Origin of the sequence: Fibrisoma limi BUZ 3, assembly GCF_000296815.2 — a bacterium.
Classification (GTDB): Bacteria; Bacteroidota; Bacteroidia; order Cytophagales; family Spirosomataceae; genus Fibrisoma; species Fibrisoma limi.
The window spans coordinates 1,037,969-1,095,639 of sequence record NZ_CAIT01000006.1 but is presented as its reverse complement, the minus strand read 5'-3'; the positions used below and the strand labels follow the sequence as shown (position 1 = coordinate 1,095,639).

Sequence of the window (57,671 nt, the reverse complement as noted above, 5' to 3'; positions counted from 1 at the left end):
CTCCAGGGTCAGACCGGTGGTGCCACCGGCCGTAAACAGTGCGAGCGACTGACCACCCAGGCGGTGAATGGCTTTTGATACATTAATGCCACCACCACCGGCATCGTAGCGCGGCTGCGAGCAATGCAGCTTGTGTTCGGGAATCAGCCGATCGAGGGTCATGCTGATATCCACGGCTGGGTTGAGTGTGAGCGTAACGATCATAGCGGTACGATTTTTCTACTATAAAGATAGATAATTCATCCGCCCTGTGTTATGATTAGCATTAGCTGATTCACTGATGATTGTTAGACCACCTACAGCGGTGTCACCCGCGAACCGCCACTGACGCTTTGCGTGATACGGGGTGATCCTTTGTACCGGACGATACTACCGCCCGATGCCCGGACGTTCAGTTCATCGCTGACGTTTACGTCGGCCGTGCTGCCCCCTGATGCATCAATGGTACAGAAATTCACCCGCAAATCGGCTGCCAGCAGACGACTGCCGCCTGACAACTCATCGGCATTGATACGTTGCGCTGAACCTGAAATACTCGCTTCAGAGCCGCCACTCGCATCAACCGTAATGGCGTCGGTCGTTACCGGTACGCGCAGGTAGCTGCCCCCGCTCAGCGACGCATCGAACCGGTCGGGGCGAAACATATCGTTGCTGGTTACCCGCGAGCCACCTGAGGCTGATACGTAGTTCAGCGTACGCATCGTGATGTAGGCCTGAATATCACTGCCACGCCGATTGTTCAGACGCCGGTCGATGTAAACGCGCAGGGTGTTGTTCCGGACTTCGGTCAGGATGTACGGCTGGTAGCCTTCGCGGGCTTCAATCTCCACCGTTTCGGCGTTGCCGGCCGTAACCGTTACCCGGATGCCACTTTCAATGTCAAGCCCTGTGAAGCTGGATGTATTGCGTACTTCGGTCGTGATCCGGCCCGGCTCCGGCGATATGGTATTGATGTAACAACTGGTGGCAGATAGGAGGATAGTCGAAAACAGGAGCGCCTTCTTTACAACGTTTATAGTACTGTTCATACGATTTGTGTGTTTGATTGATTCTGACCGTATGACAGCGAAACGAGGGCGTACCCCTACGAACGCGAAAAAAAATTAAGCCGTTACCTAAGGAGGGTGGGTTGGCGTCGTCACTAATCAGGTAGTTAGCTCAAAGCCGTTCCGAGTAAAGCTGGAAATCTTCGTCGTCGAAGCAGACGAAGATGATGTCGGTCAGCGACGTGGGCTGCTCCAGAAACGCCCGAACCGTATGGGTCGCTACGTCGGCAGCCAGGCTTTTGGGGTAGCCGTAAACGCCGGTACTGATGTTGGGAAACGCCAGACTGGTCAGTTCGTGTGCGGTGGCAATCTCCAGTGAACGCCGGTAGCAACTGGCCAGCAATTCCGGTTCGCCCGCCGTGCCACCCCGCCAGATTGGTCCCACAGCGTGAATCACGTAGCGAGCGGGCAGGCGATACCCTCGAGTCAGTTTCGCATCGCCGGTGGCACAGCCATTCAGCGTGCGGCATTCGGTCAGCAACTCGGGACCAGCCGCCCGGTGAATAGCCCCATCGACGCCCCCGCCACCCAGTAGACTGGTATTGGCTGCGTTAACAATAGCGTCGACGGCCAGTTTTGTAATGTCCCCGCGTTCGATCCGGAAGGTTACCATGCTCAAAGTTTTATAACCTTCACGGTGCGTTTTTGCTCACCGGCAACCAGCGTGATGTAATACATTCCGGCCGACAAGCTCAATCGGGGCAGTACAAATCCGGCTGGTCCGTTGGGCTGGTAACGGCTGCTCCACACGACCCGCCCACTAGCGTCGGCCAGGGTTGCCTCAACGGCCGAATTAAAGTCAATACCGGACAGTTGAACGGTCAGGCGCTCGGCATCACTGAAGGGGTTTGGATAAAGCAGAAACGCAAAAGACGTATCGCTAAGCATCGACGCCCGCGTAAAATTAGGAATACCATACCCTAACTGATCATCGGGGTTGAGGGATTGGTTACCCGACCGTCGCAGGCTTTCGGTCACCTGCGCGGCTGTCAGTCGGGGATGAGCCTGCCAGAAGCTGGCCGCCAATCCCGCCACGAGAGGAGCTGCGTACGACGTGCCATTGCCCGTAACAACCTGACCGCCCGGGCTGCCGATTACCGTGCCAAGACCCTGGGCCGCCAGGTCGGGTTTAATACGTCCGTCGGCCGATGGACCGAATGAACTGAAGCTGGCCCGTTGTCCTGAGGGGTTAACGGCCGCAATGGCCAAGGCACCGGCGGCATCGGCCGGTGCGGAGATGTAGCGCCAGGCATCGCTGCCTTCGTTGCCTGCTGATACGACCACCACAATGCCCGCTTCGGAGGCCCACTGAGCCGCCCGCGTACTGAGCGCCGTCCGGCCGTTCAGGTCGTCGTAGGAATAGTTCGTTTCGGGATCGTCGAATTGCGTATACCCCAGCGACGAGTTGATGACATCAACCCCGGCGCTGTCGGCGTATTCGGCTCCGAACAGCCAGTTGGCTTCCTCTACGCGACTTTCGCTGAAAACATCCTCCGTCCGCAACAGAATGAAGGAGGCTTTATAGGCGGTGCCGTAGAGCCGATTGTCGGATGTGGCGGCAATGGCCGACAGCACCGACATGCCGTGGTAGTCGTCTTCGTACACGCTCGTTTCGCGGTCGACAAAATCGTAGGTAGCTACAACGCGATTTTCATCGAAGAGGGGCCGCAGAAATGAAACGCGGTTGGCGTTCAGAAAGCCGCCGTCCAGCACCGCAATGAGCATACCTTCGCCGTGGTAACCGCGTTGGTGCATAACATCGACACCGAGCTGGGTGATCTGTGCGCGGGAACTGCCGTAGTTCAGTGTATCGAGTTCGCCGAGTTTTGTCGTACGTTTGCTACGTACCGCAACAGTTCGGCTGCGGACGGCACCCACCCGGGCGTTGTTCAGGGGGCGGTCGAATTCGAGTCCTTTGACGAACGGCAACCGCTGAATGGCGGCAATCGTCGGCTCCGTGGCTTCGACCAGCACCGCATTCAGCCAGCGGGAGGTGAACCAGACCGTAGCACCGGTCTGCCGGATCTGGTCGACGTAGGCGGGCGTTACGGGAAGGTCGCGTTCCTGTACGGCGATGTTCTGACGCTGCCGACGCTGAATAGCCCGGGGCGACAGGAACTGCTCGGGGCGGGTTGTGGAGTAGGGGGTACCTACTTTATCGCGCAACAGCACCAGGTATTTGCGCGCCGTAGTTGGCTGACCGTAGCTGGACAGGTGCGTCAGCAGCAGGACGAGTAAGAACCAGCCCGATTTATTCCGTACCATACGTTTGAATGCGGTAGAATTGTCGAATCCCATAGTCTATCTGATTAAGGCCGATGCAGCCGGGCGACGACGAGCAAAATTGGACCTGAATACGTTCCCGATAAACCAGTCCCACTTGTCGTGCGTATACTTCCAGGCGTTTGTCCTGCGATACAAGCGTTGAGTCGTTTTGCGCCACCATCGTCACCGTTTCGCCGAAACTCACTGGTTGAACGCGGTAAGGCTGGTGACTATTGCGTATTTCGTACTCGTCTCTTCCTGATGCATTATACCGGTTACCATCCCAGCGCAGCCGGTCGCCCAGCGGAAACACCAGCTTAATAAAATCCAGTCCGTTTTCGGTACGTATGGCTTCGTTATTGACCAGGCGGACCGACCAGACCGAGTCGGGTTGCCACGGTTGCTGGGCTGTGCTACGGCGGTAGCGCAGCAGCCGAAACGCGGGCTGACCCGTCGCATCGAAATAACGCTGTCCCACCTGTTCTTTCACCTGATACGTCCGCTCCACGGGGGCACTGGTCAGGCTAAACTGCTGTTCACTGACGTCATAAATTACGAAATGCCCCTCCAGAAGCGGAAAGTACTCCAACTCATCGGAACGCAAAACGGCTTCAGTTGGTCGGCAGGTCAGTAAAGATACCGATAAACAACAAATAATCAGGAGAAGCCAGAACGTAAAACGTCGGGGAACGGTGGGAGTAGGCATTGCCAAAAATAGAGAAAATACCAGGCAGCCCCATTAAATGACGATTAGAGTAGATGTATCCGACCTGCGACCAGAATATCAGACGAAACAGCAAGGAATATACGAACCGGTCAAACCGGTGAGCTATGCTTTCGGGTTATGTTCATATACTAGATAACCTATGAATAACGAAAGTCGCCAGATGCCGGACCGCCCCGTCGTTGATACCCGGCCAACAGCCGTCAGTGTAGCCGAACAATTCCAGAACCAGACGCTACGTCCTGTTCTTAAGCTACTGGATGCTGGTCTGATGACGTACTGGCTGCATCACCTGCCCAAGCGCAAGACGCCTTTCGAGCGCTTTACCAAACCGGAAAAACTGGCGCACATTGAACGGGCCATACGCGACGATACAAAGCTGCGCCTGACCCTGGTCGGGATGGTGCTGGGACAGTTTACGCCGGAAGAGTGGGCAATTTTCACCGCCAACGAATCTGAACTGACCCGGCGGTTGCTGACCCTGCTCATCCAGCGCCTGCAAAGCCATATTGATACGTAAAAGGGGCGGCTTGATACCCGCGCGTAATTGTCAAACATTATGGGATTGCTCCAGAACGCTGCGCCAGCAGTTGCTGACCGAAGCCAACACCTCGTTAAGGGATCGATAATCGGCGGGTTTGGTCAGAAAAGCGTCGGCACCCAGCGCGTAACTCCGGGTCCGGTCATCGGGGTGGTCGGAGGTGGTCAGAATCACGACCGGGATGGTTGCCCATTCAGGATTTGCTTTGAGCATCCGCAGCGTTTCGAACCCATTGAGCAAAGGCATGTTTAAATCCAGCAGAACAAGTGTCGGCAATGGGGCGGCCGGGTGGGTGACCAGGTAATTGATCAGGGCGTGGCCATCGCTAAAGACGGAGAAGTCGCAGTTGGCTTCAGGGTGTAGCGCCCGCTGAGCCAGATAGCAGTCATCTTCGTCATCGTCAACCAGATAGATAATTTGCTTCATTGATGTACAAGAACGGATTGAATACGACGACAAATATAAATACTGGAATGTTCTGTTGATTATATAGGAATAGTTGCGTATCAATTTCTAATGTTTCATTAATCATTGATTAGAGACAAATACCTGACAAAAGTTTAGTTACTGCCAGAAAAATCAGGTGAATTTTATCGGTTCGCTCCGCTCATCAGGTAGTTTTGCCGCTCAAGTACTATGTTATACAAAGTACTGGTTATTGCCCATACCTTTGGTACATCAAACGGGACGAACCCGACAATATTCCGAACAGTAAACCTAATCAGATCGACCATGAAAACGCTCATCAAACCCCTGCTCGTTGCTTTTGGCTTAAGTGTACTCTCGCTGTCTGCGACGCAGGCCGAAACAAACCCGATTCGCCGTGCGGCCAAAGCCGCCACCTATAAAACAGGTATCTATCCAACCATCGGAGGCAAATTGCAGATTTCGCTGGATAAGGAGACCATAGGTGCCATTGACGTACAACTGAAGGATGTGAATGGTAAAGTGCTGTTCTTTCAGCACATGGGCAAACGGGAAAAGCAACTTCGCCTTCGCCTGAATCTGAATGAGTTACCGGAAGGGCTCTATCACGTAGAAATTTCGAATGGGGTCAATGTGACAACCCAGACCATTACGGTCGGAGCCAGACAGACTACGGAACCCAGCCGGATTTTAACCCTTGAATAAAGAAGCAGGAAGGCAGGAGAGGAGGAAGGGAGAAAAGAAGAAAGGAAAACGTGCGAAGCTCCTTTCCTCCTTTTCTCCCTTCCTCCTTTTTTATCATTTTAACGTCAGCAGGTAGCCGATCGTGAAGTTGGCGTCGAAGTCGAAAACGAATTGATCGCAGTTGGTACCGTCGGCAATGGCTTTGTAAATGTTCACGCCCGCCTTCGACTTGGCGTTCTCTACTTTGTAGTTCGCCGGGGTGTTCAGCACGGTGTAGCGTTCCTTGCCGTCGCGTACTTCCTTAGCCAGTTCGTAGGGTACACCCCCGATGATGAAGCAGGTTTTGCGGTGATCCTGCGGCACCTGTTTCGCAATGGCTTTGACGTCGTTATACACCGTCTCGTCGCTGGTGCCCTCCTGGAAGTATTTGGAACCATGCGTTTCCAGCGCTTTGGTCGAGCCGCCTTCCTTCCACGAAATCTTCGTGTTTCCCGAGCCGATGTCCACCACGAACGAATTGTCAGCGTAGTCGGCGGGCAGCACCGACCGCAGCGCCAGCGATCCTTCCTGCTCCGGCGTTACGGTATTGACGAAGTAGTTCAGCGACTTCAGGGCTTTGATGATCTTCTGCGTACCGTCGGCTTTGACGGCGCCCGAGCTGACAACAAAGTGAATGTCACGACCACCTACACCGTAGTCGAGCATCTTGCCGATGTAGCTCTTCAGGCCCGACCGGACGTCTTCGTCCGTAGCCATGTTTTCCAGTACCAGGCTGTTGCCGAACTCCGCTTTTTCGAGCTTCCATCGCTTCTCCGGGTCTACCCGGATGATGAACGAGTTGAAGCCACTCGCGCCCAGTTCAACGACGCCTTTCAGCTTGCCGTTCTGGGGCGCTGGAGGGGTATACGAAAACGCACGACTGCCACTACTGGTTGCCGCATCGGACGAACCTGATGAAGACGACGAGCCATTGTCCGACGCTTCCGATTCGTTCGGAGCCGACTCCGGTGCGTCCGACTCATCGGCGCGGGGCATAGTCTCTGATTGCTCCGTTTGGTCAGGAGCCAGTTTCCGAAGGGCCTCGTTACCCCCGAAATAACGAAATGCGAAGAAAAGGCCAGCCAGGATAATGGCCGTCACGAGCAGCCGACCGGCTACGGTTAAGCGTTGCATAGATTTAGAATTAGTGAAAGAGTGAATGAGCGAAAGAGTGAATAGGACCACCGCAGGCGCCAGTCCGAGCGAATTAGCAGCGAAGGAAATACCACTCTTTCACTCTTTTAAGTTATTCCAGTAAGTTCTTGTACCCCGCGTCCTTAGCCGGGTTTGGGCCGGTAACAACGGGTTGGGCGGGCGCATCGAGCTGGATCAGTTTAAACTCGCCCTTGTTATACGCTTCGAGCATGGCCTGGCCCTTGTCGGACATGATGCCGTTCTGAATATCGACCGAATTGATGAAGTCCATCGACAGGTCCATGGCCCGCTTCATCTCGCCGAGTTTCTGGCTCATGTCCTCCTGGATATACTCCATCGATTCATCGAAGTAAAACTTCTTGTCGGGATCGCCTTTGAAGATGCTGATGGCCGTTTTGAGAGCATTTGAGCTTTCTTTGACAATCTTATACTCCGTTTCTTTCAGGCGAACCTTGATCTCGGTTTCTTTGATGATGTAGTCGGCGCTCTGGTTCACCTTCTCCATGAAGGCCAGCACCATCTTGATGTTACGTTGCAGCGGCAGGAGCTTCTCGTTCATCTCCTGCAAACCCGCACCTTCGATGGTAGCCAGTTGGGCCGCTTCCCGCATACCGGGTTTGTCGGTCATGGCGCTGGCTTTGTTGGCTTCGGCGAACTTCTGCTTGATAGCTTCGTTGTTCTCGTTAATCTTCTTATTCAGCTTAACGAGCTGACCGGCCAGCGTATCGATCTGTCCCTGCATCTTCTGCCGTTTCTCCTTCAGATCGTCAATGTAGATCTTCATGATGGCGATGGGGTTCAGTTGAATCACCGTACCCGTAATGCTGCGCATGAGCGACTTGAACAGAAAGAAAACGGCTGTCCGTACGTCGCGGCTGGTGAACAGGAATATCAGAGCGCCGATCGCCCCAAACAGCAGGGCCAGCGTCAGTACGTTCGACGTCATCCGGATCAGAAACTCAAGGACCCGGTTGAAGTACACCAGTCCCAGACCGGCAATTCCGGCCAGGACGATCATACCCAAAATGCCTTCGGGGCGGCTCCAGAACGAACGTTTCTCCAAGTCCGTTTTGCCGCCAATCTGTGAAAAGTCAGGGGTTGCCATAGTTAATCAAAGAGTGAAAGAGCGAATGAGCAAAAGAGTGAATCAGTAAAAGGGTGAATGATTGATTAGTCAGAGTAACCACTCTTTCGCTCATTCACTCTTTCACTCTTTTATTTTAGGTACTGCGCCATTTTGGCGATGTCATTTTTAATCTGGTCGGTGAAATGGGCGAAGGTGGCTTCGTAGTTCTGCTGGTTCTGGTTGATCTTCGCGCTTTGCTCGGCTATTTCGCCACCGATGGCGTTGAGCCGGTCGTTGTTGGCGTTAATCCGCTGCTGAATCTCCAGAATCTGCTTCGCCAGGGCCTCGTTCTCGCTTAGCAGCCGCTTTTCTTCGTTCTGCAAACCGCCTACGCGCTCGCTCAGGGCCGCTTCCACACTCTTGGAAAAGCCCTCGTGGTCTTTGTTAAGGGCTGCCAGATATTGGTTGGCGGTGTTGGTCAGCGTCGATACGTCCGACGAACCACCCAGTGCTTTAAAACTGGCCCAGGCCGCCTGGAACTGCTTGTCTTCGGGCAGACCGATTGCATTCAGCCCGCGCAACGTCTCGCGGAACTCAAAATAATCGGGTCCGGGCGGATTGTTCTTCGCCAGTACGTTGGCAAAGTGCTCGGCAAACTTGGCGTCGATGGAACCGGTCTGCGCTGCCGTCGTGGACTTCGACGGGCTGGCGGAGGTGGTCGGGTTGACGGTCGGCTGCGTACCGGGGGCCGGTCGCGGGGCCGCATTCGTAGCAGGTCCGGCCGGCGATCCAGTAGCTGGAGCCGTGTTGGCGTCTTCGTCTTTGATAAAGAAACTCAGAATTTTACGCCCAATGGATTGATCGGGTTCTGTCATGGTGTCTGTCAGTTGGTGAAAGACAGAACAATGTTACGAGGTTCTGCGAAATCCGCAAGATTCGATTAAGCCGAACGGTTGCGGGACTTGACAAAATGTCGTAGGGCAGGCCGAATTGTAGAGAAGGTTTACGGGCTTTGGTATACAGTTTACGGCTTTCGGTGTGTCGTTTTCAGGGGTAAACGCGGAGCAACTGGCCAACCCAATCAGCGCAACGTATACCGAAAACCGTGAACCGGTTGCTGAAAACTGATTAACTGGTAACGCCCGGTTTCAGCCAATTTTTCATCCGCTCCCGAAACTTCTCCACTTTGGGCTGGGAGATCGTCCGGACGTACAGCTCGTCGGGGTGGTCGTAGTAGTATCCCTGATGGTACACCTCCGCCGGATAGAAGGCTTTGAATGGTACAACCTGCGTTACAATGGGCCGACTGTACCTGCCCGACTCGTTTTCTCGCCGAATGGCCGCGTCAATGGCCGCTTTCTCTTCGGGAGTCCGGTAAAAGGCGATGGAGCGGTATTGAGTACCGACATCCGGTCCCTGCCGGTTGAGCGAGGTAGCGTCGTGACCAACGAAGAACGCTTTGAGCAGCGTATCGTACGGAATTACGTTCGGGTCGTAATAAACCTGGATCGATTCGGCGTGGCCGGTCTGGTCGGTCCCCACCTGCTCGTATGTGGGGTTTTCTATGTCGCCACCGGCATAGCCCGACACTACCTCCCGTACGCCCCGGAGCGATTCGAACTGAGCTTCGGTGCACCAGAAGCACCCGGCCGCAAATGTAGCAACGGCCTCGCGGGGCTGGAGCGTGGGTAATTTGCCAGGACTGGTATCTTTTTCGGCCGATGCATTGCCGGCCGGTCGCTGCTGGCAACTGGTCGCCAATAAGCTGGTCAACAGCAGTAGGTACGAAGCAAAACGGTTGATAAACATAATTCCGGAGGGTTTTTATGATAAAACACATATCGGGTGGAGTAGGTTGCCTGCGGTAGCCATCCCATTTCCTAATTTTTATACCCATTGGCTTTGATACGGACGGAACAGGTAAACAATTAGTCTGTAGAATTTATATGGTATTGATAAATGAATGATTGTAAACTGCTCAACACGTATGAAAACCTTTGTCAAGCCTTTGTTTGCTTTGCTGGTCAGTTCGGCCGTTGTGTTCAGTTGTAACGACGATACGGAAGACGATTCGCCGATTCCCGGAATAACCCTGACGCCCGTTGCTACGTCACGGGTGCAGTGGACCGGCGTGGCCGTATCGCGGGAAGGCCGCGTATTTGCCAATTTCCCCCGCATGGAAACCGACACTATTCCGTATTCGGTAGCGGTCGTTAGTGGTGAGCAGGCAACGCCGTTTCCGAATGCCGACTGGAACCGCTGGGACATGACGCTGCCACCCCAGGACCATTTTGTCTGCGTCCAGAGTGTCTACATTGATGAGCAGAACAACCTCTGGGTGCTGGATGCGGCCTCGCCGTCGATGCGGGGTGTGGTGCGGGGCGGTCCCAAGCTGCTCAAGTTCAACCCAAACACCGGTGCGCTGATTCAACGGGTGGATCTGTCGAACGAGATGATCGTGTACCCGTCGAGCTACCTGAACGACGTACGGGTTGATACGCAACGCAACTACGCCTACATCACCGACTCAAATCAGGGGGCTATCATCGTGGTGAACCTGGCAAACGGCAGTGCCCGGCGCGTTCTCGGTCGCAGTCCACTGACCAAGTCCGAAAACCTGATCATTCGGGCGGAGGGGCGCGAATGGCGTAACCCCAGTGGCAAGCTGCCCCAGATAGACTCGGATGGCCTGGCCCTGACCCCTCAGCGGGACTACATCTATTTCCACGCCCTGACGGCCCGGAGCTTGTATCGGGTACCCACGGCGGCCCTACAGGATGCGTCCCTGAACGATAACCAACTGGCGCAGCAGGTCGAAAAAGTCGGTGAAACGGACCCCGTCGACGGGATGCTGTTCGATCCGCAGGGAAATCTATACCTGACCTATATCCAGCAGAATGCCGTGCAGCGCCTGACTCCGGGTGGTGGTGAGGTTCGGGACCGGCTTCAGCGCGTGGTGCAGGATCAGCAACTGAAGTGGCCCGACAGCTTTTCCTACGGCCCCGACAGTTCTATTTACGTAACGACCTCGCAACTGCACATTCCGCGTCAGGAACGGACGGAGCCGTACCGGATTTTTAAGTTCAGGGTTCAATAAAGTTGGAGTAGGGCAGTAAGTCGGTACGTGCTTATTTTTGTAGCGACGTACCGACTTACCGACCGAATCATGTCCTTAACGACCTTAGGTCTTGAACTCCCGACTGACCCGCGCTGGGTCAATATTGCCGAAATGAACATCGGTGAAATCCTGATCGATCATGCCTATTGCGAGCAGAAAGCGGCTTCGTCCTGCATTTCGCTCATCGTGCAGTATCCCGACAAGCAGGAACTGGTCGAAGTGCTGACGCCGGTTGTGGCCGAAGAGTGGGGGCATTTTCAGCGCGTGCTGAAGGAGCTTCGAAAGCGTAATATTCCGCTGGGTCGACAGCGAAAGGATTTATACGTAAACGAATTGCAGCGGCACATTCGCCCGTCCAGCGACTTCGACCAGAATCTGATGGACAAGCTGCTGCTCAACGCCCTGATTGAAGCCCGGAGCTGCGAACGCTTCAAACTCCTGTCTGAACACATCGCCGACGAAAGCCTCCGTAAATTCTACCGCGAACTGATGATCTCCGAGGCCGGGCATTACCGCAATTTCATCGAACTGGCCGAGACCTACGTACCAGCCGATCGGGTACGGCGTCGCTGGAAGGAAATTCTGGACATCGAAGCCAGTATCATGCAGCATCTGGACGTACGGGGCGACCGGATGCACTGACGGTTTACCGAACCGGGTGAAAGACCAGTTCTTCAATGCCCGTCAGTTCATACGCCCAGCTATCCGTGTCCTCGTCGTTGTCGACAAGCCGGAACACGGCCGTTACGTTGGTCCGCAGCGGAATCCGGCAGATGGCCAGGGGCGCATCAAGCCAACGGGCTTTCTCCTGCATCCGGGCGACGATTTCCTCCGGCGCGGTATCGCACCAGGCTGGTATGATCGTATCAATGGTCGATTTATTCGTGACGGTGATCTGATTCGTGTAGGCAGGCTTACCCATATGATCTAAAACAGGAGAATACGGGGCGCTAAGATACAAGTTACACTATAAATCCTCTGAATCGGACCTGCTGAACAGCGCACCTGCTTAACTCGCATGGGGATAAAATCAAGTTCTGATGCGCTAAAATCCGACGAGCATTAAAAACCTGTTAAAGGCCGCTTAAAACAAAATTAGAAATTGATAATCAGTGGCTAATAATTTGGTTGTCACTAAATTGCCGTTTAAGTTTGACTGTACTTTTAGACGTACAAAAGGTCGGTTAATTTCATAAGCCTGCGGGCACAGTAAAAGCACCGCCGGCTGCTAATTGAAAAACGGATTGTATACCAACACTCATCCTAACAACTTTCCACATCTAAGCGAATAATCTACGTGCAGCACTTACGATTGAATTCATTAATCAGAAAAGGGCTTGTTAAACCTAAACATAGCCAGCCTGGATTTCTGTCCGGAAAGCAGCAAGTGGTCTCATTATGGAACGCCTTTTTGCTGTGGTTGCTGCCGGCCGAAGATAAGGATAGGAAGTGGAACGAATGGGATTACTGGAACGACCGGTTTTAATCTCAGACGCATACGCCTGCTTCAGCTCTACACTATTTTGTCAATACATTGCTGAGAAACGATTGATGATGGTGCGTTTCGAACCATCTACCAACAAAAAAGCCACTCTTCAACCGGAGAGTGGCTTTTCAGTTGCACTTTCTTAACCCATGCGATAGCGGCTAAAACTGCTTTAGGTACGACAGTTTGCCGATGATGTGCTGTTCCTGCTGACGGTCACGTTCCCGAATCGAACCGGCGTAGCTGCCGTGGTTATACACGATGTAGAGAAACGACAGCGGTCGAAATTCCCACGACAGCCGAACGTTCCAAACGTTGCGGTCAGTGAAGGTGTTCCGCTGATAAAAGCTGATGAGTTGCAGCCGTGGGTTGACGGCCAGTCGGCTTTCGACGCTATAGAGCTGTACTGACTCCGAAAACCGGTCCTGCCCGACATTTTTAAACTGATTCACTTCGGCGATGAAGCCCAGCGCTACGTGCGGCACGGGCGCGACGGTTAGCGAACCGCGGAGGTAGTTGAGTCGACCGTCGTAGTAGCGGCCGGTCTCGGCATTGAGTTGATACGATACTTTCCGGGAGGCATCGCTGCCTATCAATACGTTATAGCGCACGTACCGATAGTTGCCTGTGGCGATGTTGAGTCCCAGTGGCCGAAAGTCACCGTCGTCCAGGCGCTGAAATGTTGGATTTACAAACAGCCCGAACATACCGCCACTTTGCAGGGTCAGCCAGATGGGGTTTGTGTTGAACTGCACTTCCTGCAGGTAGCCGGTCGAGGCTTTGTGGTACATTTCGGCAAATACGCCCGGCTCAAAGCTACGGACTCGCCTGGGCAGCCAGCTTCCGCGTTCGACCAGAAAAAAACCCGTTGCGGTCGAAATAACGTCGGAGCGGGATACAAAGCCCATTTCCGGGTTGAAACCTTTGGTGACAATGGTTTGCGTCAGCCACGAAACCAGTTGGTTGGACCGGTAGAAAAACTGACTATACCCCGCCAGGCCCCGGTCGCGGCCACCTGACGAAAGCGAACCGATGGCCATGACGTTGTAAGCAAGCGAGGGTGTGAGCCGGAAAAAACCGTCGAGGGCGATAAGGCCGTTCTGGTAGCCGCCCGTACTATCGAACCGGTGCGCGTTTTTAAGCGTAAATAGGGCTCCGATCCGGTTTTGGCGGCCAATGTTTTCGGAGTATCGCCCGACTGCAAAATCGGTGGCGGGGCTGAACGACGTACCACGCTGCCGGATGAACATGCCCCCGTAGTTGCGCTTCAGCGACCGGTACACCAGCCGGGCTCCGGCATCAATCGGTACAGGCTGGCTGGTGCCGTCCGGGAGTTGGGCCAGGCCAATGGACCGGCTGAAAAACGGCCGGATAATCATGGAACCGCCTTCCAGCCCACCGATGGACGTCAGGCCCGGACCGAACAGGCTGGCGTTCTCCAGAAAAAACTGTCGGCGCTCCGGGAAAAACACCGAGAATCGAGTCAGGTTGTTCACCTGCCGGTCTACATCGGCCTGGGCGAAGTCTGTATTGAAGGTCAGGTCCAGCACCGTATTTGGGTTAATAGCCCATTTCACGTCGCCACCCAATTTGACCCGGACGTCGCGGCTGTTGCCGATTTCAGTACCCCGGTACGTATCGTCCGAGAGCAATAGATACGGCTGAATACGGATGTTGGGCGATGGGGGTGGGGGCTTGATGCCCGTCAGCAGACCGGCGTATTCCATCCGGTATGATGTGAAGGCCCGGGGGTGGGGCGACCACGCCGACAGTTCGTTGGCCGAACGCCGGTTGCGGAAAAAGTTAATGCCCCACGACTGGCCGGCGCTGTCGGCGCGGCTGTAGCGGAGTGTCTGCCAGGGAATGGCGATTTCGGCGACCCAGCCCGAATCCGTCCGGGTGGTCCGCACGCGCCAGAGACCATCCCAATCCTGGTCGTAAAGCTGGTCGTCGAACGTAAGCAGATCGCGCTGGGTGCCATAGGCGTTGGTCACGAACGACATGGCATTGCGCCGGTCGTTGAAGCCGTCGATCGCAACGCCGAAGAAATCATGAGCAACCGGCGCAAAATCGCGTCTGAAGTTCGGAGAACGTAGCGCTTTCCGGCCCGATGAGTCATGGTTGAAAGCCGCTATGTATAGAAATTGTCGGTTGTAGAGTATCCGCACGTCGGTGTCGGACCCGAGCCGCTGTCCCTGAAACGGCTCGACCTGAAAGAAGTTGCGCGTTGGTTGAGCCGACTGCCATTCTGCTTCGCTGAGGGAGCCGTCGATTTTCAGGTTGTTACTGATCTCGGTAGCCGAAATGACCTTACGCACCGACGATGGCGCGAAAATGGTGGCCGTTCCACCGGTCGATGGCTGGGCAGGAGCGGTTACGGTTGTTGAAACGCCCGGGGTTGGATTGGAAGTAGTTGGGCTTTGTATCTGAAGGGTATCGGACACCAACGGGGTAAATGGACCAGGACTTGGCTGAGCCTGGGTAAACGTAAAAAGACAAGAGGAAGCTAGCAGTAAAACAAACCGCATACAGGACAAGCGTTTGCCCAAAACTATAGCGTACTACGCACGGGCAATCCGAAATTTAGCTCAGCGGTAATCCAACTGGATGAAAGGGAGAGGGCAAAAAAAACGGGCGTGTTTCCGGACGCGCTAAGCTTATAGGATAGAACTGCATGGGTTACATTAGCGATTAGTTAACATACGTGGGTTCGTACATTAATTTTGTTTTACTCATCGCATATTGGTATCTGGGCTGAGTAGGCCGACGTAAATCGTGTGGACTTCCTGTAAGTAGTGATAGGATAAGCCCAAGTGGTACGTATCGCAAATCTGTTTGACAATGGCCAGACCTAAACCGAATGAATCATGGCTGCCAGCTTCTTTCTTGAAGCGATCAAACAGAGTTGCCGGATCGCTTGTCAGTGCTGGTCCGGTATTTGACAAACTCAGTTGATTCCCCGAGGAGCGTACCTGAATATAACCTTTTTGCCGATTGTGCCGAATTGCGTTGCTCACCAAGTTGGTCAGCAGGCTATCAGCCAAAGAAGGCGGCAATCGCACCTTGAACGCATCGCCCGGTATTATTTTAACCACAATCTGTTTGTGAAGCAGTACCTCCTCCATATCCGCGAGTCGTTGAATCAGCTCGGCGGTTAAATCAACGTGCTGGACGTCGTCGAACTGACCATTTTCAATTTTAGCCAGCAGCAGCAACCCCTGATTTAGCCGCGACATCCGCCGGGAGGCCTGGTAAATGCTCTCGATCCAGTTCGTCTGTGTTTTGGTCAACTGCTCCGACTGAATGAGCTGCTCGACCCTCGCGTTGATGAGCGCCAAAGGAGTCTGCATCTCGTGGGATGCATTCTCGGTAAACTCTTTTAAGCTCCGATAATCCTGTTGCATTTTGCCGGCCATTTTCTGCATCACTTCGTTCAGTTCGCTAAATTCGGTAATGGCTGATGGTTGCAGGTATAGCGGGGTACTGCTGCGGAGGTCGAACCGCTTCAGCCGCGACAAAGTATCGTAAAACGGCAACCAGAGCCGACCCGACAGTCGGCTTTGAAACCAGAATGTACCGAGTAAAAGCAGGCCCAGGAATAAAACCATCGTGATCGTGATCACTTCAATGAGCCGATACGTCTGAATCAGTGATTTTCGGATTTCAACCCGGTGCATCACTCCCCGAATCGGCGCATAGAAAGTGAGCTGTCGAAACGGTATTAGCTCATCGTCGTACCGATTACGAATAAGCGTATCAGTGAACGCTTCCGGCCGGGCGGTTTGCGCGGGTACTGGCATTACCTCTATTTTGTTTTCTACGAAATAGGGACTACTTGACCAGGCATTGTGCGAACGCACGTAAGCCTCAAAGTCTCGCTTTTCAACGTTAAGTCGGCTCTCTACTTCGTCGTAAATTAAAAACCGAATGATCTGGTAAAATGCTACGGCCGTCAGAAGGTAGATGACCAGCGAAAATGCCAGATAGATTCGATTGGTTTGGCTGAGCAGTTTCAAGGTAAACCGAATTTATAACCTATGCCGTAGATGGAACGTATATAGTCGCCGGAGCCTTTTTCAAGTAATTTCCGACGCAGGTTTTTAATGTGCGAATACACCATGTCCAATGAATCTGCGGAGTCGATATTGTCGCCCCAGAGGTGTTCAGCAATTGACACTTTAGTCAGAGCGACGTCTGCATTAGACAGAAAATACAGTAGCAGATCATACTCCTTACGCGAAAGCGTGGTATGCTGGCCACTGACATACACATTACGTGACTGCGGAACGACCGTAATCTCCTGGAATCGAATCTCCGTATGGCCGCCAAACTGACGCCGACGAAGCAGGGACTTCACCCGGGCGTTCAGTTCCGATAAGTGGAAGGGTTTTGTCAGGTAATCGTCAGAGCCTATTTCAAGACCTTTCAATTTATCCTCCAGCGCGTTACGGGCCGAAATGATGATAATGCCAGTTGTTGCCGAAAATTGCTTTAGCGACTGAATCAACTGAAAACCGTCCCCATCGGGCAACGTTAAATCAACAATGATGCAATCGTAATTATATAGGTAAATGCGTTCATCGGCCTCTCGGAACGTAGAGGCTGTTTCACAAACATAGCCTTCCTTACTCATGTAATCGGTAATGCTTTCCGCCAGCCCCTGTTCATCTTCTACGACCAATACTTTCATGGTGTCACCGTCTAAGGAATAAACGAAGGTACCTGCCAATTCTGGAAAGATTTGGGAATATGCAACACCACCTACCCTTTGTGGAACTTATGAAGGCTATTCGAAAGGCGCAATGACTGCCTACTATTCTTACCTTATTAAGCCATTTCCCTGACCTTTGTTGGTATTGGCCACTAGCCAATTTTAAGCTTATCAAGCGTTCGTCGGTCGGGAGCTCCGGCAAACAGCTTATCGATCACCGCCTGAAAAACAGGATCAGCACCGGGCACCTGACTAAACAGAGTCATACAAGAACGTAATTTCAAATCGTCAGGCGTTCCCATGATCTGAGTCGCAGTTTTGCCGTCGATCTGTAGCAAGGTGCGGGTAATCTCAATTAGTCTGCTACCCAGAACCGGGTGATTAAGATAAGCCGTTGCCTCGTTCAAATCTCGTATGGAGTAGTATTTCGCCATTTCACTAAAACCCAACCCGGCTATTTGTGGAAAGATATACCATATCCAATGACTTTGTTTTCTTCCATTCTTCATTTCGGCTAGTGCTGTGGTATAGTCATTGGCCTGGGCTTCCAAAAATCGCTTTAGTGTATCGTCAGTGTTCATGGGGTGTGTTGAAACATATTAGTGCAGAAAATGGGTGGTCAATTATGCCTTAAATCCTCTTTCAGTTTATATCTAGTACATTAAAAGCAGTCAATTGTTCTGGCAATGCCTTCTTTTCCCAAATGTTTCCAGAATTGAGTTCGTGTTTTGCAGCCGTATCCGTGAGTTAGATAAAGCACGGGTACGCTGTCTGGGATGAAGCACTTACGATACGTACATACCGTACGAATGAAATCAACCACTAGCCTGCTCCTTGTCGGGATGAGTCTGCTGTCAGGAGCCTCCGCACAGACGTTGACGCTGAATCAGGTGATCGACCAAAGTGTACGGCAATATCCGTTTCTGCGCGCCAAGCAAGCTGAAGTAAGCAGCGCCCAACGGCGACTTCAGGCCACCCGAACGGAGCTGTTACCGTCAATGATCCTTCAGGATCAGTACACCTATGCTACGAGCAACAGCCTGAACAGTTCGTTCTTTCCAAACGAAGGCACGAGCATTTCGACATCAGGAGGGGTTCGGCCGGTAGCTATTTCGCAAGCCAGTTTTGGCAGCTACACCAGTGCTACCATCGAGTGGCGAGCCATTACGTTCGGCCGGGTAAGAGCTAACATTGGGGCGGCCAAAGCCGAGCTCCAGCGTAGTGAAGCCGATTATGAAAACGAGATTTTTCAGCATCAGGTCCGCACGATTGACGCTTATCTGCTTTTGCTGATCAATCAGAAACTGGTGCAGATTCAGCGTAGTAATCTGGAACGGGCCGAAACCTTTAAGCGCGTCGTTGATTCGGGTGTCCGGTCAGGTATGCGGGCGGGTGTCGATAGTGCGCTGGCTACCGCCGAAGCGGTTCGGGCGCGGCTGCTACTGCTGGAAAGCCAGCAAAACGAACAGGTGCAGCGGCTACGGCTTTCTGAACTGGTGGGCCAGCTTCAGAACAACATGCAGGTTGATAGCATGCGCTTTTACACCTCGCTACCCACTAGTTCTTTCCTATCCGATTCGCTATCGCCCAAAAACCCAACGTTACGTCTGTTTCAGTCACAGATCAACCTGTCGGCCGCCCGGAGTCTGGCGACTCAACGATCTGGTATGCCCATGATTTCGTTGGTTGGCGCGGGTAACGCTCGTGGTTCTGGATTCGCAAATCAGGGTGACGTTTTTCAGACGAATCAATTGAACGGCCTCGGCTATCAGGTGGGTAACTACCTGTTCGGCGTTGTTGCCCGCTGGAACTTAACGAACCTGTTACGAGCCCATCAGGACTACAGTGCCGATCAGTATCTGGTCGAACGGTCGCGGCAATTGTTCAACACGCAGCGCCTGCAAATCACCCGACAATATCAGGAAGCCGAAACGCAGTATCAGGTCGCGCTGGAACAAGCCCGGCAGGCCCCCGTTCAGTTGCGGGCCGCCCGCCAAGCCTACAACCAGGCCAGGTACCGCTATGAGAATGGCTTAACCGACCTGCCTACCTTGCTGCAAAGCGTCGTGACGCTCAACCGCGCCGAAGTAGACGGGTACGTAGCGACCAGCAACGTGTGGCGTTACCTGCTGCTAAAAGCGGCCGCAGAAGGTGACTTGTCTTTATTTATGAATCAAGTAAAATAGCGTGCAAGACTTCGACTTAGAGCGGGTTGCTGTTTATGCTCTAACAACTGAAGACCTTCAGGCCAAATTCCAAAACGTTATGCAACAAATCATTCGTTCTGCCTTACGAAAACCCATTTCGGTTGTCGTTGGCGTTGTGGCCATCCTGTTTTTTTCGGTGATGTCGCTGTTCACGATTCCGGTCGACATTTTCCCGAACCTTGACTTACCAACAATCTACGTTGTGCAGCCTTACGGCGGTATGGCTCCCGATCAGATGGACGGTTTTATCGCTACCCGCTATCAGGATCACTTCCTGTACGTATCGGGGATTCGTGACATTGATGTGAAAACCATCCAGGGGTTGTCGCTCATTAAGCTACAATTTTATCCGGGCACCGACATGGCGCAGGCGGCTGCCGAAGTAGCCAACAACGTATCCCGCGCAAAGGCGTACATGCCGGAGGGAACGGTGCCGCCCCAGGTCGTCCGGTTTGATGCCAGTTCGGTGCCAGTTGGGCAGTTGGTGTTTGAAAGCCCAACCCGTTCGTTGAACGAAATCCAGGATTATGCTTCGTCGCGGGTGCGGCCAATGTTCTCGCGCATTGAAGGGGTATCCAGCCCTCCGCCTTTCGGAGGGAACCAGCGCACCATCGTTGTTCGGGTTAATCCGCAACTTGTACGGAGCTATCAGCTGACTCCGGAAGAAGTTATCAAGGCGATTGTCACGAACAACCAACCCTCACCAGCAGGTAACATTCGCATTGGCGAAAAGACCCTAATGACGCCGGTGAACTCGCTCGTGAAGAAACCGGAAGACTTCCTCAACATTCCCATCCGCGTTGGTTCCGGGCCAACCGTGTTCGTGCGTGATGTTGGTACCGTGGAAGATGCTGCCGACGTAACCGTGAGTTATGCCCTCGTCAACGGTCGCCGGGCGGTTTATATACCGGTGGTCAAGAAGTCAGATGCGTCGACGCTGGACGTGGTAAACAACATTCGGAAGGCCATGCCCGAACTGCAAAACGCTGTACCGGAAGACGTAAAAATTTCGTACGAGTTTGACCAGTCGGTCTACGTAACCAACTCGCTCAAAAGCTTAGTAACAGAAGGTATTCTGGGCGCTGTGTTGACCGGCTTGATGGTGCTGCTCTTCCTCCGCGATTGGCGTAGTGTAATCATTGTGGTGTTGACGATCCCGATTTCTATTCTCTCGGCAGTGATTCTGCTCAATTTGTTTGGGCAAACGATCAACATTATGACTCTCTCAGGGCTGGCGCTGGCGATTGGTATTCTCGTTGACCAGGCGACGGTGACGATTGAGAATATCCACCAGCACCTGGAAATGGGCCGGGGCACGTCAGCCAAACCGAAGCCCGTCGCCATCTGGGATGCCTGTAAGGAGATTGTCTTCCCTGAATTCCTGATTCTACTGGCGATTCTGGCCGTGTTTGCCCCCGCCTTTGTGATGAGCGGAGTGCCTCGTTCGATGTTCCTGCCTCTGTCGCTGTCTGTAGGCTTTGCCATGATCGCGTCATTCCTGCTATCCCAGACGTTCGTGCCGGTATTGGCTAACTGGCTGCTCAAAAGCCATATTGAACACGAAGCGCCAACCTTAGCCCTTGACAATCAGGAACGGCATATGATCGAGGATGCAGCTGCTCATCCAGCCGCAAATGCTAAAGGTTTTGAAAAGTTTAAACAGCGGTATTCAGCTACGCTCGAAAACGTGCTGAACCGTCGCGGCTTGGTGGTTGGTGGCTATTTGGTCGGTAGCCTTGCGATTATCGTGCTCTGCTTTATGTTCATCGGCACGGATATTCTACCGCATGGTAACAGCCATCAGTTCCAGATGCGCTTACGCATTCCCGACGGAACGCGGGTTGAACGGACCGAAATGGCTACACTTAAAGTGCTGGACATCATCAAAGAATCCGTAGGTGCCGACAACGTAGAGATTTCATCGGCTTATGTCGGCACGGTGCCTTCCAGCTATGGTACATCCAACATCTTCGTGTTCAACAGCGGTCCTCACGAGGCTGTATTGCAAGTGTCGCTAAATGAAGCTCATTCTGTTAGCATGGATGACCTCAAGGAAGAACTTCGAACGCGTATCGCCAAGGCTTTACCAACTGCCAGCATTTCGTTTGAACCCATTGAGCTGACCGAAAAAATCATGAGTCAGGGCGCGTCAACGCCAATTGAAGTAACGGTAGCCGCCAAGGACTTAAACGAAGCCGGACGATTTGCCAACAAGATTCGGGAACGCATGGCTAAGATCGACTTTCTGCGGGATGTCCAGGTCGCTCAGCCCCTATCGTATCCCGTTCTAAATGTAACGATGAACCGCGAACGGGCCGGTCAACTCGGCGTTACGTCTACTCAGGTAGCCCGTTCTTTGGTAGCTGCTACATCGTCAAGCCGGTTCACGGACAAAAACCTTTGGCTCGACGAGTCAAAAGGGTTAGCGTATCAGGTACAGGTGCAGATTCCAGAATACCAGATGAGCAGCGCTAATGACATTGGCAACATTCCGCTCAAGAGTGGTGAAATGCACCCGCTGCTGTCGGACGTAGCCACGTTTTCAGAAGGTAAAGCCCCCGGTGAATATGACCGGGCCGGACCAAACCGATTGGTAACGATTACGGCCAATTTACAGAAAAAAGACCTTGGCTCCGGTCGAAAAGCCGTGGAACAAGCCATCAAAGAAGCGGGCGAGCCTCCTCGTGGTGTACTCGTAGAAATGGGCGGACAAACCAATCTGCTAACTGATACCCTGAGCAGCTTGCAAACGGGTCTGATGGTGGCCATTGTAATTATTTTCTTGTTGCTGGCGGCTAACTATCAGTCCTTCAAACTGTCGTTGGTGATTCTGGCCGCTATTCCGGCGGTGGTAGCTGGAGCATTGCTGATGCTGTTAGCCTGTGGGGCCACCTTGAATTTACAGTCGTACATGGGACTCATCATGTCGGTGGGGGTATCGGTAGCGAATGCTATTCTGATGGTGACTAATGCGGAGAACCTGCGCCTGGAACTCGGCGATACGCGCCGGGCGGTGGTCATGGCAGCCAACAGCCGGATTCGTCCGATTCTGATGACTAGTATCGCCATGATTGCGGGGATGGTGCCAATGGCATCCGGCTTTGGTGAAGGAGGTGACCAGATTGCCCCGCTTGGGCAAGCCGTAATTGGTGGATTGATTGCCTCTACGCTGGCGGCTCTGCTGATTCTACCCTGTGTATTTACGCAGTTCCAGACCAAGGCCGCGCTGCAATCGGTCTCGCTCGACCCCGAAGATCCGGAAAGCAAATTCTATAAAAGCTCAGTCCGAGTGCAAAAACTCAACTAGTTAGCCAGGCATAACCCGCACTTTAAATAGGCAATGCATCAATCTTTTAACATCCGTTACGGTACTCTTTCACACTTTCACTCTTTGAAATTCCTATGAAATCATATTTGAAACTTCTCGGCCCTGCCTCTCTTGCCGTTGGGTTGGCGTCTTGCTCATCGGCTGTGAGCGACGATAAAACGACGAAAAAGGAACCCGAAGTGCAATCGGTAGCCGTTACGACAGTTCAGTCGATGCAGCCGAGCAAACGGGTAACCTTACCCGGAGAATTAAAGCCCTGGAATAGGGTGAACATGTACGCCAAAGTGAAAGGCTACGTCCGTGATATTTCCGTAGATCGCGGAACAGCCGTTCGCAAAGGGCAAGTGTTGGCCCGACTTGAAGCCCCCGAAGTGATTGCCGAGTTGAGTCAGGCGCAAGCGCAACTACAGGCTCAGGAGGCTACCCTGGTTGAGCAAACTACTCGTGCCCGTGCAAGTCGACTAACCTATCAGCGACTGGTGCAAACGGCAAAGATGGAGGGTGCCGTATCACTAAACGAACTGGATCAAGCGCACGCTCGGATGCAGGCAGATAGTGCAACGGTGGCCGTAGCGCGGGGTAGCGTACAGGCGGCCCGATCGAACTATCAGGCAAAAAGTGAACTTCGGCAGTACCTCACCATCACGGCCCCCTTTGATGGTATCGTCATTGAGCGGAACATCAGTCCTGGTGCGCTGGTTGGCGCTGGGGATAGTGGCAAACCACTTTTTGTGCTGGAAGATAGCCGCATACTGCGCCTGACAGTAGCCATTCCCGAAACGTTCGCGAACCAGTTACCGGCTAATAGTTCGATTTCCTTTACAGTTAACGCCATTCCAGAACGTCACTTCAATGCCAAACTAGCACGTTCGGCCGAAAGCTTAGTTGAAGCGAACCGGGCTATGATGGCGGAGTTCGACGTCAATAACGCAAGTCATGAGCTAAAGGCGGGTATGTATGCCGAAGTCACGTTACCGGTCGAGCGCTCAGCCAAAACGCTGTTTGTACCTACTACGTCGGTAGTTAGTTCAAGTGAAAAGATGTTTGTGATCCGTGTGCGCGACAATCGGGCGCAGTGGGTATCCGTACAGAAAGGCAACGTTGTGGACAGTCTGGTCGAAGTATTCGGCGATCTGCAACCGGGTGCAGCCATTGTCCGGACTGCTACTGAAGAAATTCGGGATGGGCAAGCCATTCAGCCCGGGATTCGGTAACTAGTCTTTCACTAAGAACTATCGCTTTCGGCTGACTACATGATTTCTCCGTCAGGAGAAAAAGTGCAGGCTACCTTTGCGAACATAGCTGGTTTAGCTCGATACAGTGATGAGTTTTATTGGCAATCAGTCGTAGAAGATAGGTTGTCTAAATACCTGACTGAACTAGCAGGATTAAGGATAATGCTTTTAAATGTATATAATCTCTAATGTTGTATAAGTGCAATCACGTTAGCTAAATAATCAATTTTTGGTATCAGAGTTGCTTATGACAATGCCTGTATTATGATAGATGGGATAGACACTGGTAGTCGATGAGATTAACTTTGTATGCAGTCTAACGGGATCAAAGGCTTCTCCACAAGCCTTTTGGAACGCGTCAATATCTACTATATCCCTTACCCTTACATCAGCAGAACGCTTCTCAAGTGCTTTGATCAAACTGGCTATCAGTCTGGCGTTGCCTCGATTAGCTTTACAAATAAACAGATCAACACCGCTCTCCAACTGATAATACAAGCCTATCAGTTCATCATTCAAGTTACAACTGCTAAGCTGCTTTGTTTGATTTTTGGCTTCCAGCAAGACCACATAAGCCAGCGTGATAAGTCCCGTTAAAAATAGAAGATGTGTCATTAGGTCTGCTTCTAAGATTCGTTGTAATGCCATGAGCCGTTTGTGTGAATTTATGAATCTGTTATATAGTCCCCTATATGTCATCAAGTCGCCAATGTAACAGAAGCCCCTTATCTTACAAAACTTCGTGTCTAGCAAAACGATTGTTGTTTTGTATGTACCAAGCCTGAAGGAAAGAGCCACGCGAACTGCGTTAGTGATCAATCCATATAAAAAATTTTATATACAATTTGTCCAGATTAGATACTTTGCTCTATATGTACCGGATGTTGAGTTAGCAGCCCAATGCTATCAGAATGTAGTATGTTTTGGAAAGGCAGTTCGGTTTTCCAGCATACAAACTCAACAATAAGGGTTTTGTCCAATGTGAATCAGGTGGGCAATATGCCAGCACGCATATACGCACTGATAGATGGGTGACTTTGGGTTGTTACTTTGATAAGTCGGACTATCGGTGTCTCAATGCATGGTCGGTAACGTAGCGATAACAATTTGTTAACCGTGGCGAAAACACGCCGAAAGCCATTCTGGGTACCTTTGCGGCTGTTTTTAGGTCCTCTTATTAACCAACCGTTATGAAAAAGCTGAATTTCTTCCCCGCCCTTTTGAAGTAAACCGGGTATACCCCGCTCTTCATTTCCATTCACTTCTTTGCAGACTGGTCATGTCCCGAAAACCGGTGACACTAGCATCGTATTGCCCAGATTTTACTTAAATACACCTGATTAGTTATGAAAAAAACAGTACGTACAAAGCTACCCGACTGGCGACTGGCTTTGCGACTGAGTTTGTTACCCGGCGCCATACTCTTCCCGTTGACCGATGGAGCGAGTGCCAATGGCCTGTCGCCGGCATCGACCCTTCGTACAAACGTGCCCAAAGACATCACCGTCCGCGGAACGGTACTGGCCTCCGATAACAAGGAGCCGCTGCCGGGCGTGAGTATCGTCGTCAAGGGTGCTCAGCGGGGTGCCAACACCAACGCCAGAGGTCAGTTTGAACTGACAGTGCCGAACGAAGAAACCATACTGGTATTCAGCTTCGTGGGCTATCTGCCGCAGGAAGTTAAAGTAGGTAACCGGACGCAGTTCGACGTAGTGCTCCAGGCCTATAACAAATCGCTGGAGGAGGTAATCGTAGTGGGTTACGGTACGCAGAAGAAAGAAAACCTGACCGGTGCTGTCGATCAGGTAAGCAGCGAAGTGTTGCAGAACCGCTCACTGCCTAACCTGACGCAGGGCCTGCAGGGCGTAATCCCGAACCTTAACATCGTGCCGGGCGATGGTAAGCCCATTCAGTCACCGGCCTATAACATCCGGGGTACTACGTCAATCGGACAGGGTGGCAATGCGCTGGTGCTGATCGACAACGTAGAGGGTGATCCCAGCCGGTTGAACCCCAACGACATCGCCAGCATCACGGTCCTGAAAGACGCGGCTTCGGCGGCCATCTACGGTGCCCGGGCGGCTTTTGGGGTGGTGCTGATCACCACCAAGAACCCGATCAAGGACAAAACCAGCCTGACGTATTCGCTGAATCACTCGATCAAAAGTCCGACGGAGGTGCCTGATTTTGTATCCGATGGCTACCTGTTCGCCAAGATGTTCAACGAGGGCTGGACGGCCTGGAACGACTACTCGCAGACGCCCCAGAACGTGAACAAAACGGTGAAGTTTTCGCCGGCCTACCTGGCGGAGTTCGAGCGTCGGTCTAAAGACCCGAGCCTGCCGAAAACCGAAGTAAACTCGGCCGGCGAGTACGTCTATTATGAAAACATGGACTGGTACAGGGAGCTGTACAAAAAAAGCCTGACTGCCACCGAACACAACCTGTCGTTCTCGGGAAGCAGCGGCAAGTCCGACTTCTACGTGACCGGTCGTTACTTCGGTCAGGAAGGTTTATTCAAATACAACTCAGACGACTACCGGCTGCTGAACCTGCGGGCTAAGGGCTCGATTCAGGTGTTTCCGTGGCTGAAAATCACCAACAACGCCGACTTCTCTTCGATGAAGTACCATAACCCGCTGAACGTGGGTGAGGGGGGCAGCATCTGGCGGAATATTGCCGACGAAGGCCATACGATGGCCCCGATGTTCAACCCCGATGGTACGCTGACCTACTCGGCCGCCTACACCGTGGGCGATTTCTGGTACGGCAAAAACGGCATCGATATGGACAAGCGGGTGTTTCGAAACACGACCAGCCTGGCTACGCAGTTCTTCAACGACAAGCTCCGGATCAAGAGTGACTTTACGTTCCAGTCGACGGACGACAACGAGGTCAGAACCCGCGTGCCGGTACCGTATAGCCGCAAACCGGGGGTGATTGAGTACGTTGGAGCGAACACAAATGATATCCAGAATATTTACCGCGAGACACAGTACATCGCCACCAACCTCTACGGTGAGTATGAGCCGCGGTTCAGCCAGAACCATTACGTTAAGGTGCTGGCCGGTCTGAACTACGAACAGTCGAATTTCGACCGGCTGCAGGTGCAGCGCAACGGGCTGATCTATGAAAATGCCCAGAACATAAACCTGGCGTTGGGTCAGTCAATTGCGACCGGGGGTGGTAAGGATACATGGGCCATTCTAGGTACGTTCTACCGGCTGAACTACGCCTTCAAGGATCGTTACCTGCTGGAATTCAACGGCCGTTACGATGGCTCGTCGAAATTCCCGGCCAATCAGCGGTTCGCGTTCTTCCCGTCGGTATCGGCCGGCTGGCGCGTATCGGGTGAACCCTTCTGGAAAATCTCCGACCGGCTGATCACCGACCTGAAGTTCCGGGCGTCGTATGGTTCGCTGGGGAACGGTAGCATCGCGTCGTACGTCTTCCAGGAGCAGTTCAACATCTCGCAGTCGGGTCGGATTCTGAACGGCGTTCGGCCGCAGCAGACGGGCCAGCCGAACGTACTGCCCGACGGGCTGACCTGGGAAACGTCAACAACCCGAAACATTGGTTTTGACCTGGCCATGCTGGCCAACCGGCTGACCATTTCGGGCGATGCCTACGTGCGCCAGACGACGGACATGTTCACCGTTGGTATGACCTTGCCCGCCGTGTTTGGTACCGATGTGCCGAAAGGAAACTACGCCGACCTGCGGACGACCGGCTGGGAGGCAACCGTGGCCTGGCAGGATCGGTTCAACGTAGCGACCAAGCCGTTCAACTACAACGTCCGGCTGACGCTGAGTGACTACACGGCCGAGATCACAAAATACAACAACCCCAACCAGCGCCTGTCGGATTACTACGCCGGGCAGAAAGTAGGGGAGATCTGGGGCTACGTAACGGACGGCTTCTTCACGTCGGCGGAGGAAATCAAAAACTCGCCGAAGCAGACGCTGATCAAGGCGTCGACCAGTGGTCAATTGTTGCCGGGCGACATCAAGTTCCGCGACGTGAACGGCGATGGCGTGATCAACAACGGCGACAATACGGTGAGCAACCCCGGCGACCGGATCATCATCGGTAATTCGACACCGCGCTATACGTACAGCGCCATCCTGGGAGCCGACTGGAACAACTTCTTCTTCTCGACCATCTTCCAGGGTGTCGGGAAGCAGGATTGGTGGCCGGGTCAGGAAGCGGCAAACTTCTGGGGGCAGTATAACCGGCCGTATAACAAAATTCCGACGTGGCATCTGGGTAACATCTGGTCGGAGGAGAACCCGAACGCGTATCTGCCCCGCTACCGTGGGTACACCGCCCAGAACGGTTCCGGCGAGCTGGCTCAGGCACAAACCCGCTACCTGCAGAATGCCGCTTATATCCGGTTGAAGAACATCCAGCTTGGCTATAACCTGCCGTCATTGTGGGTTCGCCGGGTGGGTATGAGCACCGCCCGCGTGTTTGTGTCGGGCGAAAACATCTGGACGTGGTCTCCGCTGTATCGCCGTACCCGCGACATTGACATCGAGAATATCGGCAAATCGGATCAGGTCGTAACCGATGGAAACAGTGGTAATGGCTACAACTACCCGATTTTGAAAAGCTTTACGATGGGCCTGTCGGCTACATTTTAACCAGTCAGTTGAGGGGGAGCTGGTGCTGCCGGCTTCCCCACCAATAGCGTATTAAAACAGAAGTAACTCATGAATGCATATAAAGAATGGCTTTTCCTGCTGGGCGCATTGACGCTGGCGGGATGTAACGAACTGGATCAGGTTCCGCAAGCCACCGCTACAAAAACCGCTGTGTTCGGCAGCGAAAAAGGACTGGAGTTGTACGCCAACTCCTTCTACACCATCATTCCCGACGGCAACAGCATCATCCGGTCGGATGAAATGGTCGACTATGCGGCCCGGACGCAGGTGCCTGACTTCCTGCGCGACGGAGCCTATGGCCCCCGGCAAAGCTCCGGTTGGGACTGGCGTCCGCTGCGGAACATCAACTATTTCCTGGAGAACAATACCGATCCGGCCGTTCCGGTGGAGGTTCGGCGGCACTACGGCGCTCTGGCTCGTTTCTTCCGGGCGTGGTTTTATTTTGACAAGGTGAAGCGGTTTGGCGACGTACCCTGGATCAACCGCACGCTGCCCGTTGATGACGAAGCGCTGTACAGTGGCCGTGATCCCCGCGCGGTGGTTATGGACTCCGTGCTGGCCGACCTGAACTACGCCTGCCAGAACATCCGCACCACCAGCGATAACTCGCGGACCCTGATCACGAAGGCGGTCGCCAATGGGTTCAAATCTCGGGTGTGCCTCTTCGAAGGGACATTCCGGAAATACAACACCAGCTATCAGTTAGGTGGCACGGCCAATCAGTGGTTAACCGAAGCCGTCAGCGCAGCCGAGACGGTTATGAAAACCGGCGGCTTCAACCTGAACGAAGCGGGTGGCCCAACGGCCTCGTACCGGCAGTTATTTACCAGTAAAACGCCGGTCAGTACAGAAGTTATGCTGTCGGCGGTGGCGGACCCGGCCCTGGGTGTGTACAACGATGCAAACTGGTGGTGGACCAGTGCTACGTATGGTGCCCGGGTTAGTCTTATCCGCACGTTCGTCAATACGTATCTGACCGTCGACGGTACGCCGTTTACGGCAACGGCGGGCTACCAGACCAAGACCTTTGCGGAGGAAGTGAAGAATCGCGACCGGCGGCTTCAGCAGACCATCCGGATGGGAAACTACCAGCGTGTCAACGGTGGTGCGCTGGAACCGGCTCCTCCCGTGTTCTCCTACACCTACACCGGCTACCAGCCGATCAAGTGGACGCTGGACGATACGTACTTCGACGGTGGTACGCGTAATGATAACTCCATCGCCGTCATGCGCTACGCCGAAGTTTTGCTGAACTACGCCGAAGCGAAGGCCGAACTTCGCACCCTGACCGACGAGGACTGGTCGAAAACCGTGGGTGCGCTCCGGAAGCGGGCAGGCATCACTGGTGGGCTGACGGCCAAACCAACGACGGTCGATCCGTACCTGCAGGCTACCTACTTCCCCGGTATTGCTGATCCGGCGCTGCTGGAAATACGTCGGGAACGGGGGATTGAACTGGTGCTGGAAGGCTTCCGATTCTACGACCTGGTACGCTGGCACCGGGGCGAATTGATGACGCAGACCTGGAACGGTTTCTACGTACCATCGATCGATAAACCCATGGATTTGAACGAAGACGGTAAAAACGACGTGTACTTCTACAATGACAAGCCCGTAACGCCGTCGCTGCCGGGGGTAACCTACATCAACGTAGCGCCAACGGTCAACGGTGTAGCAAACCCGCAGCGGTTGTCGAACGATACGTCCGGCGAACTGACCTGGCTTACCAACATTCCGCGCGTCTGGACGGAGAAGAACTACCTGTACCCGATTCCGGAGGCCGACCGGCAGGTCAACCCCAAGCTTGGTCAGAACCCCGGCTGGTAAATTCTGCGCACAGTCATCTTTAGTCAACGTAACCCACGGCCGGGCTTTGCAACCGCCGTGGGTTATTCGCTTACCATTTTGATCAAATAATCCCTTATGAAACTCTCGGTTCTTTCATTGCTGCTTATTGTATTCATGACCCTGGACGCTTTTGCGCAGAAAACGACACCCATCCGCGTAGCCTCGTACAACATCCGGTTCAACAACCCGAAAGACGGCATCAATGCCTGGCCCAATCGGAAAGAAATGGTCAAAAGCCTGGTTCGTTACCACGGGTTCGACCTGTTTGGTGTGCAGGAAGCGCTGCGGGGTCAGTTGAACGACCTGGCCGAAATGAACGAGTTTGCGTTCCTGGGCAAAGGCCGCGACGACGGCAAGGAAGCCGGTGAGCACTCAGCGATTTTCTACAAAAAAGACCGGTTCAACGTACTCGATTCCGGCGATTTCTGGCTGAGCGAAACGCCCGATAAACCCGGTAAAGGCTGGGACGCCACCTGCTGCAATCGCATCTGCTCCTGGGCGAAATTCAGGGACCGGACCACCAAGAAGGATTTTTACTTTTTCAGCGTACACTTCGATCACCAGGGCGTCGAAGCCCGGCGGCAATCGGGTAAGCTGATGGTGCAGAAAATCAAGGAGATTGCCAAAAACGAACCAGTCATTTGCGTGGGTGACCTGAACTCGACGCCCGATACCGAGCAGGTACAGACCATCCAGACGCTGCTCAATGACTCGTACCGCGTGACGGCCATGCCGCCCTACGGCCCCGTCGGAACGTTCAACGGGTTTAAATTCGAAGCCCCGATGAAGGACCGGATCGATTATATTTTTGTTAGCAAAAACATCGACGTGCTGAAATACGCCGTGCTCACCGATGCAAACGAGCAGCGGTATCCGTCGGATCATCAGCCCGTGGTCGCTACTGTTGTACTTAAGTGATTCCTTCGTAGCTTTCCGGCTATGAATAACCACCTTCTACTCATCGGAGCCGGGCCGGGGTTGAGCCTGGCCATCGCCTACGTGTTCGGGCAGCAGGGCTACCAGGTTTCGCTGGTGGCCCGCCAGGCCGCTACGCTGGATCAACTGGTTCAGGAACTCAGCGAGGCCGGTATTTCAGCCAGCGGCTACCCTACGGATGTAAGCCGGTTTGATCAGTTCCGGCAGACGCTGGAGGATATCGAACGGGAGCAGGGGCCGGCCTCGGTGATGGTGTACAACCCTTCTATTTACCGGCAGGCCAGCGCCCTCGAGGTTGACCCGGAGGTGTTCATGACCGATCAGCGGACCAACTTCGGCGGGCTGCTCGTGGCGGCTCAGGTCGTGGCTCCGCAGATGATCGCTGAAGAGGGGGGGACGATACTCATTACGGGTGGGGGAACCGCCCTGAACCCGGATGCCGATCTGGTCTCACTGTCGGTTGGCAAAGCCGGGATTCGGACGGTGGCCAGGTGTCTGCACGACACGCTGGAGCCGCAGGGCATCCACGTGGCCACGGTCACCATCAACGGGTCGATCGTGGAAGGTACGCACGTATCGCCCTCGCTGATTGCGCCCTGGTACTGGGAACTCCACCAGGAAGCGGCCGGCGAATGGACGTTCGAGCGGGTGTATGAATGAGGCCGGACGTAATAACTTGTGACTCAGTATACCACTGATTTCTTCTGTTTTCGGGTGCCTGATTTCGTATCGAAGGTCGTATCTTTATAGCGCGACATTCGATACGAACCAGTGACATTTCTTCAACAGACGGCTCATCAGCTATTTGAGAAACACGGCCCGAGTATGGACGACGTGTGGGTAATCCTGCCGACGCGCCGGGCCGTTTCTGTTTTTCTGGAGTACCTGGCCAACGAATCGGAGACACCGTTTCTGGCCCCTCACACGCTCGCCGTCGACGATTTTATCACCCGGGCCGCCGGGGTGCAACTGATCGATTCGGTTAGCCTGATCTTTGAACTGTACGACGTATTCCGGGTCATCGACCCGCAGGTTGAGTTTGAACAGTTTATCGGCTGGGCGTCGGTGTTGCTGGCTGATTTTGAACGTATTGACCAGTACCTGATCAACACCAGTCACCTGTTCGAGTACCTGACGGCGGCCAAAGCCATTGAGCGCTGGAATCTTGAGCTGCCTTCGGGGGCTAAACCCCTTACCCAGACGCCCGGTACCAGCCGTTACTTCCGGCTGTTCGAAAACCTCCAAACTGCTTACCATGCTCTGCATACCCGCCTGAACGATCAGGGGCTGGCGTATCGGGGCATGGCGTACCGGCTGCTGGCCGAGAACGTAGAAACCCTGATTCGCGACAATACCGCTTATGAAAAAGTATATTTTGTCGGTTTCAATGCCCTGAGCCGCGCCGAAGAGCACATGATCAGAGTGCTGGTGGATGCCCAGAAAGCCGAACTGTTCTGGGATGTCGATACGTACTACATGGACAATACGGCCCAGGAGGCCGGCGACTTTCTGCGTAAGTACCGCGACAATGGCTGGTTTTTTACCAAAGCCGACCGCGAACGACAGGAAAATAACCTGGCCGGTACTCCGAAAAACATCCGGGTTGTGGGCGTTGCCAACGCCAGCATGCAGGCGAAGGTAGCCGGAAAGATTTATAAGGAGTGGGAGGCTGCGCGGGGCGCGGGGCGTGGAGCATGGGGGGCTGACGAATCGCCCTCTGCCCCAGGCTCCACGCCCCAGGCCCTTAAAACCGCCATCGTGCTGGCCGACGAATCGCTGTTGGTGCCGGTGCTGTACGCCCTGGATGAGAGCGTAACGGATCTGAACGTAACGATGGGGCTGTCGCTGCGGAGTTCGCTGCTGTTTACGTTGATCGATACGTTGTTCGAGATGCAGCGGACCGTGCACGAGTTTCGCGACCGCGACGGTCAGGAACGGCGAATTCCAAAATTTCACCACCGGCACGTTGTCAAAGTCCTGAATCACCCGTTTATCAAACAATACGAACGGATTCGGGAACTGATGACGCCGGAGGAAACTGCGTCTAACGGCGAGACGCGGCCGCCTGAGCCTCTGTTTCAGTGGATATCCAAGACGATTGTGAAGGAACAGCGGGTGTACCTGACCGAGAAGGAAATCCGTGCTCTGGGCAACGACGATCCGCTGATTCGGGTGCTGTTTTCGCGCTGGCCGAACGAGGAGCCGCTACGAGCCATTCAGGCGCTGTATGACCTGATCGAACTCCTTCGCGACGTGTACCGAACCAGCCAGGATGCCATCGAAATCGAGTACCTATACCTGTTTTTCTCCCTGCTGAAGCAACTGGAAACCACGCTCGATACGGTTCAGCAAACAAACCGGAATGGAGGAGAGGGGAGTCCGCCGGTGACGGTACGTAGTTTTCGGCAGTTTCTCTACGAGCTTATTCGCCAGACCAGCATTCCCTTCACGAGCGAGGGGAATAGCCGGCTTCAGGTTATGGGTATGCTCGAAACCCGGGCGCTCGATTTTGAACGGGTCATCATCCTATCGGTCAACGAGGGGATTCTGCCGCAGTCGCGCCGACTGAACTCGCTCATTCCGTTTGACATCAGTCTGGAGATGGGCCTGCCTACCTACCGCGAACAGGAGGCTGTGATGGCCTACCATTTTTACCGCCTGCTGCAACGAGCCGAAGAAGTTGTGCTGCTGCACACCACCTCGCCCGATGCGTACGGCAACAGCAAGGGTGAACCAAGCCGCTTTATTCGCCAGATTGAATATGAACTGGTGCCGAAAGCCAGGGGGCTGATCCGCCTGAGCCGCCCGACCGTTCGGTTCGGCCCGGCCGGTTCGGAACAGATCGCCGACGTATCCGAATTGCATGTACCCAAAACGGATGGCATTCTAACCGACCTGCGAAAGCTGCTGACTGATCCCAAACGGGGCATTTACCCCTCGTACGTCAACCAGTTTGTGAGTTGCTCGATGCGGTTCTATTTCAGCCGGATTGTCGGGATCAGCGAAGAGGACGACATCGAAGAGAAGATGGGAGCTATCGACTTCGGTAACTGGCTACACAAGGTGCTGGAACGCCTGGATAAGGAATACCGGCTGAAGGGCAAACCCGTCAGCGAACCGCTGATTATACAACTGCTGGACGAAGAGTTTTCCAGTACGATGAAAGGGCGCGTGGTGGAGTCGGGTATGAACCTGCTGCTCTACGACCTGGCCAAGCGCCTGATGCTCGATTTTCAACGACAGCAGAGCAGTCTGGTCGGGCTGGAGGTGATCGGCAGTGAGCAGACGCTCGATACGTTCCTGGCGGTACCGATCGATACGGGTGAAACCCTTAGCGTCCGCATTGCCGGTAAGATCGACCGGATTGAGCGCTTCGGGGATCAGATCCGGATCATCGACTACAAAACCGGTAAGGTGGATCTGCCTTCCCGCACGCCGGAGAATCTGGCCGAAAAGCTCCTCAACGACGGCCAGTCCGACAAGATGCGGCAGGTGTGGCTATACAAATACCTGGCTTTAAAGAACATTAGTCTCTACGGCGGTCTGCCCCGCGACAACAACCGGCAGGTAATCTACCCCGCCGTCGGAATGCCGGTCGAAGCCGGATTTTACTCATTCCGGGACTTGAAAGGAGGTTTCCGGAGCAACCCCGTAACGTTCGGTCGCGACGAAACGGCCGCCGAGTACATCGCCGAGTCGGAAAACCTGCTCCGCACGATGGTGCAGAAGATGATCAGTCAGGCCGTATCGTTCCAGAAGACCGATAACCTCGAGACCTGTAAGTACTGCGATTACAAAAAGATCTGCGGTCGCTGATAATTCTGCTGCGACTTGGGTGCAGGAACGTATTGGTTTCGCCGGGGTTTATTGAACCCCAATCACCCGCTGAACTTCCTTTGCGATCACGGCGGCTCCCTCGCGGTTGGGATGAATACCATCAATGAACAGCGAATCGCGGTTGGCCATCAGCTTATACAGATCAATAATTGGGGTGTTATTTTCTTTCGCAACTTCATACACCAGCGGAATAACCTCGTTGTGTACTACGTCAGCGCGTAGTTCGAACGATTCCTGAAACATGGGCGGGGGAATGCAGACGTACACCTTTGGAGCACTTCGTAACTGCCGAAACGTCTGAATGAGCGCTGCGTAGTCGGTTTTAAACTCGTTTTTATACTGCCAGTTGACCGCCTTGGAGTCGTTCGTACCCAGTTCAATCACCACAATAGTTGGCTTCCAATCGATAGCAAATCCGTATTTCTCGGCCTGCCAGACGGGTTTATCGCCTTTTTTGACTACGGTGCTACCGCCCACGCCGTAATTCAGCACCTTGTGCGGTGGCGAAACCAGGTTCTGTAGCTGGGCTGGAAACGTCTGATCATCGGGTAGGGTGTAGCCCTGCGTAATGCTATTGCCGATGCAGGCGATTTTATGAACGGAGGGTTCCTGAGTGCCTGGTTCACATCCCTGAAAGCACAGGCACAAAAGAACCGACAGGCAGGCGAGAAAGCTTGTTTTCATAAGCGTTGACAATCAACTTAAAGTCAAATTATAACTCGGCTGGTTCGATAGCCGACGGTAGGGTCTCGAAAGATAAGGCCGTCACCACGAAAGTCAAACCGTAACCGTAATCCATGAGCATATTTACTGATGCAAAGGCCCGAAAATTGCGCATTTAATAAAATTCTTAACCACCATGCAACTGATACAAAGATTTACGTATCGTTTTTAGTAAGACACCCGTTTTTACGTTAAACACAAAGCTGTAGAATCCGTGCATCCACGTCAAATTCAGACACTTACTATGGAAGAACAGGTGTTTATAGTACACCTGGCTGGCTTGTTTATCAGTACGCTGGACCTCCCCAGTAAGAAGGTAAACCTGTGCTACTGGCAAGATCACTTCGTGGAAATCAGTTGCCGGTTTCGTAATGGTCAGTGGACCCCCTACCGCGTTGAGTATTTTCCGAATACGCCAGAGTACATCACGCTGCTGAAACGTAATCTGGACACCAGTCGGTTCAGGAAAATGCTGGTGGCTCTGAAACGTTTCTGCTGAGCCTTACCACTTGCTCACAAACCGATTGTCGCGTACGTAGAAGCGGTAAGGCAGATCAACACCCTGCGTGATACCGATCCGGGTAGTGGTCACGACGGCGGAGTCAGGCAGCGTTTCGGCCCCCCGCACGAAAACAGGGCCGGTCGTGAGCGACACAAAATTGTGTTCCTGACGGCTGATGCCCATGGCGATCACCAGTTTACCCGGCCCATTGCAGAGGTTTCTGAAGCCCGTAGGCGTTGTGGGGTCAATGGTGTTGTTCCGGTACCGGGCAAAACCTGTCCTGAAGGCTTCGTTCCGGCGCATTCCCATCAGGTCAATGCCTTCAGTGGGTTCGAGCGCCCGGATCAGAACGGCCTCGCCAACGCCTTCGGGACCGGTCACGATGTTAACGCAATTGTAGTGATTATAAATCTGATACACGTAGAGCGTTCCGGCCGGGCCAAACATGGCCGCATTGCGTGGGGTTGGGCGCCGGTACGCGTGGCAGGCCGGATCGCCGGTCAGATACCCCTCCGTTTCGACGATGATGCCCGCCGTGGTTCCCTCCGGAGATTCGTGGATAAGTTCGCAGCCGAGCAGCCGCCGGGCCAGCGTCAGGGTGTCGTGCTGTTCGTAAAAAGCCGTTGATAAGCGGGATGAATTCGTCTGAAGCGGATTGAGCATGTAAGACGTATGAGAAACGTAAACACCTGGGAGTTTTGATTACTAACCTATGTACGTTGGCCCTCCCGATCGGGAGGGCTTTTTTGTGACGAAAATAAATACTGAATGAACCGGTACCAGCCAGATCGGATGCTCGTCTTCCAATAAACAAACGGATAGGGGCGGGGTTATAAACGAAAGCGAGAAACAATAGATGCGTTATGAAACGACTTGCCTATCAATTGCTTCTACTGAGCCCGTTGTGGGTGGCCTGCCGACCTGAGGCCACTTTACCTACCTCATTTACGAACCAGCAGGCGGTTATCGAACTGGTGGTTTGCTCCAGGGGCTGCGAACAATACGTACTGCGGACAGAAACCGGTAGCGAAGCCATACGGATGTACGTAGCGAATATGCCCGATTCCCTGAAAGTACGTGCCATTCCGGCCGCTTATGCGGATAATCGTTTACCGGTTATTTTCAGTGGCACGCGGACGAATGAGTTAAGGCAGGTAAACACCGCCGGGCCGGCCGATGTGCCAGAACCAGCATACAAGGCGTATATACTGCAACTCACGGCGGTACGTCGACGGTAGAGAAGAGCTTAAATCACGTTCATCGTCTGCTCCTTGATCTTCTCCAGTTCGTCCTTCATCTGCACTACAAACCGCTGGATGGTCGCGTCGTTGGCTTTGGAACCGATGGTGTTGATTTCGCGGCCGATTTCCTGCGAGATGAAGTTCAGTTTTTTGCCGTTGGCTTCTTCCGTCGCGAGTACCTCCAGGAAATACGTCAGGTGGTTGCGGAGTCGTACTTTTTCCTCTGAGATGTCGAATTTTTCGATGTAATACACCAATTCCTGCTCAAAGCGGTTCTGGTCGAAGTTTTCGTTGCCGAGCAGTTCCAGTACGGCGTTGCGCATCCGTTCGCGAACGGCCGGAATCCGCCGTACGTCCTGCTCTTCAACGTCGGCGAGCCGGTCGCTGATGGTCCGGATGTATTCCTGAAATTTACCTTCCAGCACCGCACCATCCTGCTGCCGGAAGTCGTTGCACCGGCGAACGGCCTCCTGCACGGCCGCCAGTACCGTAGCCCAGTCGTCGGCGTCGGCTGTTGGGTCAGCCGATTCGGTCAGGTAGGCGTTGGGCTGCTGGAGCGCCAGTTGCAATACATCGCTGTCGGAAACGCTCATGAGCAGACCATTGGCGGTTTCCTTCAGGTCGCTGACGTAGGCCCCAACCAGCGGCCGGTTGATGGTAACGCCCGGCCGGACAGCCTGCGTTCGGGTCAGGTTCAGGGCCAGCTCCACTTTGCCACGTTCCAGGTGCTGGGTCAGCAGACTGCGGAGTTCAATTTCCTTATCCGAAAACTGCCGGGGAATACGGCAATAGATATCTAAAAACTTTGAATTCAGTGTCTTGACTTCCGCCGTTACCGACATACCATTGGCCTCTACGGTCGCGTTGCCGAAGCCAGTCATTGATTTGAGCATTCGTTTGTTGTTTTGTGGTATTCGGGTTACAGTTTTCGGTGAATGGTAATGCGCTCATAAGCCAGTCTCAGCTACCGTAGACTGAAAACCGAATCCTCTTACTTATTTTCCGCCGGTTGTTTAACCACCAGCGCGTTGGCTTCGAGTTCTGCGTATTCCTTCCGCCGACGGGCTACGTCGATGGCTGTGTAAATGGCCTGAAGCATGGACGTTTCGTCGGCCCGATCCTTGCCCGCGATGTCGTAGGCGGTACCGTGATCGGGCGAGGTGCGGACCACGGGCATACCGGCCGTAAAGTTGACGCCCTCTTCGAACGCAATGGACTTGAACGGTATCAGGCCCTGATCGTGGTACATGGCCAGGACGGCATCAAAGCCTTTGTACGCCCGTGTGCCGAAGAAACCATCGGCCGCAAAAGGGCCGAGAATCAACTGACCTTTGTTGCGCAGGTCGTTGAGCAGGGGCGTGATGATCTCCTGCTCTTCGGAGCCCAGCAAACCAGCTTCGCCCGCGTGGGGGTTCAGGCCGAGAACCGCAATGCGGGGTTTCTGAATGCCGAAATCCTGCTTCAGCGACTGCATCATCAGCTCCAGTTTCTGCTGAATCCGGTCGCGGGTTACGTTTTGCCGAACGCGTCCCAGCGGTACGTGGCCCGTAACGACGCCCACCCGCAGCGTTTCGCTGACCATGAACATCAGGTTATCGGCCACGCCAAACTCCTGGGCCAGGTATTCGGTATGTCCCGGAAACTTAAACTCCTCCGACTGAATGTTGTACTTATTGATCGGAGCCGTTACGAGCGCATCCAGTTTACCGGCTTTCATGTCCTCAACGGCCCGTCGCAGGCACGCCAGGGCGGCCTGACCGGCTTCCGGCGTTACGTGTCCCGGCTGAATGTCCTGATTCTGATCGGGCCAGCAGGTAATGACGTTCGTGAGTTTATGACTGATCTGACCGATGTGCGGGGCTCCGTTGAGGTTCCAGTCCTTGAAGTTGAGCAGGTTACGATACCGGTTCAGCACCCGCATCGATCCGTAGATCACCGGTGTGCAGAGTTTCTGCAGGCGGTTGTATTGCAGTGCTTTCAGAATGACTTCCGGGCCGATACCGTTGTAGTCGCCGAGCGTAATGCCAATCACCAGCCGATCAGCCGCCGGTTTTTCGGGTACGTGCCCGGGCCGTTCCTCCTTGTGTCCGGATTGACCGTTTGATTCACCCGGCTCCCGGTCGCGCTGTGCCCCTTTGTCGCGGCCGTTGGACTGACGCTGTCCGTTCGCCCGGTTCTCGGGTTGGCGCGGTCCTTTAGCCTGAGGGGTAGCCGGCTGCTCGTTTGGGGTGTCGTTGCCGTGGTCCGGTTGGCGTTGTTCCATCTACTTTTGTTAGTTTCGCCAATGATTTGAAAAGACGCTGAGAACAGACTATTGAAACTAATTCAGTGATCAATCGTTCGCGACCCGGCGTCTAAAATTGCTGCAAGTTACGAAAACCAACGGATGTCTAAGAATCGCTCCACTATTCTCATCGCCGATGAGATGCACCCATCGCTGTTTGCCATGCTCGACGACGCGGGCTTTACCTATGAGTATCAGCCGACAATCACGCGGGCCGCACTGATCGAAGCTATACCTCCATTCGAGGGGTTAATTATCCGCAGTAAAACTATGGTTGACGATGAACTGCTCAGCCATGCGCCTGAACTTCGGTTTATTGGCCGCGCGGGGGCAGGGTTGGACCTGATCGATCTGGATGCTGTCGAGCGTCGGGGTATTCACGTATTCCATGCGGGTGAAGGAAACCGCGATGCCGTAGCTGAACATACCGTTGGTTTACTGCTGGGCCTACTGGCTAACATCGTCAAGGCCGACCGGGAAGTGCGGCAGGGTATCTGGGATCGCGAAGGGAACCGGGGGTACGAACTGGGTAGCCTCACCGTGGGGATCGTTGGCTACGGCAACAACGGCCGGGCTACTGCCCGTCGGCTGAGTGGATTCGGATGCCGGGTGCTGTGTTACGATAAGTACCTGACCAGCTACGGGGATGCCTTTGCCGACGAAGCCACCCTGGAGCAGATCATGGCCGAAGCGGATGTGATCAGCCTGCACATTCCCCTCACCGACGATACCCGCTACCTGGTTAACGATGCGTTCATTGCGCAGGTAACCCGACCGTTTTACCTGCTCAACATTGCCCGTGGGGAAATTGTCGCCCTGGAAGCCGTTGTACGGGGACTGGAAACGGGTAAGATTCGGGGGGCAGGTCTGGACGTGCTGGAAAATGAGAAACTGGCTAAACTGACTCTCCCTCAGCAGGCTGCTTTCGACTACCTCCGCCAGTCGGACCGGGTGATTCTGACGCCCCACGTAGCGGGCTGGACGCATGAAAGCTACGTACGGATTAACGAAGTACTGGTCAGGCAATTGCGGGAGGTAAACGAATCGGCGAAGTAATCACAAAATGCCAAACTCATCCAGTGCCCGCGGAAAGTTACGCCCCTCATGACCGGAGCGACTGAGCTTGACCAGGGCAAAACGCTGCAACGTATCCAGGTCAAGCCATTGCTGATGCGTCAGGGGAGGGCGGTGCCACTCCAGCGCTTTCTGTTGTACGTCATAAGGTACTTCGTCCAGGTTGTCCCAGACGGCATCAACCGCATTGAGTGTACTTGCCGGATGACCGCACCGCTCCTGTACCAATTGACACAGGTACGTTCGGTAGTCAATAATTTCGGCTGCGGTGTAGCACGGTCGGATCGCCAGTTCGTCTTTTTCGATCAGGCTCAGCTTAACCCATTCGGTTAATTTCAGCTTGATGCCACAAGTGTCCAGCTTATAGCGCACGATCATCGGGATACAGCGCAGCGACTCAACAAAATCGCTTTCAAACGCGAAGAAAACGGTATCTATGGCAACGGGTGTCATGGAATGGAAGCTATAAAATGGCATTGATTGACAGATGAACGTGTTGAAACTCAGATTTCGGTGCATCGCAGGTAGGGCAGGCGTAATCGTTGGGTAAGTCGTTGAACCGAACGCCCGCCGGAATTTCCCGGAGCAAATCACCATATTGATCGTCGTACACCGTAAAACAGCGCGGGCACTGATGTACGCCGGTCACGGCTCCGTTGGTCGGCTCTGGTTGGTCAGTTTCCGACCGGGCCGGTTCAGGGCTTTCCTGCAACCGGCGGGCGCTGAACTTACGGCACAAGCGATCAATTTGAGCCGGTAGGTGAATCTTTAGCAGGCCTTTCTCGAAACGGTGATACGTTCGGCTGTTCGGATTAAAGTTTTCGGTGAAATACAGATCGTACACGCTGAAGAGGGCCAACTGCCCGATCTGTAACAGCGGCCGCTGGCGGATGAGAATAGACCCAAACACCTCTGATTTCGGCCGGGTTTGTACGCCAAAACAGAGGCCAAACGTTCGGGTGTCGTTTTTCTCGAAGAACCGGATGATGTAATTCTTCAGATGCGTACCCTCGTCGGTATGATCTTCGGTTTGCCAGGCCAGTTCGTTGGCGGCATGACGTACGTTAATGTTGTGTTTCCCCAGTACGTATGACCACTTGGCGCGGTCTTTCTCTTCAATGCCTTTGATGATCAGTGACTTCCAGGGCGTCACGCAAATCTCGCCGATGCGGGTTGCCAGGCATAACGCGCAGACATCCAGCAGAAACGCAATGGAGAACTGTTCATCCCGTCGGTACAGTCCCAGCCAGGAGCGGTGCCCGTAGCGGTTAAAGCCTTCGTAGTACGGCAGCGAAAACTCCGGCAATTCTACTTCGCCAACAGCGGGCTGTGTACTGTATGTACGGCCGTGCGTTACGGCGGTGTACAACTCCTCTTCGTCGCCGTTGCCGTCCGGGCTGATGGCCGCATCCAGCATGGCCTCCTCCACAGCTTTCGCCAGCCGGCCAATGTCGTTGGTATAAACCAGGTCGCGCCACCGAAACACGGTGTTGCTTTGCTTTGGGCGCACGTACAGATACCAGAAATGCGGCTCCGGCGACGCAATGAAGTTGAGATTACCGGTGAAGAAAGGCGTGAAGCTCTGATTCGAATCGGATAGGTTAATTTTTAGACGTGGCTGATAATCAAAGTAATCGAGTACCGTGTGGTATTCGCTTTCGCGTAGCCAATCGCCCGTACGAAACACTTCCTCTCCGCAGTACGAACTGATAATATTCGGGTACTGATCCGTATTCAGTTCGTAGCGAATCTGATGCGTTTTCAAGTCCTTTTCCAGAAAGCGCATGTCCTCGTAATGCACCGTCATCAGTAGCTGCTGGCGGGCACCGAACCGCACGCTTCTGACCTTAGCCCCGCGAGCCTGTGTCAGAATGGTTTGCAACGCTCCCGGCGACACTATGCCAGCGGGAAGGTTGATTTTGAGGGTATAGTAATCACGCATGATTAAAGAGCGAAAGAGTGAAAGAGCGAATTGTGATATAGACGTTAAGAGGGGATTGTATCGCTCTTTCGCTCCGCTTCGGCGGTCCGATTCATTATTTCGCTCTTTGATTCCAGTATACTTCGCACTTCGGGGCGGCAGGAGCCGCAGCCGGTCCCGGCCCCGGTTTTCTGGCAGAGTTGCTGGAAATCCGTACAACCTGCCTGAATAGCTCGTTCCAGATTGCCCTGGCCCACATTGTTGCAGGAACAAACCAGTTTACCCTCGGCTGAGTCTGCCGGCTTACTGGACCGCAGCAGTTGCAGGCGTTTTTCCGAAAGCTCGATGCCGTTGGCAATCAGTTCGCGGAACTCCTGAAATTCATTTTTATCGCCGACCAGAATAGCGCCTACGAGTTTATCCTGGTAGACGATGCACTTTTTGTAATAGCGCTTCGACTTATCCATAAAGACAATTTCTTCGTAGCGCGGGTCATGATCGGGCGCTTCGGCCAGACCGATGCTGCACAGGTGCAATCCTTCCATCTTCAGAATGTTCATCGACACACTACCCTGATACGGTTGGGTAACGTCGCCGGCAATGAAGCGGGCGGCTACCTCGGCCTGCTGTTCGGCTGCTAAGCTGATTCCCCACACGTGACCCCGCCACTGGGCTATCTCGCCAGCGGCAAAAATGGCCGGGTCCGACGTTTGCAGGTAATCATTTACCACAACGCCCCGGTTGCATTCGAGGCCGGCGTTGCGGGCCAGATCGATATTCGGGACGGTACCGATGGCGATCACGACGACCTGACAGTCAATCTTCCGGCCCGATTTCAACTGAATGCCTTCAACGCGTTCGTTACCGCTGACTGTCTGAACTTCGTCGTTGAAATGAATCGTTATGCCCCGCTCTACCAGTTCCTGATACAGCAATTCACTCGCCAGCGAATCGAGCTGGCGCTCCATCAAGCGACTGCTTCGTTGAACGACCGTTACGTTTACGGCCATCTGCCGCAGCGAAGCCGCTAACTCCAGCCCCAACAGCCCGCCCCCGACTATGACAGCGGTCGGCGGAACACCCGTGTGCTTTTCGGTTGGTTTTAGGAAGGGTAGCAGCGAGTCGGCATCCAGCCGCGATCGCATGTTGAACAGGCCGGGTAGGCGTGGTACGCCTTTCGGCATGAAGGCACTGCTGCCCATCCCGAGTAAGAGCTTATCGTAGGTATGTTCGAGACCGTTGCTGTCCGTAACAATTTTGTTTCTACGGTCGATGTGGACAATGCTTACGCCCTTGTGAACCGTGATGCCGACTTCCTCAAACTGCTCCTCCCGCAGCCGCACAAGCTGGTCCCAGGACTGGGCTCCACTGATGTAGTCGGGCAGCAGGACGCGGTTGTAGAATGGGTATATCTCTTTCGAAAAGACGTGAATCTGATCCTGCTCATTAAGTGTGCGATATGCATTGATGAACCCTAAACCCGCAGACCCTGTACCAATAATGACGATTTTTTCGGCTGGTTTCTGGTAAGGGGTTACCTGCACCGCCGAAAACTTGAAATCAGGCTCCTTAGAGCGCGGGTCGATAAGCGGATTCGTCAGGTTGTTGGCCCGGCCAAGAGTATTGTTCAGGAATTTGCCCCAATGCATGGGCAGGAAGCAAAGGCCCGGCCGAACGTCCTCCGTAAGCTGGGCTTTTACCCGAACTTCGCCCCGGCGGCCTTTGATCTCAACCAGTTGGCCATGCTGAATACCTCGCTCTTCGGCGTCTTTGGGGTGAATCTGCAAAAATGGTTGGGGAGCGTGCTGATTCAGCCTGGATACGCGACCGGTCTTGGTCATGGTGTGCCACTGGTCGCGGATGCGACCAGTGGTTAATACAAGCGGAAAGTCATCGTCGGTCGGCTCCGAATTGTTGCCGTCAGGTACCGCATGAAGCTGCGCCCGTTGGTTAGTCGTATAAAAGCTGTGGTCCGTAAACAACCGCTTCGTGCCAGCCCCCCCGCTCTCCGCCCCCTGCCCCCAGCCCCCCGCTGGATACGGCCATTGCACACTGCGTTTGGCTTTCAGCAGTTCGTAGCTGACACCGGTTACGTCCACGTTCGTTCCGGCCGTAATCTGCGTGTACTCATGATACACCTCGGCGGCAGTATTGTACGAAAACGCGTCGCCAAAGCCCATCTTCTGGGCAAACCGCCAGATAATTTCGACATCGGGCAGGGCTTCGCCGGGTGCGTTGAGTACTTTGGGCAGGTACGTGATCCGGCGCTCGGCGTTGGTCATTGTGCCTTCTTTTTCGAGCCAGGCCGCAGCCGGTAGCACCACATCCGCAAAGGCCACGGTATCGGCGCGGTTTGATACGTCCTGCACCACTACGTACCGGGCTTTTTTCAAGGCGCTTTCGGCTGCGTTCAGGTCCGGCAGGCTCACCAGCGGATTCGTGTTGATAATCCAGATGGCTTTCAACGGTGCCGCGCCCGGCCGGTCGTCGGCCAGGGCTTCGAACATTTCGGTAGCCGTGAGGCCCGGTTTGTCGGCAATTTTGACTGGGCTGTTCCAGAACGTTTCCACTTCAGCGCGATGGGCAGGATTGGTCACGTCGCGGTGGGCGGGCAATACGTTGGCCAGGCCACCGACTTCGCGGCCACCCATGGCGTTGGGTTGGCCGGTTAGCGAGAAGGGCCCGTTGCCAGGTTTGCCGATACGTCCGGTGATCAGGTGCAGATTAATCAGGGACAAATTCTTGTTCACGCCCACCACCGACTGGTTCATGCCCATCGTCCAGAGCGACAGAAACCCTTTTGAGCGACCAATCCACTCGGCCGTTGTGCGAATGGCATCGGCATCAATTCCACAGAGGTCGGCCGCTTCGGCAATCGTCCGCTGCATCACTTGTTCGCGGTAGGCCGTGAACCCGTCGATATGATCGACAATGAACTCGTCGTCGATGTAGCCCTTTTCAATCAGCAGCCGGCCAATGGCATTGTTGAGGACGATGTCGGTTCCCGGCCGGATGGGCAGGTGCAGATCTGATGACCGTGCCGTATCGGTTCGGCGCGGGTCGACGCAGATGATTTTAACGTGCGGATTGGCGGCTTTGTGCGCTTCAATCCGTCGCCAGATAATGGGGTGGCACCAGGCCGGATTAGCGCCCTGCACGTAAAACACGTCGGCTTCTTCGATGTCGTCATAGCAAACCGGCACCGAATCCTCGCCCAGCGACAGTTTGTACCCAACCACCGCTGAACTCATGCAAAGGCGGGAATTGGTATCAATGTTATTCGACCCGATGAAGCCTTTGATCAGCTTGTTCACCAGGTAATACTCTTCCGTCAGGCATTGCCCCGATACGTAGAATGCTACCGAATCCGGGCCGTACTTCTGAATCAGGGTCCGAAACACGGCCGCCGTTCGTTCCAGGGCCGTATCCCAACTCACCCGTTGCAGGGGCATCGACCGGTTGAGCCGCATCTGCGGATACAGCAACCGATCGGATTGATCCATCACCGTGTAGTGCAGATTCATCCCCTTCGAGCAAAGCATACCCTGGTTCGACGGATGGTCTTTATCACCCTCAACGGTTAGCCGCCCGTTCGGTTCCTGCCTGACAACGATGCCGCAGCCAACGCCACAATAACAACAGGTCGTTTGGTGAGTCATAATTTGAAGGAGAAAAGGAGGAGAGGACGAAAGGAAGGAGGGGGACGAAAGGAAGAGAGAATTTGTGGGTTTTCTGCTCTAGTCCCTTTTCTCCTCTCCTCCTTCCTCCCTTTCCTCCTTATTTTATACCGTTTGCAATTCAGCTTCGGCGGGTTCGACGACGATGGCTTTGTTGAAGTTGACCAGGAACAGCAGGAGCCCTACGGCTGCTACGGCACTTCCAATGTATAGAAAGGCTTGTCCATAGCTGATGGATTGCGACTTAAACAGGAAGCCCATCAGCATCCCGCCAATGTTGCCCCCGGCACCCACAACGCCTGAAATAACGCCGACTGCTTTGGGGTTGACGAACGGCACAATGGCGTAGGTGCTGCCATTGGCCATCTTCAGGAACATGGCGAAGGTCAACATCGACAGTATAGCCAGCGGCAGATTACCGGCCTGCGCGAACAGGACGATACCAATGCCTTCGAGCAGGAGCATACCGGCCAGCAAGACGCCCTTGCCACGCATGCCATACCGACGACCAACGCGGTCGGCCAGAATCCCGCCGAGTGCCCGGGCAAAGATGTTCATGAAGCCAAACAGCATCGCCCAGAAACCAGCTTCGGTTTCTTCCATCTTAAAGTTGTCGAAGAAATACAGAGCCGCCACACCGTCGAAGGTAATCTCCATACCGAAACAGCAGGCGTAGGCTAACGCCAGCGCCCACACGCGCAGGTCGGCGCAGGCTTTCCAGAAACTAACCGGGGCCGCTTTGCTGGCAGATCGCTCGATGTCACTGAAATTACCGGCTGGGGTGTCTTTGGTGTAGCGGTAGTAAACAAAAGCCATGATGAGCATCAGCACGCCCGGAACAATCATGGCCAGGCGCCAGGCATCGGCTTTGACGTAGCCAAACCCAATGATGGCGGTCATGATAACCGGCATCACCAACTGCGTAATTCCACCGCCAAGGTTCCCCCAGCCACCGGCAACGGCATTGGCCGTACCCTTGATGTTGGGCGCGAACATCACCGACGTATGATACTGGGTGATAACGAACGACGCGCCGATGATACCAATGGCCAGACGGAACAGCAGAAAGGTGGTATAATCGTGCGCCAGCCCAACCAGCATCACCGGCAGTGAGCCGATGACCAGCAGAGCCGTGTACGTTTTACGAGGCCCCCACGTATCACAGAGCCGCCCGATGAGGAGCCGTGCGAAAATCGTTGCCGAAACAGCCGCGATGATGGTGTTACCCACCTGTGGCTTCGTCAGGCCAAGGTCAGCCCGGATGGCAGGCATGAGCGGGGCCAGGCCAAACCAGCCGAAAAAGCATACGAAGAATGTCAGCCAGGTGATGTGGAAGGTCCGCATCTGGATGCCTTTGATGCTGAAAATATTGAGCGACTGTAGCGGTTTATTGGATGTTACGTTCATGATAATTCAGTGTTTTCAGGTTGGTTTACTTGGTGATGGCTGGTTTAGTATCGAAGAAGTCAGGGCGGATGTTAATCATCAGATAGCCCCAGGTACCCAGTTTATTCTTCTGATTCATGGTGCTCTGCTTGGCGTATTCAAGCGTGTTGGTGCCGTTCATGAGGGCGTAACCAAGCTCCAGCGTCGTGAACTTGTTGAGCAGATACGTGGCAACGAAGTCGTATTCGATGCCCAGTTTTGCGTTCAATACGGCTCCCGAGGGGGCATCGGGCATCTTGTTGTAGGTCGCACCAGCCAGGGCAAAGTAATGCACGTCGAACGTGGTCGACAGGCGCGGATTGGCGTAGCGGAACTTCAGGAAGGCATCGCGCAGGCCACCCGCCGGAGCACCCGTCCCAACGTAGAAGTAGTCCATGTAGCCCCAATGCCGGTGCGGGGTGCCATAGAGCGGGTCGAAACGGTTGGTTTCCCCGGCTTTTAGCGTAGGATCGTTATTACCGGACAGTACCTCGTAGCCGGGGCCAAAACTCAGCACCCCTTTCTGAAGCATGACATTCGCGCCGTAGTGGTAGGCATTCCGCAGCCGTAGCCCATCCCGGTCTTTGCCGCTCTGCCAGTAGCTGAAGGCCTGCCACTGCGCTTTGGATGTGCCTAATCCGAAAAGACCAGTCAGCATGGCCCCGTAGGTGAGCCGGGAGTTAGTACCGGCTACGTCGTAACGTCTGCCATATACGTAGCCCTGCGTGGCACTGCCAATGGAGTCAATCCGGTATTTCTGAAAATCATCTTTAAAGACCAATCCTGAAAATTTGGTGGCGCCGAACTTCCGCGTTGCATACAGCATCTGAAACGACTTGAACTGCTGATTCTGGCCGTTGGTGCCAACCGCGTTAGCCACTATCGGGGCGCCACCTTTGCCGTTTGTCGGAAGAAATCCGGCCGGAATGGCCAGCGATACGTTTCGGGTTGAAAGGGACGAAGCAGGTACGTTGGCGGGGGTGTAATACGTTCCGGCTACGCCAAACGCATCCGTGTTCTGGTTGAAACCAACCCCGAGATCAACCGCCCAACCACGGTGTTGCGCCTTGAGCAAAGCGGCATCGAACCGCCGACCCTGCTGCAGCCAGTCCAGGTTGCCGAGCAGCCGAACATCGTCGTACACCAATTCCTGCCGACCGATTTTCAGGGATAGTTTTTCAATAGGGCTGAAATTCAACGTACTGTCAGCCCGGTTAATCAGCATCAGGTCAGCCCAGGCCTCGTGTATCATCAGCCGGTTGCCATCGCTGCTGTTGATCGTTGACGCATCCTGGCCCCATACCCGTACGTCCTGCACAGCGGCCTGGAACGTAGCACGCTGCCATTTGTAGCCGAACGTCAACCGTGTGCGTTGCGAGGTGAAAGCCGCAGCACGACTATTTTTCAGGGGCAGGTTACCAAGCCCGTGCCGCAGTTCGGTGCGGGTGCGCAGTTGGCCGACCAATGAGAATTGCGCGAAACTGTCGGTGTGGTCAAACGACGCTATAACCAACAGCAACGCTATTTTTGTTAGAAGGTGTTTCATGCTAGTACAGTGAGAGTCAATAAGAAATGGCTGCGCAGAGGCAATAGGGATACAGGGATACCCGAGTCGGGTAAACGATAGGCGATGGCCTGAATGAAGCCAAAAGTGCGGGCGTGGGATGGCTGAACGTAAGTACGTTTGAGCCCGCGGGCAGGAGAGGTGAACTTGCGTTACTGGCTTTTTTTCATTTTCTTTGAAGCGTTTGTGTTAAACATAGACAAACCCTGTTTAGCCGGTCCAAAGGTGCCCCCACACCGGATCGGCTTTTTTGTTTGTCGTTTGTGGTTGCTGGCGCATCCTTATCGGGAGCCAACAACAAACCACAAACGACAAACCTTACACTAACTCGGACAGGCTGCGCGCGTACGCCTTCACATACGATGGATGCAAGGCAACTACGTCGCCAATGATGATTACAGCAGGCGCCCCCACGCCCTGTGCTGCAACCAAACGCGGCATTTCCCAGACCTGTCCTACCACACACCGCTCGTCGGTGCGCGTACCGTTCTGTATAACCGCCATGGGCAGATGCCCCCTGCCAAATTGGTTATACATCGTGCATATCTTATCGAGTTTATGCATTCCCATCAGCACCACCACGGTTGCGTTCGATTGAGCCGCCAGCAGCAGATCGTCAGACAGATCGCCGTGGCGGGTGGTGCCGGTAATTACCCAGAAACTCTCGCTAACACCCCGGCAGGTTACCGGAATATGCTGCGAAGCCGGAACGGCAATGCAACTCGACATGCCCGGCACCACCTCGCCCGGAATATTGTATTCGCGGGCGTACTGAAGCTCTTCGTAGCCGCGGCCGAAGATGTAGGAATCCCCTCCTTTGAGACGAACCACATGACCGTGCTCCTGAGCTAACTGGACAATCATCTGATTAATCTGCTCCTGCGTGAAAGATGCTTTTCCGATTCGTTTGCCTACGTAAACCTTCAGTGCGTCATTCGGTGCGAAATCCAGCAGGCTATCGTTGACAAGATCGTCGTACAGGACCACGTCAGCTTGCTGGAGCGCTCTGATACCTTTTACGGTGATCAACTCGCCGTCGCCAGGACCCGCCCCCACGAGTGTTAGCTTTGGCTGCATAGTTTCGATCTATTATAAGGTGATTATTGAGATTGTACTATAAATAGTTAATTAGTACTACGTGTAAATGTTTGTTCAAAAGTAGAGTGTAATTTCTAAAAAACAAGCGTTTTCAATAAAATATACTTTAAAAATTGAGTTATAAAGAATTTAATAGTAGGAAAATTGCAAAAGACAGTTTAGTTTTGAAGCATCGAAAATTAAGATTGACGGGGGTTAAATCTTGATTTATTACAATAAAAAAACAGGGTTTTACTACTATTATAGTTACAATTGACTATGCTAGCAAACACAAACAAGCGTGTCGTGGTCATCGGCAACGGCATGGTAGGCTACAAGTTTTGCGAAAAACTGATAGCCAGAGAAAACTGGGCGCAGCGATTTACGCTGACGGTTTTTGGGGAAGAACCGCGTGTGGCGTATGACCGGGTTCACCTGAGCGAGTATTTCAGTGGCAAAACCGCCGATGAACTGGCGCTGGCCCCTGACACCTGGTATGCCGAACATGGCATTCAGCTTCATCTGTCTGATCCGGTTGTACACATCGATCGGGAGCGTAAAGAAGTACGTTCACACCACGGACTTGTCGTTTCCTACGATTATATACTACTGGCAACTGGCTCCGGTGCCTTTGTGCCGGCCATTCCGGGCGTTGAAAAAGAGGGGGTGTTTGTCTACCGTACCATCGAAGACCTCGAATTTATCCAATCGTATGCCAGCAAAGCCCGCCGTGGGGCGGTGGTGGGTGGTGGTTTATTGGGGCTGGAAGCGGCCAAGGCCTTGCTCGATCTCGGGTTACACGAAGCTCACGTTGTTGAGTTTGCTCCGCGGCTGATGCCCCGCCAAATCGATGCTGCGGGCTCCGGTACATTACAAAGTCAATTAGAAGCGCTGGGGCTTACCGTTCACCTTAATAAAAACACGCAGGAGATTATTGGTGGAGATGCCATCGAAGGGATGCGGTTTGCAGACGGTTCAGCGCTCGACGTCGATATGCTGATCATCTCGGCGGGTATCCGCCCGCGCGACGAACTGGCCAAACGAGCCGGGCTGGAAACGCACCCACGGGGCGGTATTGTGGTCAATGACCACCTGCAAACATCCGATCCGGACATCTTTGCCATCGGAGAATGCGCCCTGGCACACCAGATGATTTACGGCCTGGTAGCACCGGGCTACGAAATGGCCGCTGTGGTGGTGGCCCGCCTGTTTGGTGAAGAGAAAAAGTTTAAACCGTTTGATATGTCCACGAAGCTCAAGCTGATTGGCGTGGACGTAGCCAGTTTCGGTAACCCGTTTGCCGAAGGTCCCGATTGCCGCACCGTGACCTACGAGAACAAAGCGAAGGGTATCTATAAGCGAATCAACATAACCGCAGACGGCAAGGAACTCCTGGGCGGTATTCTGGTGGGCGATGCGGAGCAGTATAATGGGCTGCTGCAAACCTGCAAGAACAAAACCATTCTGCCGCCCGACCCCGAAGACCTGATACTTGGCCTACGGGGTGGTGAGGAAACCGCAGGTGCCGCCGGGATTATGAGCCTGCCCGACGACGCGCTGATCTGCTCCTGCGAGGCCATCACCAAGGCCGCTATCTGCAATGAGATCACGAACAATGGCTGCACCACCATTGACCAGCTTAAGAAGTCAACGAAAGCCTGCACAGGCTGCGGAGGGTGTACCCCCCTGGTAAAAGACCTGATTCAGGGTGTGCTGAAGCAACAGGGCTTGTACGTTCGCAATGTCCTCTGCGAACACTTCGATTATTCGCGCCAGGAGCTGCTGGACCTGGTCAGGATCAACGGGCTGAAAACCTACGGTGGTGTGCTGAATCAGTTTGGTAAAGGCGATGGCTGCGAGGTCTGCAAACCTGCGGTGGCTTCCATTCTGGCGAGTCTCTGGAACGAAAACATACTGGAAAAAGATCGGGCAACGATCCAGGACTCCAATGACCGGTTTTTGGCCAACATTCAGAAAGGTGGTACGTATTCAGTCGTGCCGCGCATTCCGGGCGGAGAAATAACGCCCGATAAACTGATCGTGATTGGACAGGTCGCTAAGAAATACGATCTCTACACAAAAATTACGGGTGGGCAGCGTATCGATTTATTTGGTGCCCATCTCAACGACCTGCCGAAAATCTGGGAGGAACTCATAGATGCTGGCTTTGAGAGCGGTCATGCGTATGGTAAAGCGCTGCGGACCGTTAAAAGCTGCGTTGGGTCAACCTGGTGCCGGTACGGGGTGCAGGATTCTGTCTCGTTTGCCGTTGAGGTAGAGGAACGCTACAAAGGCATCCGATCTCCGCATAAGCTCAAATCAGGTGTGTCGGGTTGCATTCGTGAATGTGCCGAAGCGCAGAGCAAAGACTTTGGCATCATCGCGACCGAAAAAGGCTGGAACCTGTACGTCTGCGGCAACGGCGGTTCCAAACCCCAGCACGCTCAGTTGCTGGCTACCGACATTGACAAAGAAACCTGCATCCGGTTGCTTGATCGTTTCCTGATGTTCTACATTAAAACCGCCGATCCGCTCACCCGTACCGCCACCTGGCTTAATAAGATGGAGGGCGGCATTACGTACCTGAAAGCCGTGGTGGTTGATGATGTGCTGGGCATTGCCGCCGAACTGGAGCGGGAGATGCAGACCCTGATTGATAACTACGCCTGCGAATGGAAAGAAGTGGTTGAGAATCCGCACCTCCGCAAGCGATTTACCCACTTTATCAACGCCCCCGAGCAGAAAGATCCCGCCGTTCAGTTTGAACCCCTGCGTACGCAGAAACGCGCTAAGGAATGGAAGTAAGACTTGTTTTGGGTTTGTAGTTTGTAGTTGCTGACGCGTCAGTATATCATGCGTCAGCAACTACAAACCACAAACTCCAAACGACAAACCTGAATTATCATGGAATCAATCGTAATTGAAAGAGAAGAAATAACGTGGCATCTGGCTTGCCATGTCGCGGATGTCCCGGCCGATGGCGGGGCTTGTGTCCTGATCGAAGATCGGCAGATTGCTATTTTTAACTACGCTCGTCGGGGCGAATGGTATGCCACCGACAATGAATGCCCACACCGCCAGCAGACAGCTTTGGCGCGGGGTATGATTGGGAGCCAGGGCGACGAGCCGAAAGTAGCCTGCCCCTTTCACAAAAAAACGTTTTCGCTCAAAACCGGCCAGTGCCTGACGGATGCCGAGTACCGAATCAGGACTTATCCCATTAGGGTAGAGGCTGGATTAGTGTATATTGGTTTGTAGTTGGTGGTTGGTCGTTGGTCGTTACTGACACATGATATGCGGACGCGTCAGCAACCACAAACCACCAACCACAAACCACCAACTACAAACCACAAACCCAAAACTGCACCAGATGAATCAGCTCGATCAGCAGGTAGCCCGCCGACTAACGCGCTTTTACGTGATTGCCCTCACGGTCATTGCGCTGTTGACGGTCAGCGGGCTGCTGTTTATCAAGCAGACAATCAACAATTTGAACGACGATGGGCGCGTACTGAACGTAGCGGGTCGGCAACGGATGTTGAGTCAGCGACTGACGAAACTAACTGTCCTGCACATTGCCGGTATTCCATCGGCCGATAAGGCATCATTCGATTCGTTGCTGGTGGCCTGGAGTCGGCGCCATGCGCAGCTTCGGAATGGGGTTTTGTCCATGGAAAAGGCCTACGTCGTGCGGAAAAGTGATTCGATCGAGGTTATGTTCCGGCGGATCGAGCCGTCGTTTCAGGCTATCTACGAAAGTTTCGTCCGGATAAACGATGCCCGAAGTTCCCTGGCGCAGAAGCAGAATGCCCTGCAGGTAATTCTGCGCGAAGAACCGTCGTACTTGCAGCAGATGGACGACATCGTGTTCCGGTTCGATGCCGAAAGTTTTGCGCGGGTGAAATACCTCGAACGCATCGAGTGGCTGCTGGGAGCGGCAACGCTACTGACCTTGTTTATCGAAGGATTGTTTATCTTTCGTCCGGTGGTTAAGCGAACCCGCAACGTGGTTCGTCGGCTGGCCGAGTCAGAAGACGCTTTGCGGCTGGCGAACAGCCAACTGGCGAAGGCCAATCTGGAACTCGAAATTACTAACCGAACCTTGGTTGATACCCGCCAGGAGTTATTGCGAACAACGGAGGAGAAATACCAATTGCAACGCGCCGAGGATACTGTTCGGTCTGCGGCATTGCTGGAGGGGCAGGAAGAAGAACGTCGACGCTTCGCCCGGGAACTCCACGACGGCATTGGGCAGATGCTGACGGGGTTAAAGTTACAGGCTGGTAAGCTGAAAAAAGGTGAATTTCCCGACGAGAAGCAACGGCTGCGGTTTGAAGAACTTTGTAACACGATTCAGGACATTATCCAGACCACCCGTCAGATTTCGCATAACCTGATGCCATCGGTGCTGGGTGACTTTGGGCTGGAGGCCACGCTCCAGTTACTGGCTGAACAAACAGCCCAGTCGTCGGGAATAGCTGTTACGTTTGAGGGGACCGGCAGCGATAAACGATTGAGCGCACCTGTTGAAATTGGGCTGTATCGTATTGCACAGGAAGCGCTCAACAACGCGGTTAAATACGCTGATGCGCAGTTAGTACGGCTAAAGCTGCAACGCATGAAATCGACCGTTACGCTGGTGGTGGAAGATGATGGGAAGGGCTTTTCAGTGCTGAATGGCACGGCTAAAGACAAAAGTGTATCGCTAACCAACGGGCTCGACAACATGCGAACCCGGGCGCGGTTGCTCAACGGCGACCTGACCATCACATCGAAACCGAAGAAAGGGACCAAAGTGATGGTCAAACTACATGTACCCGATTCAACGCATAACTAACCATGTCGATACGACTGCTGATTACCGACGACCATTCCGTAGTGAGAAAGGGCATTCGTACGCTGTTGGAAGACGAAGCCGATATTCAGATCGTGGGTGAAGCCACCGACGGCGACGAAGCGATTGAGCTGATTCCGAGCCTGAAGCCGGACGTTATGCTGCTCGATATCACCATGCCGCGCATGTCCGGCATCGAGGTGGCTAAGGTTGTAGCACAACGGTATCCGGAGGTCAGGGTGCTGATCTTCAGCATGCACAACAACCCGGATTATATCCTGAATGCCGTGCAGAACGGAGCCGCCGGGTATTTGCTCAAGGATACCAGCGAAGACGAAATCCTGCGGGCGGTACGTGCTGTGGCTACCGGCGATCTATACTACCCAACCTCGGCTTCGTCGGTCATCATCCGGCATCTGGTATTGCCCAACACATCACGCCGGAACCGGGAACAGGAGCCAACCGCTGAAACAGGCCCACCCGGCTCGCTATGGAACAAATTAACCCCACGCGAAGAGCAGATTCTAACCTGTTTGACCGAAGGCATGAGCAGCCGGGAAATTGCCGACCGTTTTGACATAAGCCCCAATACGGTTGCCAACCAGCGCGCCAGTATCATCCGTAAGGCCGGCGTTAAAAATACCGTTGATCTGGTCCGGCTGGCATTGAAAGAACGGAAAAACCCCACCGACAACTAGCAGGAGGAAGCGTAATCAGCTACCGGAACAACAACAGGTACGTTGGTCTGCTCGGTTAGGCGAATGAACGATCACAGTGCCTACAACAATATAGATTAACGAGCAGGTTGGCACTCTGTCGATGCTACGGTCAGATAGCCAGCTGCGAAAACGGCGGCCCGTTGATCGCATGGGGGAAGCTGCGTGTAAAACCAAGTACTAATCCTACATTTGTTGATGCTAAAAGCAGTTTAAGGCTTCATTATTGCTTTCTTGCCTGATTAAAAAACTGCATCTTGTCGCGCTAACAGATGGTAGAGTCTCCCGTGCCGATAAAACAAAGAATCCGAAACCGTACTGTCCGCATATTGCTGCTTGCCGGCTTCGGACTAACTATTTTGTTGCTGACCATTCGTCATTACTACGAGACGACCACATACAACGAGGTAAGTAGTGGTAACCAGTCGGTTATTCAAACAATTGCCGTTCTGAATAATACCATCGAATTAACCCTCGAACTAAGCTATCCGGCCGATGATGAACTGACTGATACAACGGCGCAGGCCATTTACAGAAACAATCGATCGGCACGTAACACGGCGGCTATTCGGCCGCTGATTGATTCGCTGGTTGCGCTGACTAGCCATACGCCTGAGCTGTACCCCCTGGCGCGTCGGTTACAGGCGGAGTCCGAAACCATTCTTCAGGCCAATATAAGCCGACAGGATAACGCCAATAAGCAAATTCAACGATTAGTACGATCGCTACGAACATTTCGTTTAGCCCTGGCCGATAGTCTGTTGGATGATCAGGAGCGCATTCGGGAGCAAATTACAACGGTACGAACGCTGGATGCGGTCATCGATGGCCTGGTGTTGCTGCTGGCCCTGGCCTTGTTGTACGTGTTCTACCGATATACGTTACGGCGCGAACGTCTCACCAAGATCGCACTGGAACGTCAGAAAGAGTTGACTCAGTATCTGGAGGCCATTCCAGAGGGAGTTGCCGTACTGAATACCGACCAGCAAATTGTGTACGTAAACCAGGCCGGCCATGCGCTGTTAAAAACATCGACCGAACACATTCCTGTCCTGTTATCCGATTGGGCGGATCGCTTCCGGCTATCGCACGCGGATACAAAAAAAGCATTGGAGTCGGCTGATCTGCCTTTAAATCAGGCGCTGAAGGGCAAAGCGGTCGGGACTGACAATCTGCTGCTGGAAACCGAAGGCGAGACTCGCTTTCTGGCCACCCACGCCCGGCCCTTGTATAATCGGGAGGGCGACATTGTAGGTGCTATCTCCATATTTCGGGATATAACGGAAGCCCGCCAGAAAGAGCAGGAACTCCAACGCG

General features: G+C 53.8%; 46 protein-coding genes (2 of these 46 running past the window's edge). 20 read left to right on the top strand and 26 right to left on the bottom strand.

From position 1 onward, the window contains the following. The 5 genes from BN8_RS12500 to BN8_RS12480 all read right to left on the bottom strand — a co-directional run. A protein-coding gene (locus tag BN8_RS12500; protein WP_009282237.1) for a 1-phosphofructokinase family hexose kinase crosses the window boundary here: on the bottom strand, positions 1-204 show its start. Its footprint begins 741 nt before the window's first position; 204 of the gene's 945 nt are visible here — the first part of the coding sequence; it begins with the start codon at positions 202-204; its stop codon lies off the left edge, out of view. A 92-nt stretch (positions 205-296) separates the two neighbouring features. Then, complete coding sequence (locus BN8_RS31700; RefSeq protein ID WP_009282236.1) at positions 297-1,028, bottom strand: head GIN domain-containing protein; 732 nt, start codon at positions 1,026-1,028, stop codon at positions 297-299. Between the two features lie 130 nt (positions 1,029-1,158). Continuing rightward, complete coding sequence (locus BN8_RS12490) at positions 1,159-1,659, bottom strand: O-acetyl-ADP-ribose deacetylase (protein ID WP_009282235.1); 501 nt, start codon at positions 1,657-1,659, stop codon at positions 1,159-1,161. Between the two features lie 2 nt (positions 1,660-1,661). Then, positions 1,662-3,311 carry a S8 family peptidase gene (locus BN8_RS12485; RefSeq protein ID WP_040005774.1) on the bottom strand — a complete coding sequence of 550 codons (1,650 nt, stop codon included), beginning with the start codon at positions 3,309-3,311 and terminating at the stop codon, positions 1,662-1,664. Then, positions 3,298-4,017: a hypothetical protein gene (locus BN8_RS12480; RefSeq protein ID WP_009282233.1), complete on the bottom strand. Its 720-nt coding sequence runs from the start codon at positions 4,015-4,017 to the stop codon at positions 3,298-3,300. The genes BN8_RS12485 and BN8_RS12480 overlap by 14 nt, the downstream gene beginning before the upstream one ends. A 160-nt stretch (positions 4,018-4,177) precedes the next feature. On the opposite strand from BN8_RS12480, the gene BN8_RS12475 reads away from it, so the two are divergent. After that, positions 4,178-4,555 (top strand): hypothetical protein, encoded by a 378-nt coding sequence (locus tag BN8_RS12475; protein ID WP_009282232.1) that lies wholly within the window; start codon positions 4,178-4,180, stop codon positions 4,553-4,555. 30 nt (positions 4,556-4,585) lie between these two features. Here the strand turns inward: BN8_RS12475 and BN8_RS12470 are convergent, their stop codons facing one another. After that, positions 4,586-5,002 (bottom strand): response regulator, encoded by a 417-nt coding sequence (locus BN8_RS12470; protein WP_009282231.1) that lies wholly within the window; start codon positions 5,000-5,002, stop codon positions 4,586-4,588. A gap of 306 nt (positions 5,003-5,308) precedes the next feature. Here BN8_RS12470 and BN8_RS12465 point away from each other — a divergent pair, with 306 nt between their 5' ends. Continuing rightward, positions 5,309-5,707, top strand: a complete 399-nt coding sequence (locus BN8_RS12465; RefSeq protein ID WP_040005773.1) for a T9SS type A sorting domain-containing protein — start codon at positions 5,309-5,311, stop codon at positions 5,705-5,707. Positions 5,708-5,800: 93 nt separating this feature from the next. Here the strand turns inward: BN8_RS12465 and BN8_RS12460 are convergent, their stop codons facing one another. The 4 genes from BN8_RS12460 to msrA all read right to left on the bottom strand — a co-directional run bounded on the left by BN8_RS12460 (position 5,801) and on the right by msrA (position 9,755). Beyond that, positions 5,801-6,859 (bottom strand): acetate and sugar kinases/Hsc70/actin family protein, encoded by a 1,059-nt coding sequence (locus BN8_RS12460; RefSeq protein ID WP_009282229.1) that lies wholly within the window; start codon positions 6,857-6,859, stop codon positions 5,801-5,803. A 112-nt stretch (positions 6,860-6,971) separates the two neighbouring features. After that, positions 6,972-7,985 (bottom strand): hypothetical protein, encoded by a 1,014-nt coding sequence (locus tag BN8_RS12455; protein ID WP_009282228.1) that lies wholly within the window; start codon positions 7,983-7,985, stop codon positions 6,972-6,974. Positions 7,986-8,095: 110 nt separating this feature from the next. Further along, a complete protein-coding gene (locus tag BN8_RS12450; RefSeq protein ID WP_009282227.1) occupies positions 8,096-8,821 on the bottom strand; it encodes a hypothetical protein in 726 nt (241 codons plus the stop codon). Positions 8,822-9,074: 253 nt separating this feature from the next. Next, complete coding sequence (gene msrA / locus BN8_RS12445) at positions 9,075-9,755, bottom strand: peptide-methionine (S)-S-oxide reductase MsrA (RefSeq protein WP_009282226.1); 681 nt, start codon at positions 9,753-9,755, stop codon at positions 9,075-9,077. 178 nt (positions 9,756-9,933) lie between these two features. Here msrA and BN8_RS12440 point away from each other — a divergent pair, with 178 nt between their 5' ends. Both BN8_RS12440 and BN8_RS12435 read left to right on the top strand, forming a co-directional pair. Beyond that, positions 9,934-11,043, top strand: coding sequence for an L-dopachrome tautomerase-related protein (locus BN8_RS12440; RefSeq protein WP_051041037.1), 1,110 nt, complete (start codon positions 9,934-9,936; stop codon positions 11,041-11,043). A 69-nt stretch (positions 11,044-11,112) separates the two neighbouring features. Then, positions 11,113-11,706, top strand: a complete 594-nt coding sequence (locus BN8_RS12435) for a MiaE family protein (RefSeq protein WP_009282224.1) — start codon at positions 11,113-11,115, stop codon at positions 11,704-11,706. A 4-nt stretch (positions 11,707-11,710) separates the two neighbouring features. Here the strand turns inward: BN8_RS12435 and BN8_RS12430 are convergent, their stop codons facing one another. The 5 genes from BN8_RS12430 to BN8_RS12410 form a co-directional block, all read right to left on the bottom strand. Next, positions 11,711-11,986, bottom strand: a complete 276-nt coding sequence (locus BN8_RS12430; protein WP_009282223.1) for a hypothetical protein — start codon at positions 11,984-11,986, stop codon at positions 11,711-11,713. A 725-nt stretch (positions 11,987-12,711) separates the two neighbouring features. After that, a complete protein-coding gene (locus BN8_RS12425) occupies positions 12,712-15,078 on the bottom strand; it encodes a carbohydrate binding family 9 domain-containing protein (protein WP_009282222.1) in 2,367 nt (788 codons plus the stop codon). Between the two features lie 204 nt (positions 15,079-15,282). After that, positions 15,283-16,566 carry a sensor histidine kinase gene (locus BN8_RS12420; RefSeq protein ID WP_009282221.1) on the bottom strand — a complete coding sequence of 428 codons (1,284 nt, stop codon included), beginning with the start codon at positions 16,564-16,566 and terminating at the stop codon, positions 15,283-15,285. After that, the gene (locus BN8_RS12415) at positions 16,563-17,240 is read right to left on the bottom strand and encodes a response regulator transcription factor (RefSeq protein WP_009282220.1); all 678 of its coding nucleotides are present in this window, start codon (positions 17,238-17,240) and stop codon (positions 16,563-16,565) included. The genes BN8_RS12420 and BN8_RS12415 overlap by 4 nt, the downstream gene beginning before the upstream one ends. 173 nt (positions 17,241-17,413) lie before the next feature. Then, positions 17,414-17,842: a DUF1810 domain-containing protein gene (locus BN8_RS12410; protein WP_009282219.1), complete on the bottom strand. Its 429-nt coding sequence runs from the start codon at positions 17,840-17,842 to the stop codon at positions 17,414-17,416. Between the two features lie 228 nt (positions 17,843-18,070). Here BN8_RS12410 and BN8_RS12405 point away from each other — a divergent pair, with 228 nt between their 5' ends. The 3 genes from BN8_RS12405 to BN8_RS12395 all read left to right on the top strand — a co-directional run bounded on the left by BN8_RS12405 (position 18,071) and on the right by BN8_RS12395 (position 24,010). Further along, positions 18,071-19,447, top strand: a complete 1,377-nt coding sequence (locus BN8_RS12405) for a TolC family protein (RefSeq protein WP_229367949.1) — start codon at positions 18,071-18,073, stop codon at positions 19,445-19,447. 79 nt (positions 19,448-19,526) lie between these two features. Continuing rightward, positions 19,527-22,775, top strand: coding sequence for an efflux RND transporter permease subunit (locus BN8_RS12400; protein WP_009282217.1), 3,249 nt, complete (start codon positions 19,527-19,529; stop codon positions 22,773-22,775). Positions 22,776-22,870: 95 nt separating this feature from the next. Then, complete coding sequence (locus BN8_RS12395; protein WP_009282216.1) at positions 22,871-24,010, top strand: efflux RND transporter periplasmic adaptor subunit; 1,140 nt, start codon at positions 22,871-22,873, stop codon at positions 24,008-24,010. A gap of 243 nt (positions 24,011-24,253) precedes the next feature. Here the strand turns inward: BN8_RS12395 and BN8_RS12390 are convergent, their stop codons facing one another. Beyond that, entirely contained in the window at positions 24,254-24,679 is a 426-nt protein-coding gene (locus BN8_RS12390) for a hypothetical protein (protein ID WP_040005772.1), read from the bottom strand. A gap of 698 nt (positions 24,680-25,377) precedes the next feature. Here BN8_RS12390 and BN8_RS12385 point away from each other — a divergent pair. The 5 genes from BN8_RS12385 to BN8_RS12365 all read left to right on the top strand — a co-directional run bounded on the left by BN8_RS12385 (position 25,378) and on the right by BN8_RS12365 (position 35,295). Then, positions 25,378-28,674 carry a SusC/RagA family TonB-linked outer membrane protein gene (locus tag BN8_RS12385; RefSeq protein ID WP_009282215.1) on the top strand — a complete coding sequence of 1,099 codons (3,297 nt, stop codon included), beginning with the start codon at positions 25,378-25,380 and terminating at the stop codon, positions 28,672-28,674. A gap of 69 nt (positions 28,675-28,743) precedes the next feature. Next, a complete protein-coding gene (locus BN8_RS12380) occupies positions 28,744-30,522 on the top strand; it encodes a RagB/SusD family nutrient uptake outer membrane protein (protein WP_009282214.1) in 1,779 nt (592 codons plus the stop codon). Positions 30,523-30,618: 96 nt separating this feature from the next. Further along, positions 30,619-31,461 (top strand): endonuclease/exonuclease/phosphatase family protein, encoded by an 843-nt coding sequence (locus BN8_RS12375; protein WP_009282213.1) that lies wholly within the window; start codon positions 30,619-30,621, stop codon positions 31,459-31,461. 21 nt (positions 31,462-31,482) lie between these two features. Continuing rightward, positions 31,483-32,139, top strand: coding sequence for an SDR family NAD(P)-dependent oxidoreductase (locus BN8_RS12370; protein ID WP_009282212.1), 657 nt, complete (start codon positions 31,483-31,485; stop codon positions 32,137-32,139). Positions 32,140-32,250: 111 nt separating this feature from the next. Further along, entirely contained in the window at positions 32,251-35,295 is a 3,045-nt protein-coding gene (locus BN8_RS12365) for a PD-(D/E)XK nuclease family protein (protein ID WP_040005771.1), read from the top strand. 48 nt (positions 35,296-35,343) lie between these two features. Here BN8_RS12365 and BN8_RS12360 read toward each other — a convergent pair whose 3' ends face one another. Beyond that, entirely contained in the window at positions 35,344-36,000 is a 657-nt protein-coding gene (locus BN8_RS12360) for a GDSL-type esterase/lipase family protein (protein WP_009282210.1), read from the bottom strand. Positions 36,001-36,253: 253 nt separating this feature from the next. Here BN8_RS12360 and BN8_RS12355 point away from each other — a divergent pair, with 253 nt between their 5' ends. Continuing rightward, positions 36,254-36,538 (top strand): hypothetical protein, encoded by a 285-nt coding sequence (locus BN8_RS12355; protein WP_009282209.1) that lies wholly within the window; start codon positions 36,254-36,256, stop codon positions 36,536-36,538. 3 nt (positions 36,539-36,541) lie between these two features. On the opposite strand, the gene BN8_RS12350 is transcribed toward BN8_RS12355, so the two are convergent. Beyond that, positions 36,542-37,204 carry a DNA-3-methyladenine glycosylase gene (locus tag BN8_RS12350; RefSeq protein ID WP_009282208.1) on the bottom strand — a complete coding sequence of 221 codons (663 nt, stop codon included), beginning with the start codon at positions 37,202-37,204 and terminating at the stop codon, positions 36,542-36,544. Between the two features lie 200 nt (positions 37,205-37,404). Between BN8_RS12350 and BN8_RS12345 the strand changes: the two genes are divergently transcribed. After that, positions 37,405-37,779 carry a hypothetical protein gene (locus tag BN8_RS12345; RefSeq protein WP_009282207.1) on the top strand — a complete coding sequence of 125 codons (375 nt, stop codon included), beginning with the start codon at positions 37,405-37,407 and terminating at the stop codon, positions 37,777-37,779. 8 nt (positions 37,780-37,787) lie between these two features. Here BN8_RS12345 and BN8_RS12340 read toward each other — a convergent pair whose 3' ends face one another. Both BN8_RS12340 and pdxA read right to left on the bottom strand, forming a co-directional pair. Beyond that, positions 37,788-38,675: a YicC/YloC family endoribonuclease gene (locus BN8_RS12340; RefSeq protein ID WP_009282206.1), complete on the bottom strand. Its 888-nt coding sequence runs from the start codon at positions 38,673-38,675 to the stop codon at positions 37,788-37,790. A gap of 98 nt (positions 38,676-38,773) precedes the next feature. Then, positions 38,774-40,045 (bottom strand): 4-hydroxythreonine-4-phosphate dehydrogenase PdxA, encoded by a 1,272-nt coding sequence (gene pdxA, locus BN8_RS12335; protein ID WP_009282205.1) that lies wholly within the window; start codon positions 40,043-40,045, stop codon positions 38,774-38,776. 123 nt (positions 40,046-40,168) lie between these two features. On the opposite strand from pdxA, the gene BN8_RS12330 reads away from it, so the two are divergent. After that, on the top strand, positions 40,169-41,122 hold the full coding sequence (locus tag BN8_RS12330) for an NAD(P)-dependent oxidoreductase (RefSeq protein WP_009282204.1): 954 nt from the start codon (positions 40,169-40,171) through the stop codon (positions 41,120-41,122). On the opposite strand, the gene BN8_RS12325 is transcribed toward BN8_RS12330, so the two are convergent. From BN8_RS12325 to cobA, 6 genes are all read right to left on the bottom strand, one after another. Then, positions 41,123-41,593, bottom strand: a complete 471-nt coding sequence (locus BN8_RS12325; RefSeq protein WP_040005768.1) for a nitrate reductase associated protein — start codon at positions 41,591-41,593, stop codon at positions 41,123-41,125. A 10-nt stretch (positions 41,594-41,603) separates the two neighbouring features. Further along, on the bottom strand, positions 41,604-43,082 hold the full coding sequence (locus BN8_RS12320; RefSeq protein WP_009282203.1) for a rubredoxin: 1,479 nt from the start codon (positions 43,080-43,082) through the stop codon (positions 41,604-41,606). 44 nt (positions 43,083-43,126) lie between these two features. Then, the gene (locus tag BN8_RS12315; protein WP_009282202.1) at positions 43,127-46,720 is read right to left on the bottom strand and encodes a nitrate reductase; all 3,594 of its coding nucleotides are present in this window, start codon (positions 46,718-46,720) and stop codon (positions 43,127-43,129) included. A gap of 123 nt (positions 46,721-46,843) precedes the next feature. After that, positions 46,844-48,145, bottom strand: a complete 1,302-nt coding sequence (locus BN8_RS12310; protein WP_009282201.1) for a NarK family nitrate/nitrite MFS transporter — start codon at positions 48,143-48,145, stop codon at positions 46,844-46,846. Positions 48,146-48,170: 25 nt separating this feature from the next. Next, positions 48,171-49,709: an alginate export family protein gene (locus BN8_RS12305; protein WP_009282200.1), complete on the bottom strand. Its 1,539-nt coding sequence runs from the start codon at positions 49,707-49,709 to the stop codon at positions 48,171-48,173. Between the two features lie 336 nt (positions 49,710-50,045). Next, a complete protein-coding gene (gene cobA, locus BN8_RS12300) occupies positions 50,046-50,804 on the bottom strand; it encodes a uroporphyrinogen-III C-methyltransferase (protein WP_009282199.1) in 759 nt (252 codons plus the stop codon). Between the two features lie 279 nt (positions 50,805-51,083). Here cobA and nirB point away from each other — a divergent pair, with 279 nt between their 5' ends. The 5 genes from nirB to BN8_RS12275 form a co-directional block, all read left to right on the top strand. Further along, positions 51,084-53,609 carry a nitrite reductase large subunit NirB gene (nirB, locus tag BN8_RS12295; protein ID WP_009282198.1) on the top strand — a complete coding sequence of 842 codons (2,526 nt, stop codon included), beginning with the start codon at positions 51,084-51,086 and terminating at the stop codon, positions 53,607-53,609. A 99-nt stretch (positions 53,610-53,708) separates the two neighbouring features. Then, the gene (nirD, locus tag BN8_RS12290) at positions 53,709-54,062 is read left to right on the top strand and encodes a nitrite reductase small subunit NirD (protein WP_009282196.1); all 354 of its coding nucleotides are present in this window, start codon (positions 53,709-53,711) and stop codon (positions 54,060-54,062) included. Between the two features lie 112 nt (positions 54,063-54,174). Further along, positions 54,175-55,641, top strand: a complete 1,467-nt coding sequence (locus BN8_RS12285; protein ID WP_040005767.1) for an ATP-binding protein — start codon at positions 54,175-54,177, stop codon at positions 55,639-55,641. 2 nt (positions 55,642-55,643) lie between these two features. Then, complete coding sequence (locus tag BN8_RS12280; protein WP_009282194.1) at positions 55,644-56,336, top strand: response regulator transcription factor; 693 nt, start codon at positions 55,644-55,646, stop codon at positions 56,334-56,336. 347 nt (positions 56,337-56,683) lie between these two features. Continuing rightward, on the top strand, positions 56,684-57,671 hold the beginning of the coding sequence (locus tag BN8_RS12275) for a PAS domain-containing sensor histidine kinase (protein WP_229367940.1). The gene runs 1,574 nt beyond the window's last position; only the first 988 of its 2,562 coding nucleotides appear in the window; its start codon is at positions 56,684-56,686; its stop codon lies beyond the right edge, outside the window.

Excerpts from the sequence above, each read along its gene's own strand:
- BN8_RS31700 (WP_009282236.1), bottom strand. The coding sequence starts at position 1,028 with ATGAACAGTACTATAAACGTTGTAAAGAAGGCGCTCCTGTTTTCGACT.
- BN8_RS12490 (WP_009282235.1), bottom strand. The coding sequence starts at position 1,659 with ATGGTAACCTTCCGGATCGAACGCGGGGACATTACAAAACTGGCCGTC.
- BN8_RS12485 (WP_040005774.1), bottom strand. The coding sequence starts at position 3,311 with ATGGTACGGAATAAATCGGGCTGGTTCTTACTCGTCCTGCTGCTGACG.
- BN8_RS12480 (WP_009282233.1), bottom strand. The coding sequence starts at position 4,017 with ATGCCTACTCCCACCGTTCCCCGACGTTTTACGTTCTGGCTTCTCCTG.
- BN8_RS12475 (WP_009282232.1), top strand. The coding sequence starts at position 4,178 with ATGAATAACGAAAGTCGCCAGATGCCGGACCGCCCCGTCGTTGATACC.
- BN8_RS12470 (WP_009282231.1), bottom strand. The coding sequence starts at position 5,002 with ATGAAGCAAATTATCTATCTGGTTGACGATGACGAAGATGACTGCTAT.
- BN8_RS12465 (WP_040005773.1), top strand. The coding sequence starts at position 5,309 with ATGAAAACGCTCATCAAACCCCTGCTCGTTGCTTTTGGCTTAAGTGTA.
- BN8_RS12460 (WP_009282229.1), bottom strand. The coding sequence starts at position 6,859 with ATGCAACGCTTAACCGTAGCCGGTCGGCTGCTCGTGACGGCCATTATC.
- BN8_RS12455 (WP_009282228.1), bottom strand. The coding sequence starts at position 7,985 with ATGGCAACCCCTGACTTTTCACAGATTGGCGGCAAAACGGACTTGGAG.
- BN8_RS12450 (WP_009282227.1), bottom strand. The coding sequence starts at position 8,821 with ATGACAGAACCCGATCAATCCATTGGGCGTAAAATTCTGAGTTTCTTT.
- msrA (WP_009282226.1), bottom strand. The coding sequence starts at position 9,755 with ATGTTTATCAACCGTTTTGCTTCGTACCTACTGCTGTTGACCAGCTTA.
- BN8_RS12440 (WP_051041037.1), top strand. The coding sequence starts at position 9,934 with ATGAAAACCTTTGTCAAGCCTTTGTTTGCTTTGCTGGTCAGTTCGGCC.
- BN8_RS12435 (WP_009282224.1), top strand. The coding sequence starts at position 11,113 with ATGTCCTTAACGACCTTAGGTCTTGAACTCCCGACTGACCCGCGCTGG.
- BN8_RS12430 (WP_009282223.1), bottom strand. The coding sequence starts at position 11,986 with ATGGGTAAGCCTGCCTACACGAATCAGATCACCGTCACGAATAAATCG.
- BN8_RS12425 (WP_009282222.1), bottom strand. The coding sequence starts at position 15,078 with ATGCGGTTTGTTTTACTGCTAGCTTCCTCTTGTCTTTTTACGTTTACC.
- BN8_RS12415 (WP_009282220.1), bottom strand. The coding sequence starts at position 17,240 with ATGAAAGTATTGGTCGTAGAAGATGAACAGGGGCTGGCGGAAAGCATT.
- BN8_RS12410 (WP_009282219.1), bottom strand. The coding sequence starts at position 17,842 with ATGAACACTGACGATACACTAAAGCGATTTTTGGAAGCCCAGGCCAAT.
- BN8_RS12405 (WP_229367949.1), top strand. The coding sequence starts at position 18,071 with ATGAAATCAACCACTAGCCTGCTCCTTGTCGGGATGAGTCTGCTGTCA.
- BN8_RS12400 (WP_009282217.1), top strand. The coding sequence starts at position 19,527 with ATGCAACAAATCATTCGTTCTGCCTTACGAAAACCCATTTCGGTTGTC.
- BN8_RS12395 (WP_009282216.1), top strand. The coding sequence starts at position 22,871 with ATGAAATCATATTTGAAACTTCTCGGCCCTGCCTCTCTTGCCGTTGGG.
- BN8_RS12390 (WP_040005772.1), bottom strand. The coding sequence starts at position 24,679 with ATGGCATTACAACGAATCTTAGAAGCAGACCTAATGACACATCTTCTA.
- BN8_RS12385 (WP_009282215.1), top strand. The coding sequence starts at position 25,378 with ATGAAAAAAACAGTACGTACAAAGCTACCCGACTGGCGACTGGCTTTG.
- BN8_RS12380 (WP_009282214.1), top strand. The coding sequence starts at position 28,744 with ATGAATGCATATAAAGAATGGCTTTTCCTGCTGGGCGCATTGACGCTG.
- BN8_RS12375 (WP_009282213.1), top strand. The coding sequence starts at position 30,619 with ATGAAACTCTCGGTTCTTTCATTGCTGCTTATTGTATTCATGACCCTG.
- BN8_RS12370 (WP_009282212.1), top strand. The coding sequence starts at position 31,483 with ATGAATAACCACCTTCTACTCATCGGAGCCGGGCCGGGGTTGAGCCTG.
- BN8_RS12360 (WP_009282210.1), bottom strand. The coding sequence starts at position 36,000 with ATGAAAACAAGCTTTCTCGCCTGCCTGTCGGTTCTTTTGTGCCTGTGC.
- BN8_RS12350 (WP_009282208.1), bottom strand. The coding sequence starts at position 37,204 with ATGCTCAATCCGCTTCAGACGAATTCATCCCGCTTATCAACGGCTTTT.
- BN8_RS12345 (WP_009282207.1), top strand. The coding sequence starts at position 37,405 with ATGAAACGACTTGCCTATCAATTGCTTCTACTGAGCCCGTTGTGGGTG.
- BN8_RS12340 (WP_009282206.1), bottom strand. The coding sequence starts at position 38,675 with ATGCTCAAATCAATGACTGGCTTCGGCAACGCGACCGTAGAGGCCAAT.
- pdxA (WP_009282205.1), bottom strand. The coding sequence starts at position 40,045 with ATGGAACAACGCCAACCGGACCACGGCAACGACACCCCAAACGAGCAG.
- BN8_RS12330 (WP_009282204.1), top strand. The coding sequence starts at position 40,169 with ATGTCTAAGAATCGCTCCACTATTCTCATCGCCGATGAGATGCACCCA.
- BN8_RS12325 (WP_040005768.1), bottom strand. The coding sequence starts at position 41,593 with ATGACACCCGTTGCCATAGATACCGTTTTCTTCGCGTTTGAAAGCGAT.
- BN8_RS12320 (WP_009282203.1), bottom strand. The coding sequence starts at position 43,082 with ATGCGTGATTACTATACCCTCAAAATCAACCTTCCCGCTGGCATAGTG.
- BN8_RS12315 (WP_009282202.1), bottom strand. The coding sequence starts at position 46,720 with ATGACTCACCAAACGACCTGTTGTTATTGTGGCGTTGGCTGCGGCATC.
- BN8_RS12310 (WP_009282201.1), bottom strand. The coding sequence starts at position 48,145 with ATGAACGTAACATCCAATAAACCGCTACAGTCGCTCAATATTTTCAGC.
- BN8_RS12305 (WP_009282200.1), bottom strand. The coding sequence starts at position 49,709 with ATGAAACACCTTCTAACAAAAATAGCGTTGCTGTTGGTTATAGCGTCG.
- cobA (WP_009282199.1), bottom strand. The coding sequence starts at position 50,804 with ATGCAGCCAAAGCTAACACTCGTGGGGGCGGGTCCTGGCGACGGCGAG.
- nirB (WP_009282198.1), top strand. The coding sequence starts at position 51,084 with ATGCTAGCAAACACAAACAAGCGTGTCGTGGTCATCGGCAACGGCATG.
- nirD (WP_009282196.1), top strand. The coding sequence starts at position 53,709 with ATGGAATCAATCGTAATTGAAAGAGAAGAAATAACGTGGCATCTGGCT.
- BN8_RS12285 (WP_040005767.1), top strand. The coding sequence starts at position 54,175 with ATGAATCAGCTCGATCAGCAGGTAGCCCGCCGACTAACGCGCTTTTAC.
- BN8_RS12280 (WP_009282194.1), top strand. The coding sequence starts at position 55,644 with ATGTCGATACGACTGCTGATTACCGACGACCATTCCGTAGTGAGAAAG.